Origin of the sequence: Caldimonas thermodepolymerans (genome assembly GCF_015476235.1) — a bacterium.
GTDB lineage: Bacteria > Pseudomonadota > Gammaproteobacteria > Burkholderiales > Burkholderiaceae_C > Caldimonas > Caldimonas thermodepolymerans.
Map to the genome: position 1 here is coordinate 2470768 of NZ_CP064338.1, position 56157 is coordinate 2526924.

The 56157-nt window shown below is 70.1% G+C and carries 53 protein-coding genes, 4 tRNA genes and 1 pseudogene (2 of these 58 cut by a window edge); 17 read left to right on the plus strand and 41 right to left on the minus strand.

The features are described 5' to 3' along the window. Positions 1–168, minus strand: partial view of a cupin domain-containing protein gene (locus IS481_RS11560; protein ID WP_104358510.1) — the 5' portion only. It extends 963 nt beyond the left edge of the window; the window shows 168 of its 1131 coding nt (coding positions 1–168); its start codon is at positions 166–168; its stop codon lies beyond the left edge, outside the window. Positions 169–193: 25 nt separating this feature from the next. On the opposite strand from IS481_RS11560, the gene IS481_RS11565 reads away from it, so the two are divergent. Both IS481_RS11565 and IS481_RS11570 read left to right on the plus strand, forming a co-directional pair. After that, entirely contained in the window at positions 194–715 is a 522-nt protein-coding gene (locus tag IS481_RS11565; RefSeq protein ID WP_104358509.1) for an FKBP-type peptidyl-prolyl cis-trans isomerase, read from the plus strand. A gap of 106 nt (positions 716–821) precedes the next feature. Then, positions 822–1724, plus strand: a complete 903-nt coding sequence (locus IS481_RS11570) for a DMT family transporter (RefSeq protein ID WP_104358508.1) — start codon at positions 822–824, stop codon at positions 1722–1724. A gap of 16 nt (positions 1725–1740) precedes the next feature. Here the strand turns inward: IS481_RS11570 and dut are convergent, their stop codons facing one another. After that, positions 1741–2202, minus strand: a complete 462-nt coding sequence (gene dut, locus IS481_RS11575) for a dUTP diphosphatase (protein WP_104358507.1) — start codon at positions 2200–2202, stop codon at positions 1741–1743. Between the two features lie 14 nt (positions 2203–2216). After that, positions 2217–3461, minus strand: a complete 1245-nt coding sequence (gene coaBC / locus IS481_RS11580; protein WP_104358506.1) for a bifunctional phosphopantothenoylcysteine decarboxylase/phosphopantothenate--cysteine ligase CoaBC — start codon at positions 3459–3461, stop codon at positions 2217–2219. A 584-nt stretch (positions 3462–4045) separates the two neighbouring features. Between coaBC and IS481_RS11585 the strand changes: the two genes are divergently transcribed. From IS481_RS11585 to IS481_RS11595, 3 genes are read left to right on the plus strand one after another with little or no spacing between them, the layout of a single operon-like run. After that, on the plus strand, positions 4046–4558 hold the full coding sequence (locus IS481_RS11585; RefSeq protein ID WP_194963366.1) for a GbsR/MarR family transcriptional regulator: 513 nt from the start codon (positions 4046–4048) through the stop codon (positions 4556–4558). A gap of 10 nt (positions 4559–4568) precedes the next feature. Then, positions 4569–5945: a cytochrome ubiquinol oxidase subunit I gene (locus IS481_RS11590; RefSeq protein ID WP_104358504.1), complete on the plus strand. Its 1377-nt coding sequence runs from the start codon at positions 4569–4571 to the stop codon at positions 5943–5945. Then, the gene (locus IS481_RS11595) at positions 5942–6937 is read left to right on the plus strand and encodes a cytochrome d ubiquinol oxidase subunit II (RefSeq protein ID WP_104358503.1); all 996 of its coding nucleotides are present in this window, start codon (positions 5942–5944) and stop codon (positions 6935–6937) included. The genes IS481_RS11590 and IS481_RS11595 overlap by 4 nt, the downstream gene beginning before the upstream one ends. 36 nt (positions 6938–6973) lie before the next feature. On the opposite strand, the gene IS481_RS11600 is transcribed toward IS481_RS11595, so the two are convergent. Continuing rightward, entirely contained in the window at positions 6974–7657 is a 684-nt protein-coding gene (locus IS481_RS11600) for an NMCC_0638 family (lipo)protein (RefSeq protein ID WP_104358502.1), read from the minus strand. Positions 7658–7671: 14 nt separating this feature from the next. Beyond that, a complete protein-coding gene (gene alaS, locus IS481_RS11605; protein WP_104358501.1) occupies positions 7672–10311 on the minus strand; it encodes an alanine--tRNA ligase in 2640 nt (879 codons plus the stop codon). A gap of 235 nt (positions 10312–10546) precedes the next feature. Between alaS and IS481_RS11610 the strand changes: the two genes are divergently transcribed. Beyond that, positions 10547–12025, plus strand: a complete 1479-nt coding sequence (locus IS481_RS11610) for an NAD-dependent succinate-semialdehyde dehydrogenase (protein WP_104358527.1) — start codon at positions 10547–10549, stop codon at positions 12023–12025. A 31-nt stretch (positions 12026–12056) separates the two neighbouring features. Here the strand turns inward: IS481_RS11610 and IS481_RS11615 are convergent, their stop codons facing one another. The 8 genes from IS481_RS11615 to IS481_RS11645 form a co-directional block, all read right to left on the minus strand. After that, complete coding sequence (locus IS481_RS11615) at positions 12057–12629, minus strand: hypothetical protein (RefSeq protein WP_132763521.1); 573 nt, start codon at positions 12627–12629, stop codon at positions 12057–12059. Next, positions 12619–13488, minus strand: coding sequence for a hypothetical protein (locus IS481_RS11620; RefSeq protein ID WP_104358499.1), 870 nt, complete (start codon positions 13486–13488; stop codon positions 12619–12621). Before IS481_RS11620 ends, IS481_RS11615 begins: the two co-directional genes overlap by 11 nt. Beyond that, positions 13467–14201: a hypothetical protein gene (locus IS481_RS11625; protein ID WP_104358498.1), complete on the minus strand. Its 735-nt coding sequence runs from the start codon at positions 14199–14201 to the stop codon at positions 13467–13469. The genes IS481_RS11620 and IS481_RS11625 overlap by 22 nt, the downstream gene beginning before the upstream one ends. 61 nt (positions 14202–14262) lie before the next feature. After that, positions 14263–14685, minus strand: a complete 423-nt coding sequence (locus IS481_RS11630) for a GreA/GreB family elongation factor (protein WP_104358497.1) — start codon at positions 14683–14685, stop codon at positions 14263–14265. Between the two features lie 108 nt (positions 14686–14793). Continuing rightward, on the minus strand, positions 14794–14925 hold the full coding sequence (locus tag IS481_RS18480) for a hypothetical protein (protein WP_259371692.1): 132 nt from the start codon (positions 14923–14925) through the stop codon (positions 14794–14796). 84 nt (positions 14926–15009) lie between these two features. Further along, complete coding sequence (locus IS481_RS11635; protein ID WP_104358496.1) at positions 15010–15393, minus strand: diacylglycerol kinase; 384 nt, start codon at positions 15391–15393, stop codon at positions 15010–15012. Continuing rightward, the gene (locus IS481_RS11640) at positions 15390–16997 is read right to left on the minus strand and encodes a phosphoethanolamine transferase (RefSeq protein WP_170067483.1); all 1608 of its coding nucleotides are present in this window, start codon (positions 16995–16997) and stop codon (positions 15390–15392) included. Before IS481_RS11640 ends, IS481_RS11635 begins: the two co-directional genes overlap by 4 nt. A 376-nt stretch (positions 16998–17373) precedes the next feature. Then, positions 17374–17447: transfer RNA gene (locus IS481_RS11645), tRNA-Gly, on the minus strand. A gap of 39 nt (positions 17448–17486) precedes the next feature. Here IS481_RS11645 and trmB point away from each other — a divergent pair. After that, on the plus strand, positions 17487–18212 hold the full coding sequence (trmB, locus tag IS481_RS11650; RefSeq protein ID WP_104358494.1) for a tRNA (guanosine(46)-N7)-methyltransferase TrmB: 726 nt from the start codon (positions 17487–17489) through the stop codon (positions 18210–18212). A gap of 16 nt (positions 18213–18228) precedes the next feature. Here trmB and IS481_RS11655 read toward each other — a convergent pair whose 3' ends face one another. Continuing rightward, positions 18229–19092 (minus strand): undecaprenyl-diphosphate phosphatase, encoded by an 864-nt coding sequence (locus IS481_RS11655; protein ID WP_104358493.1) that lies wholly within the window; start codon positions 19090–19092, stop codon positions 18229–18231. A 177-nt stretch (positions 19093–19269) separates the two neighbouring features. On the opposite strand from IS481_RS11655, the gene IS481_RS11660 reads away from it, so the two are divergent. From IS481_RS11660 to IS481_RS11685, 6 genes are all read left to right on the plus strand, one after another. Beyond that, positions 19270–19941 carry a TetR/AcrR family transcriptional regulator gene (locus tag IS481_RS11660; protein WP_194963298.1) on the plus strand — a complete coding sequence of 224 codons (672 nt, stop codon included), beginning with the start codon at positions 19270–19272 and terminating at the stop codon, positions 19939–19941. A gap of 44 nt (positions 19942–19985) precedes the next feature. After that, on the plus strand, positions 19986–21128 hold the full coding sequence (locus tag IS481_RS11665; protein ID WP_104358492.1) for an efflux RND transporter periplasmic adaptor subunit: 1143 nt from the start codon (positions 19986–19988) through the stop codon (positions 21126–21128). Positions 21129–21143: 15 nt separating this feature from the next. After that, positions 21144–24338 carry an efflux RND transporter permease subunit gene (locus IS481_RS11670; RefSeq protein WP_104358491.1) on the plus strand — a complete coding sequence of 1065 codons (3195 nt, stop codon included), beginning with the start codon at positions 21144–21146 and terminating at the stop codon, positions 24336–24338. Positions 24339–24386: 48 nt separating this feature from the next. Beyond that, the gene (locus IS481_RS11675) at positions 24387–25052 is read left to right on the plus strand and encodes a protein-L-isoaspartate O-methyltransferase family protein (RefSeq protein ID WP_104358525.1); all 666 of its coding nucleotides are present in this window, start codon (positions 24387–24389) and stop codon (positions 25050–25052) included. Between the two features lie 148 nt (positions 25053–25200). Next, positions 25201–25539 carry a rhodanese-like domain-containing protein gene (locus tag IS481_RS11680; protein ID WP_419186831.1) on the plus strand — a complete coding sequence of 113 codons (339 nt, stop codon included), beginning with the start codon at positions 25201–25203 and terminating at the stop codon, positions 25537–25539. A 109-nt stretch (positions 25540–25648) separates the two neighbouring features. Next, positions 25649–26950 (plus strand): TolC family outer membrane protein, encoded by a 1302-nt coding sequence (locus tag IS481_RS11685; RefSeq protein WP_104358489.1) that lies wholly within the window; start codon positions 25649–25651, stop codon positions 26948–26950. Here IS481_RS11685 and waaA read toward each other — a convergent pair. Further along, a complete protein-coding gene (gene waaA / locus IS481_RS11690) occupies positions 26928–28226 on the minus strand; it encodes a lipid IV(A) 3-deoxy-D-manno-octulosonic acid transferase (protein WP_104358488.1) in 1299 nt (432 codons plus the stop codon). The two genes, IS481_RS11685 and waaA, sit on opposite strands and share 23 nt — an antisense overlap. Before the next feature lie 131 nt (positions 28227–28357). Then, positions 28358–29749 carry a phosphomannomutase/phosphoglucomutase gene (locus IS481_RS11695; protein ID WP_104358487.1) on the minus strand — a complete coding sequence of 464 codons (1392 nt, stop codon included), beginning with the start codon at positions 29747–29749 and terminating at the stop codon, positions 28358–28360. 165 nt (positions 29750–29914) lie between these two features. Between IS481_RS11695 and IS481_RS11700 the strand changes: the two genes are divergently transcribed. The 4 genes and pseudogenes from IS481_RS11700 to IS481_RS11715 all read left to right on the plus strand — a co-directional run bounded on the left by IS481_RS11700 (position 29915) and on the right by IS481_RS11715 (position 32983). Continuing rightward, a complete protein-coding gene (locus IS481_RS11700) occupies positions 29915–31390 on the plus strand; it encodes a DNA-3-methyladenine glycosylase 2 family protein (RefSeq protein WP_104358486.1) in 1476 nt (491 codons plus the stop codon). Then, complete coding sequence (locus IS481_RS11705) at positions 31387–31884, plus strand: methylated-DNA--[protein]-cysteine S-methyltransferase (RefSeq protein WP_104358485.1); 498 nt, start codon at positions 31387–31389, stop codon at positions 31882–31884. Before IS481_RS11700 ends, IS481_RS11705 begins: the two co-directional genes overlap by 4 nt. Before the next feature lie 4 nt (positions 31885–31888). Then, positions 31889–32796 (plus strand): annotated as a pseudogene (locus tag IS481_RS11710) (DMT family transporter). 22 nt (positions 32797–32818) lie between these two features. Further along, entirely contained in the window at positions 32819–32983 is a 165-nt protein-coding gene (locus IS481_RS11715) for a hypothetical protein (RefSeq protein ID WP_165908622.1), read from the plus strand. Here the strand turns inward: IS481_RS11715 and IS481_RS18485 are convergent, their stop codons facing one another. From IS481_RS18485 to sdhA, 25 genes are all read right to left on the minus strand, one after another. Then, the gene (locus IS481_RS18485) at positions 32984–33106 is read right to left on the minus strand and encodes a hypothetical protein (RefSeq protein WP_259371691.1); all 123 of its coding nucleotides are present in this window, start codon (positions 33104–33106) and stop codon (positions 32984–32986) included. Between the two features lie 419 nt (positions 33107–33525). Then, positions 33526–33602, minus strand: a tRNA-Asp gene (locus IS481_RS11720). A 48-nt stretch (positions 33603–33650) separates the two neighbouring features. Further along, a tRNA-Glu gene (locus tag IS481_RS11725) sits at positions 33651–33726 on the minus strand. A 38-nt stretch (positions 33727–33764) separates the two neighbouring features. Next, positions 33765–33840 (minus strand) — tRNA-Ala (locus IS481_RS11730). A 108-nt stretch (positions 33841–33948) separates the two neighbouring features. Continuing rightward, entirely contained in the window at positions 33949–35337 is a 1389-nt protein-coding gene (gene gltX / locus IS481_RS11735) for a glutamate--tRNA ligase (protein ID WP_104358484.1), read from the minus strand. Next, positions 35334–36569, minus strand: a complete 1236-nt coding sequence (locus IS481_RS11740) for an O-succinylhomoserine sulfhydrylase (protein WP_104358483.1) — start codon at positions 36567–36569, stop codon at positions 35334–35336. Before IS481_RS11740 ends, gltX begins: the two co-directional genes overlap by 4 nt. Before the next feature lie 13 nt (positions 36570–36582). After that, positions 36583–38100: an amidophosphoribosyltransferase gene (gene purF / locus IS481_RS11745; protein ID WP_104358482.1), complete on the minus strand. Its 1518-nt coding sequence runs from the start codon at positions 38098–38100 to the stop codon at positions 36583–36585. A 28-nt stretch (positions 38101–38128) separates the two neighbouring features. Beyond that, the gene (locus tag IS481_RS11750; RefSeq protein WP_104358481.1) at positions 38129–38620 is read right to left on the minus strand and encodes a CvpA family protein; all 492 of its coding nucleotides are present in this window, start codon (positions 38618–38620) and stop codon (positions 38129–38131) included. A gap of 3 nt (positions 38621–38623) precedes the next feature. Beyond that, entirely contained in the window at positions 38624–39421 is a 798-nt protein-coding gene (locus tag IS481_RS11755) for an SPOR domain-containing protein (protein WP_104358480.1), read from the minus strand. Between the two features lie 71 nt (positions 39422–39492). After that, positions 39493–40836 carry a bifunctional tetrahydrofolate synthase/dihydrofolate synthase gene (gene folC / locus IS481_RS11760; RefSeq protein ID WP_104358479.1) on the minus strand — a complete coding sequence of 448 codons (1344 nt, stop codon included), beginning with the start codon at positions 40834–40836 and terminating at the stop codon, positions 39493–39495. Positions 40837–40932: 96 nt separating this feature from the next. Next, entirely contained in the window at positions 40933–41805 is an 873-nt protein-coding gene (accD, locus tag IS481_RS11765; RefSeq protein WP_104358478.1) for an acetyl-CoA carboxylase, carboxyltransferase subunit beta, read from the minus strand. A 13-nt stretch (positions 41806–41818) separates the two neighbouring features. Further along, positions 41819–42631: a tryptophan synthase subunit alpha gene (gene trpA, locus IS481_RS11770; protein WP_104358477.1), complete on the minus strand. Its 813-nt coding sequence runs from the start codon at positions 42629–42631 to the stop codon at positions 41819–41821. Beyond that, entirely contained in the window at positions 42628–43857 is a 1230-nt protein-coding gene (gene trpB, locus IS481_RS11775) for a tryptophan synthase subunit beta (protein ID WP_104358476.1), read from the minus strand. Before trpB ends, trpA begins: the two co-directional genes overlap by 4 nt. Positions 43858–43883: 26 nt before the next feature. Next, positions 43884–44543, minus strand: a complete 660-nt coding sequence (locus IS481_RS11780; protein WP_104358475.1) for a phosphoribosylanthranilate isomerase — start codon at positions 44541–44543, stop codon at positions 43884–43886. Positions 44544–44545: 2 nt separating this feature from the next. After that, the gene (truA, locus tag IS481_RS11785) at positions 44546–45328 is read right to left on the minus strand and encodes a tRNA pseudouridine(38-40) synthase TruA (protein WP_104358524.1); all 783 of its coding nucleotides are present in this window, start codon (positions 45326–45328) and stop codon (positions 44546–44548) included. A 37-nt stretch (positions 45329–45365) separates the two neighbouring features. Beyond that, positions 45366–47954, minus strand: a complete 2589-nt coding sequence (locus IS481_RS11790; protein ID WP_114699307.1) for a motility hub landmark protein FimV — start codon at positions 47952–47954, stop codon at positions 45366–45368. A gap of 284 nt (positions 47955–48238) precedes the next feature. Continuing rightward, positions 48239–49363, minus strand: a complete 1125-nt coding sequence (asd, locus tag IS481_RS11795; RefSeq protein WP_104355621.1) for an aspartate-semialdehyde dehydrogenase — start codon at positions 49361–49363, stop codon at positions 48239–48241. A 95-nt stretch (positions 49364–49458) separates the two neighbouring features. Next, complete coding sequence (gene leuB, locus IS481_RS11800) at positions 49459–50538, minus strand: 3-isopropylmalate dehydrogenase (RefSeq protein WP_104355622.1); 1080 nt, start codon at positions 50536–50538, stop codon at positions 49459–49461. A gap of 121 nt (positions 50539–50659) precedes the next feature. Further along, entirely contained in the window at positions 50660–51310 is a 651-nt protein-coding gene (gene leuD, locus IS481_RS11805) for a 3-isopropylmalate dehydratase small subunit (RefSeq protein ID WP_104355623.1), read from the minus strand. Positions 51311–51344: 34 nt separating this feature from the next. Next, positions 51345–51470, minus strand: a complete 126-nt coding sequence (locus IS481_RS11810; RefSeq protein ID WP_104355624.1) for an entericidin A/B family lipoprotein — start codon at positions 51468–51470, stop codon at positions 51345–51347. Positions 51471–51505: 35 nt separating this feature from the next. After that, on the minus strand, positions 51506–52915 hold the full coding sequence (gene leuC, locus IS481_RS11815; RefSeq protein ID WP_104355625.1) for a 3-isopropylmalate dehydratase large subunit: 1410 nt from the start codon (positions 52913–52915) through the stop codon (positions 51506–51508). Between the two features lie 145 nt (positions 52916–53060). Further along, positions 53061–54374 (minus strand): citrate synthase, encoded by a 1314-nt coding sequence (locus IS481_RS11820; RefSeq protein ID WP_104355626.1) that lies wholly within the window; start codon positions 54372–54374, stop codon positions 53061–53063. Positions 54375–54401: 27 nt separating this feature from the next. Then, the gene (locus IS481_RS11825) at positions 54402–54671 is read right to left on the minus strand and encodes an FAD assembly factor SdhE (RefSeq protein ID WP_104355627.1); all 270 of its coding nucleotides are present in this window, start codon (positions 54669–54671) and stop codon (positions 54402–54404) included. 37 nt (positions 54672–54708) lie between these two features. Further along, positions 54709–55416 carry a succinate dehydrogenase iron-sulfur subunit gene (locus tag IS481_RS11830; RefSeq protein WP_104355628.1) on the minus strand — a complete coding sequence of 236 codons (708 nt, stop codon included), beginning with the start codon at positions 55414–55416 and terminating at the stop codon, positions 54709–54711. A gap of 24 nt (positions 55417–55440) precedes the next feature. Next, positions 55441–56157: the final stretch of a succinate dehydrogenase flavoprotein subunit gene (gene sdhA, locus IS481_RS11835; protein ID WP_104355629.1), read on the minus strand. It continues 1092 nt past the right edge of the window; the window shows 717 of its 1809 coding nt (coding positions 1093–1809); its start codon lies off the right edge, out of view; the stop codon is at positions 55441–55443.

Sequence of the window (56157 nt, forward strand, 5' to 3'; positions counted from 1 at the left end):
TTCGACGTCGTCGCGCCCGGCCAGCTCGAAGAGCTCGGCGCGCGACACCAGCGGCTCGAGGCCCGGGACGGCCTGGCGGATCAGCAGGGGTTTCTTGTGCCAGTGGCGACGCATGAACTGCGCGGGAGTCAGACCCCCGAGCAGGGAAAGCTTCTTGTCGATGTCCATGAAGGCATTGTGCGATGATTGCCTGATGTTGATCGCGAATCCTTGCGTCGTCAGCCTCACCTGGCGACTCGAAGACACCCTGGGCCGCCTGATCGACGAGCTCACCGAGCCGGTCGAGTTCTTCTACGGCGGAGACGACCTGCTGGCCAAGGTCGAGGAAGTGCTGGAAGGCCAGACCGTCGGCTTCGAAGCCCGCCTGCACCTCGAACCCGAACACGCCTTCGGCGACTACCGCCCCGAACTCGTGTTCTTCGAGGAGCGCCGCATCTTCCCGGAACACATCGAGCCGGGCATGCAGTTCGACGGCGTGCCCGAGGGCGCCACCACCCAGGGCATGCCCAACGACGTGATCTACACGGTCACCGAGGTCTACGACAGCCACGTGGTGCTCGACGGCAACCATCCGCTGGCCGGCATCGCGCTGCGCCTGCTGCTCAAGGTGCGCGACGTGCGCGAAGCCACCCCCGAGGAGATCACCAACCGCTCGGTCGGCCAGCCGGTCTTCACCGTGCTGAACAGCGCGCCGCCCGGCACCTCGGTGCACTGACCGGCACCCGCGGCCGGTCCCGCACCGGTCGCAGCGACATCAGCCCCCCGCCCCGCCGCAGCCCGCTGCGCCCCGCGCGGCGGTTCCTTTTCCCGGAGTTGCCGACATGCCGAGTACGCCGCGTGCTCGCCCCGAGCTCTATGCCCTGAGCGCCGCCATCCTGAACGGCACGCTCGGTTCGTGGAACCGCCTTGCGTTCCGGGGCGGGGCCTCGTACCACGAGATCGCGTTCCTGAAGTGCTTCTTCGCCTTCCTGGTCGTGCTCGCGCTGTGCGCCGTCGATCCCGGCCGGCGGCGGCAGGTCGTGGCGCTGCGCCACCAGGCGCCGCGGCTGGCGGTGCTGGCCTTCCTCGGCATGTTCAGCCTGTACTACCTGGAAACCTGGGCCTTCAAGGAGGCCAGCATCCCGCTGGCGTCGTTCCTCACCTATGCGGCCGGCGGGGTCACGATCCTGCTGTCGGCCCTGTGCCTGGGAGAACGCATCGGGCTGTTCCGCGCGCTGGCCTTCGGGCTGATCGTCGGCGGCGTCTGGATGATCTTTTCGCACGAGGCGGATGTCTCGGGCAGCCCGCTGGGCATCGCGCTGGCGCTGCTGGCCGGCCTCGGCTACGCGCTGTTCATCTTCGTCTCCAAGCTGTGGCGCATGGGCAGCGGGCTGGCGCACCTGGCATGGTTGTTCGGGCTGGGCAGCCTGTACCTGCTGGTGCCGGTGCTGCTCGAGGGCTTCTCCTGGCCCGGCCTGCAGGCCGGGGCCGCGATCGCCGGGATGGTGCTGCTGCCGACCATCGGCGGCTTCTACTTCACGACCCGCGCGGTGCACACCGGCCCAGCCAGCAGCGTGCAGATCATCGAGACCAGCGACCCGCTGTTCGCCACGCTGTTTGCCTTCGCGCTGTTCGGCGACCGCCTCACCCCCGCAGGCTGGGCCGGCGCGGCCTGCATCATGGCCGGCCTGCTGCTGGCGCTCAGGCGCGTGCCCTCAGCGCTGCCCCGCCCGGCGCACGGCTGAGGCGCGCCGCGCGCGCTCAGAGCCGCCCGGTGCTGCCGAAGCCGCCTTCGCCGCGCGCGGTGGTGGTGGAGAAGTTGTCGACGAACTGCAGGCCCACCTGCACCACCGGCTGGAACATCAGCTGGGCGATGCGCTCGCCCGGCTCGATGGTGAAGGGCTGCTCGCCGTCATTGGCCAGGATCACGCCGATCTCGCCGTGGTAGTCGGCGTCGATCACGCCGATGCCCTGCGCGACGCGGATGCCGTGCTTGAGCGACAGGCCCGAGCGCGACGCGACGATCGCGACCAGCCCCGGGTCCATCATGTTGATCGCCAGGCCCGTCTTGACCAGCGCGCGCTGGCCGGGCGCCAGCACCAGCGGCTCCTCCAGGCAGGCGCGCAGGTCCATCGCGGCGGCGCCGTCGGTGGCATAGGTCGGCAGCGGGATGCGGGTGCCCAGCAGCGGGTTGACGATGCGGGCCTCGATGCGTCGGAGCATGGAACGGGTCTTCTTCAGGCAGAGTGGGGAGCGATGCGCGCGGCGATCTCGCGCACCAGTTCGCGCGCCAGCGTGAGCTTGTCCGCGGTGGAGCCGTCGGCCGGCAGCGGGCGGTGCCCCTGCGCGTCGACGATCAGCAGGGCGTTGTCGTCGCGGCCGAAGGTGGCCGGGCCCAGGTTGCCGACGACCAGCGGCACCTTCTTGCGCTCCAGCTTGGCGCGCGCGTGGGCGAGCAGGTTCTCGCTCTCGGCGGCGAAGCCGACGCAGTACGGGCGGTCGGGCAGCGCCGCGACGGTGGCGAGGATGTCCGGGTTCTCGACCAGCTCGAAGGTCGGCGCGAGCTTCTTGCCTTCCTTCTTGATCTTGTGTTCGGACAGCGTCGCCGGCCGCCAGTCGGCCACCGCGGCGGTGGCGACGAACACGTCGTGCTGCGGCGCGCGCGGCAGCACCGCCTCCAGCATCTGCCGGGCGCTGCGCACGTCCACGCGCGTGACGCCGCGCGGCGTGGGCAGCGCCACCGGGCCGGCCACCAGCGTGACCTCGGCGCCGGCCTCGCGTGCCGCGCGCGCGATCGCGAAGCCCATCTTGCCACTGGACAGGTTGGTGATGCCGCGCACCGGGTCGATCGCCTCGAAGGTCGGCCCGGCCGTGACCAGCACGCGCTTGCCCGCCAGCGCCTTGGGCTGGAAGGCCGCGACGATCTCCTCGAACAGGTCGGCCGGCTCCAGCATGCGGCCGTCGCCGACCTCGCCGCAGGCCTGGTCGCCCCGGTCCGGGCCCAGCACGATCGCGCCGTCGGCGATCACCTGCGCGACGTTGCGTTGCGTGGCCGGGTGCGCCCACATCTCGCGGTTCATCGCCGGGGCGACCAGCAGCGGGCAGCGCCCCTCGGCTGCACCCCAGGGCCGCGCCAGGCAGGTCAGGCTCAGCAGGTCGTCCGCGCGGCCGTGCGCCAGCCTCGCGATGCAGTCGGCGCTGGCCGGCGCGATCACGATGGCGTCGGCCCCGCGCGTCAGGTTGATGTGCGCCATGTTGTTGGGCTCGCGCGCATCCCACTGGTCGGTGTAGACCGGGTGGCCCGACAGCGCCTGCATCGTCACCGGGGTGATGAACTGCTGCGCCGCCTCGGTCATCACCACCTGCACGCTGGCGCCCGCCTTGGTCAGCAGGCGCACCAGCTCGGCGCTCTTGTAGCAGGCGATTCCTCCGCTCAGGCCGAGCACGATGCGCCGGCCCTGCAGCTCCAGCCCGCAGCTCATCGCGCCTCGCGGCAGGCGGGGTGACGCTGCCCGCGGCACGGGGCGACGGGGACCGGAAGACGACGGCGCGATGGAGTCATGGCACTTCCCTTCGGGGCAAGACGAAAAGTTCGCCGGATTATCGCGGCAGACCGGACGCCGGCTCGTCGACGAGCGGTTGCCACAAGTCCTGCGCACGCAGTCCCCCGGGGCACTGGAGCGCCCCGGTCGAGGGCTTCGTGCGGCAGCCCGGCCGGCCAGGGACGCACCATCGCCTGCGGCGGCCCTGCCCGGGCGGCACGGCGCCCTCCGGCGGCCGGCAGCAGCGCGCGGCGCACGCGGGAGGCGACAGGAACACGGGACCGGGACATCGCTGGCAGCGAGGCAGGGGCAACGGTCGATTATCGGCAGCCGGCCCGGCCGGCAGGGGGAACCGCCGCGGCATCCGCCTGCGGCACAGGGAAATCCGAGTGAATCACCTGGTCATTCTGTAATTTCAGAATTTCTTGAAATTTCAGACTATACTTGATGCAACGCAATTCCAGGAGTCTTCCGTGAGCACGTTGTCGCCGCTCGTCCGCAGCTTCGTGTCGCACTTCGGCGAGATGGGCAGCCGCTGGGGCATCAACCGCACCGTCGGCCAGATCTATGCGCTGATCTTCGTCTCCCCCGAACCGCTCAACGCCGAGCAGATCGCCGAGCAGCTGGAGTTCTCGCGCTCCAACGTCAGCATGGGGCTGAAGGAGCTGCAGGCCTGGCGTCTGGTGCGGCTGCGGCACCTGCCGGGCGACCGGCGCGAGTATTTCGAGGCCCCCACCGACGCGTGGGAAATCTTCCGCACGCTGGCCGAGGAACGGCGCCGGCGCGAGATCGAGCCGACGCTGTCGATGCTGCGCAACGCGCTGCTGGAGACCCCCTCCACCGAGGAAGACCGCATCGCGCAGGAGCGCATGAAGGGCATGCACGACCTGATCGAGCTGATGCTCACCTGGTTCGACGACGTGCAGCGCCTGGACGCCCAGACCCTGTCGCAGCTGATGCGCATGGGCTCCAAGGTGCAGAAGGTGCTCGAGTTCACCGGCAAGGTGAAGGCCCTGCCCGGCGGCAAGGTGCATTGAGGAGGCCGCCATGGACGCCCTGTTGCTGGCCCGCATCCAGTTCGCGGCCAACATCACCTTCCACATCCTGTTCCCGACCATCAGCATCGCGCTGGGCTGGACCCTGCTGTTCTTCCGCTGGCGCTGGCTGCGGACCCAGGCCACCGGCTGGCTCACCGCGTACCGCTTCTGGACCAAGGTCTTCGCGCTGACCTTCGCGCTCGGCGTGGTCTCGGGCATCACGATGAGCTTCCAGTTCGGCACCAACTGGCCGGGCTTCATGGAGCGCGCCGGCAACATCGCCGGCCCGCTGCTCGGCTACGAGGTGCTGACCGCGTTCTTCCTCGAGGCCACCTTCCTCGGCGTGATGCTGTTCGGCCACGGCAAGGTCTCCGAGCGCATGCACCTGATCGCGACCTTCCTGGTGGCCTTCGGCACCACGCTGTCGGCGTTCTGGATCCTGAGCCTGAACTCCTGGATGCAGACGCCTGCCGGCTACGAGCTGGTCAACGGGGAGGTGCACGTGCGCTCGTGGGTCGAGGCGGTGTTCAACCCCTCGTTCCCGTACCGGCTCGCGCACATGCTGCTCGCCTCGGGGCTGACGGTGGCATTCCTGGTGGCCGGCGTGAGTGCCTGGCAGGTGCTGCGCGGCACGGCCAACCGTTCCACGCCGCTGGCGCTGCGCACCGGCCTGACGCTGGGCGCGGTGCTGATCCCGCTGCAGATCCTGGCCGGCGACCTGCACGGGCTGAACACGCTCGAACACCAGCCGCAGAAGATCGCCGCGATGGAAGGCATCTGGCAGACCGAACGCGGTGCCCCGCTGCTGCTGTTCGCGGTGCCCGACGAGGCCGAGCGGGCCAACCACTACGCGGTCGCCATCCCGCGCGGCGCGAGCTGGATCCTGACCCACCGCAGTGACGGCGAGCTCAAGGGGCTGGACGAGTTCCCCGGCGAGCATCCCCCCGTGGCGCCGCTGTTCTATGGCTTTCGCGTGATGGTCGGCGTCGGCGTGCTGATGCTCGCGGTCAGCTGGACGGGCTGGTGGATCGCCCGCCGCCGCGGCTGGGTGGCCGAGCGGCTGCCGCGGCCCCTGCTGTGGTCGCTGGCGGCGATGAGCTTCTCCGGCTGGGTGGCCACGGTCGCCGGCTGGTACGTCACCGAGATCGGCCGCCAGCCCTACATCGTGTTCGGCGTGCTGCGCACCGCCGAGGTCGCCTCCACGGTGCCTCCGCCGATGATCGGGCTGACGCTCGCCGCGTACCTGGTCGTCTATGCCGTGCTGATCGTCGCCTACGTCGGGGTGCTGCGCTACCTGGCCGAAAAACCCGAGGAAGCCTTGCTGCCCGACGCCCCTCGTGCCGGTGCCCGTACGGCCGTGGCAGCCGCCCAAAGGAGCCCCGCATGAACGCCGAAACGCTGCTGCCCGTGATCTTCATGGCCGTCATGGGCCTGGCCCTGCTGGCCTACGTGGTGCTCGACGGCTACGACCTCGGCGTGGGGATGCTGATGCACCGCGCCAACGACGCCGAGAAGGACACCATGGTCGCCTCGATCGGCCCGTTCTGGGACGCCAACGAAACCTGGCTGGTGCTCGGTGTCGGCCTGCTGCTGATCGCCTTCCCCAAGGCCCAGGGCGTGGTGCTGACCGCGCTGTACCTGCCCACCGCGGCAATGCTGATCGGGCTGATCCTGCGCGGCGTCGCGTTCGACTTCCGCGTCAAGGCGCGCGCGCACCACAAGCCGCTGTGGGACCGCGCCTTCATGGCCGGCTCGGCGATCGCCGCGCTGGCGCAGGGCTGGATGCTGGGGCGCTACGTCACCGGCTTTGCCGACGGGGCGCTGGCCACGGGGTTCGCCGCCGCGATCGCGCTGACCCTGCCGGCGGCCTACGTGATGCTCGGTGCCACCTGGCTGGTCATGAAGACCGACGGCGCACTCCAGGCCAAGGCGGTGCGCTGGGCCAAGCTGGCCTGGGCGCCGATGGTGGCCGGCATCGTGCTGATCTCGCTGGCCACGCCGCTGGTCAGCGCCACGGTGCGCGAGCGCTGGTTCAGCATGCCCGGCATCATCGCGCTGCTGCCGATCCCGCTGACCACCGCCGTCGCGCTGGTGGCCGCGCGCCTGCTGCTGAACTCCTCGCGCATCCTCGGCAAGGACTGCTGGGCGCCGTTCGCGCTGGTCGTCGGGGTGTTCGTGCTGAGCTTCTTCGGCCTGGCCTACAGCCTGTACCCGTACGTCGTGATGGACCGCATCACGATCTGGCAGGCCGCCAGCGCTCCCGCCTCGCTGGCAGTGATCCTGATCGGCACGGCGATCTCGGTGCCGGCCATCATCGTCTACACGGTGTTCGCCTACCGGGTGTTCTGGGGCAAGACCGGCGAGCTGCGCTACGCGTGAACGGAATATGGCCCCGCGGGGCCTTATTCCTTGCCGTCAACGTGCCGGCATGCCGTCCGGGTCGTAGCGCGACGTGCGCGCCACCGGGGCGAGGTGGAAGGCCTGCACGCCGGGCTGTTCGGTCAGGGTGGTGACGGCGTCGATGCCGAAGTCCTGGTAGCCGCCGGCGCGGCGGTAGCGCCACTGCAGCTGGCGGCGCCAGGTGCCACCGCGCTCGATGTGCCGCTCCAGCGTCTTCTCCAGCCGCCCGGTGCGGCCGGCCAGCTCGCCCAGGGCGCGCAACAGCGCCTGGTGGGTGGCCGGGCCCACGGCGCCCTCGGCCCAGACGATGCAGCGCCCGCCGGACATGGCCACGAGGTAGACCGGCGCGGCATTGCCCGGCATCAGGAACACCGAGCCGGCGCGCCCGTCGAGCAGGGTCTGTGCCTCGGACGACAGCGGATCGCGCGGCAGGTAGCCTTCGGAGATCGCCCAGTCGACCACCGCGGTCAGGTCGCCCTCGTGGGCGATGCAGCCCTCCACGAAGGCGCGTGCCACCGCCTCCGGAGCGGGCGGCGCGATGGCGTAGACCACGCCCGGCGGCTGGTCGAGCGTGCGTGCCTGGATCACGCCGGGCGGCGACACCGGCTGGGTCTGCGCCACGGGTTCGGAGTCCTGCGCGGCCGCCGCGGCCATCCAGGCCGCCGCCAGCGCCGCCGACAGTCGCCGGATCGCGCCCACGGGTCGCCCTCCGGTCAGAGCCGCTCGGCGACCCAGCCCTGCACCGACGCCAGGGCCGCGCCGAGCTTCGATGCATCGGTGCCGCCGGCCATCGCCATGTCGGGCTTGCCGCCGCCCTTGCCGCCCACCTGCTGGGCGACGAAGTTGACCAGCTCGCCGGCCTTGACCTGGCCGGTGCGGTCGCTCGTGACGCCGGCGGCCAGCTGCACCTTGCCGCCGTCGACCGAGGCCAGCACGATGGCCGCGCTCTTGAGCTTGTCCTTGAGCTTGTCCATGGTCTCGCGCAGGGTCTTGGCGTCGGCGCCTTCCAGCGTGGCGGCCAGCACCTTGACGCCCTTGACCTCGACGGCCTGGCTGACCAGCTCGTCGCCCTGGGCCGACGCCAGCTTGCCCTTGAGCGCGGCGACTTCCTTCTCCAGGCTGCGCACCTGCTCGAGCACCTGCGAGAGGCGCGCGGCCAGCTCCGAAGGCGCGGCCTTGAGCGCGCCGGCGGCCTGGGTGACGGTGGATTCGAGCGACTGCAGGTAGGCCAGCGCGTTGTCGCCGGTCACCGCCTCGACGCGGCGGATGCCCGCGGCGACGCCGCTTTCGGCGACGATCTTGAACAGGCCGATGTCGCCGGTGCGGCGCACGTGCGTGCCACCGCACAGCTCGCGGCTGGAGCCGATGTCGAGCACGCGCACCACGTCGCCGTACTTCTCGCCGAACAGCATCATCGCGCCCAGCTTCTGGGCTTCCTCGATCGGCATCACGCGCGCCTGGGTGTCGGCATTGGCCAGGATCTCGGCGTTGACCAGCGCCTCGATGCGGCGGATCTGCTCGTCGGTCAGCGGCGCGTTGTGCGAGAAGTCGAAGCGGGTGCGCTCGGGCGTCACCAGCGAGCCCTTCTGCTGCACGTGCGAGCCGAGCACCTCGCGCAGCGCCTTGTGCATCAGGTGGGTCGCGCTGTGGTTGCGCATCGTGCGGGCGCGCTTCTCGCCGTCGACGCGCGCGTTGATGGTGTCGCCGACCTTGATCTCGCCCTCGACCACGCGGCCGTGGTGGCCGTACACGTCGGCCTGGATCTTCTGGGTGTCCTCGACCAAGAAGCGGCTGGTGTTGTTGCGCAGCTCGCCAGTGTCGCCCACCTGGCCGCCCGACTCGGCGTAGAAGGGGGTGTGGTCGAGCACGATCACGGCATCGTCGCCGGCGCGCGCGGACGTCGCCGCGGTGCCGTCGACGTACACCGCGACCACCTTGCAGCCTTCATGCACCAGCGCGTCGTAGCCGTGGAAGGTGGTCGGCACGCCGCTGTACTCCAGGCCCTGCGCCATCTTGAACTTGCCGGCCGCGCGCGCCTGCTCGCGCTGGCGCGCCATCGCGGCGTCGAAGCCGGCCGCATCCACCGTCACGCCGCGCTCGCGGCAGACGTCGGCGGTCAGGTCCAGCGGGAAGCCGTAGGTGTCGTGCAGCTTGAACGCGGTCTCGCCGTCCAGCTCGGTCTTGCCCGACCGGGCCAGCGCGGCCAGCGCCGACTCCAGGATCTCCATGCCGTTGGCGATGGTCTGGAAGAAGCGCTCCTCTTCCTGCTTCAGCACCTCGGTGATGCGCTCCTGCTGCTGGCGCAGCTCGGGGTAGGCGTCACCCATCTCGCGCACCAGCGCCGCCACCAGCTTGTGGAAGAACGGCGTGCGCGCGCCCAGCTTGTAGCCGTGGCGGATCGCGCGGCGGCAGATGCGGCGCAGCACGTAGCCGCGGCCCTCGTTGCCGGGGATGACGCCGTCGGCCACGGTGAACGAGCAGGCGCGGATGTGGTCGGCGATGACCTTCAGCGACGGCGAGGCCGGATCGACGCCCTGCGCGCCGGAGGACTCGACCGCCTGGCGCGCCGCGGCCAGCAGGTTCACGAACAGGTCGATCTCGTAGTTCGAGTGCACGCCCTGCAGCACCGCCGCGACCCGCTCCAGGCCCATGCCGGTGTCGACGCTGGGCTTGGGCAGCGGGTGCATCTGGCCGTCTTCGGTGCGATTGAACTGCATGAAGACGAGGTTCCAGATCTCGATGTAGCGGTCGCCGTCCTCGTCCGGGCTGCCCGGGGGGCCGCCGGCCACTTCCGGGCCGTGGTCGTAGAAGATCTCGGTGCACGGGCCGCAGGGGCCGGTGTCGCCCATCATCCAGAAGTTGTCCGAGGCGTAGCGCGCCCCCTTGTTGTCGCCGATGCGCACGATGCGCTCGACCGGCACGCCCACCTCCTTGCTCCAGATCTCGTAGGCCTCGTCGTCCTCGGCGTAGACGGTCACCCACAGGCGCTCGGGCGGCAGCTTGAAGTGGCGGGTCAGCAGCTCCCAGGCGTAGGTGATCGCGTCCTTCTTGAAGTAGTCGCCGAAGCTGAAGTTGCCCAGCATCTCGAAGAAGGTGTGGTGCCGCGCGGTGTAGCCGACGTTCTCCAGGTCGTTGTGCTTGCCGCCGGCGCGGATGCACTTCTGCGCCGTGGTCGCACGGCTGTAGGGCCGCTTGTCGAAGCCGAGGAACACGTCCTTGAACTGGTTCATCCCGGCGTTGGTGAACAGCAGGGTCGGGTCGTCCCCCGGCACCACCGGGCTGGATGCGACGATCTGGTGGCCCTTGGACTCGAAGAACTTCAGGAACGTCTGGCGGATCTCGGCGGCTTTCATCCGGATGTCTTTCTGGCTCGCGCGCCCTGCCCTGGTCGCAGAAGCGGCATGAATGCTGGCTTTGACGAAGGAAGCTTTCCAGCTCTGGCGAAGCTTTCCATTATAGGTGGGGTGCCTGCGGAAGACCCGGCCGGCAAGGCGGTGGCACGCAGGCGACAGGTGCCGCCCGGCGCCGCCCTTTATGATGGTTTTCACGCTTTTTTCCGTCCTGCATCCCGCCGAGGAGCCCGCGAACATGGACATGAAGACCTCCCCGCTGGCCAGCCTGAAAGACCCTGGCCTGCTCAAGACCGACGCGCTGATCAACGGCGCCTGGGTGGCCGGCACCCGGCGCTTTGCCGTGCACGACCCGGCCACCGGGCTGAAGCTGGCCGAGGTGGCCAACCTGGGGGCGGCCGAGGCCGAACAGGCGATCGCCGACGCCGACCGGGCCTGGGCCGGCTGGCGCGCGCAGACCGCCAAGGCGCGCGCGGCGATCCTGATGAAGTGGTTCCACCTGCTGCGCGAGCACGCCGAGGACCTGGCGCGCATCATGACCGCCGAGCAGGGCAAGCCGCTGGCCGAGGCCCGCGGCGAGGTCGCCTACGCGGCCAGCTTCATCGAGTGGTTCGCCGAGGAGGCCAAGCGCGTCTACGGCGAGACCATCCCGACCACCGACCCGAACAAGCGCTACGTCGTCATCAAGCAGCCGATCGGCGTGTGCGCGGCGATCACGCCGTGGAACTTCCCGATCGCGATGATCACCCGCAAGGTCGCCCCGGCGCTGGCCGCCGGCTGCCCGGTGGTGATCAAGCCGGCCGAGCAGACGCCGCTGTCGGCGCTGGCCACGGCCGAGCTGGCGGTGCGTGCCGGCATCCCGCCCGGGGTGCTGAACGTGGTCACGGCCGACGCCGAAGGCTCGGTCGAGGTCGGGAAGGTCATGTGCGCCAGCGACACCGTGCGGCACCTGTCGTTCACCGGCTCGACCGAGGTCGGCCGCATCCTGATGCAGCAGTGCGCGCCGACCATCAAGAAGCTGTCGCTGGAGCTGGGCGGCAACGCGCCCTTCATCGTGTTCGACGACGCCGACCTCGACAGCGCGGTCGAGGGCGCGATGCAGAGCAAGTACCGCAACGCCGGGCAGACCTGCGTCTGCGCCAACCGCATCTATGCCCAGGACGGCATCTACGAGGCGTTCGTCGCGAAGCTGGCCGAGAAGGCCAAGGCCTTGCGCGTGGGCAACGGCTTCGAGGACGGCGTGCAGCAGGGCCCGCTGATCGACGACAACGCGATCGCCAAGGTCGAGCGCCACGTGGCCGATGCCGTCGGCAAGGGCGCGCGCGTGCTCACCGGCGGCAAGCGCCTGCAGGGCCGCTTCTTCGAGCCCACCGTGCTGGCCGACGTGACGCCCGACATGCTGTGCTCGCGCGAGGAGACCTTCGGCCCGGTGGCCCCGGTGATCCGCTTCAGGACCGAGGAGGAAGTGATCGCGCTGGCCAACGACACCGAGTTCGGGCTGGCGAGCTACTTCTACAGCCGCGACATCGGTCGCATCTTCCGCGTCGGCGAGGCGCTCGAGTACGGCATGGTCGGGATCAACACCGGACTGGTCGCGGTGGCCGAGGTGCCGTTCGGCGGCGTCAAGCAGTCCGGCCTGGGCCGCGAGGGTTCGCACCACGGCATGGACGACTACGTCGAGATCAAGTACCTGTGCCTGGGCGACATCCAGAAGTGAGCCCCGGGGGCGCCGCGCTGCGCCCCTGCCCTCAGCCCTGGCGCCGCAGGCCCTGGCGCGGCGCCTCGAACAGCGCCTCGAGCGGATAGCGCGGGCCGTGCAGCATCATGCGCACCGCCAGCTGCGCCTTCTGCGCCTCGCTCAGTTCCGTGCCGAGGTAGCGCATCGAGCGGCGCTCGACCCACACATAGCCATGCGCGTAGCGACGCGTCAGCGCCTGCCACAGGCGCCCCGCGGCCGGCGACTGGCGTGCACTGCTGACCAGGCACACGCCGCTGTCCAGCGCGCAGCCATACACCCAGCTGGCCAGCCCGAAGCCGCGGTAGGCGCGCCGCAGCTTCGCGTGCGGCACCTCCACCGCCGCGCTGCTGCGCCGCGGCCGCGAGGACTGGAACGAGAACACGCCCACGACGCTGTCCAGCCGCGCGTCCTTCAGGTAGACGAAGCGGTGCTCCGGCGTCTCGCGCGCGAGCCAGCTGACGTCGCAGACGATGGTCGGCCGCCACGCGTCCCCGGCCAGCAGCCCGGCTTCGAGCAGGCGGGCCTGCGCGTCGCGCAGGTCGCGCTCGACCATCGCGTCGGTGTAATGGACGTCAAACCTCATGGGACAGCGGGTACCAGATGCCGCTGAGCAGCGCGGCCGGGCGTCGCGGGCAGGTGACGCGCCCGCTGTGTTCCCAGTCGGCCTCGCGGGCGCTCAGCCCCGCGTAGATGCCGTAGCCCTCGCCGGCGCGCACTTCGCCGCCGGCCAGCAGGCTCTCGCCCACCTGGATCGCGCGCCCGCCGATCACGTCGCCGGTGGCCTTGATGCCCCAGCCGACCACCAGCGCCTCGCGGCACACCAGCGAGCCCTTGCACAGCACGCCGTGGCCAACGCGCAGGCTGCGCGCGACCTCGCTGTCCTCGCCCAGGTACAGGCCCTTGGCCGCCTCGACGTGGCCGCCCGCCTGCAGCCCGCCGCCGACATGCGCCTGGTCCGCGACGACCAGGTCGCCGGCCAGCTCCAGCGACGCGGCCACGCGCAGCGAGCCACCGCAGTGCAGCGACGCCGCGCGCACCGACATGCCGGCCTTCAACGCGGCGCAGCGGATCTCGCCTGCGGCCTGCACCGCACCGCCGCACTCGAGCGCCTCGCGCACGTGCAGCTCGCCGCCGCAGCGCACGCCACCGCCCGCGAGCAAGCGGCCGCCGACGCAGATCGTCCCGGTGACGTCGACGTTGCCCCTGACGCGCACCGTGCCGGGGAACACCAGCGTGTCGTCGTACAGCTCGTCGACGTCGAGCACGTCGTCGGTCGGGCCGAACTGCGAGAGCAGCCACACCGCGTCACCCGGCCGGCCGTCCTCGACCAGGGCCTGCATGAGTTCCAGGTATGACGCGTCATGCCGGCCGCTGCGCAGGTACCAGCGGTAGCCGGCCGCGCAGGGGCGCTTGGCGCGGATCAGATCGGGCGAGATGTCCATCGTGACCTCACTGGCCAGGCAGCGGCGCACGCTTCGCGCCGCTGCAGGGGTATCGTCAACACGTCGGCCCCGGCGCTGCGCAGCAGGTGGCGCAGGCGGGCCGCAGGAAACGGGCGGCGCCAGCTGAACGGCAGCCTCCCGGGCACGATCAGCAGCTGCGGCCGCAGCCGCGCCGCATGGCCGCGCAGGGCCTCGAAGAAGTCGCCGGCGGTACGCTGGTGCACGCGCACCGCCCCGTCGGGCAGGCGCGCCGCGCGCCGCACGCGCGCCTCGAGGCGCTCGCGCCGCGCGCGCAGGTGGTCGAGCAGGGCCGACAGCGACAGGCCCGCCAGCTGCATCGCCTTGAGCTCGGCCTCGTCGACCAGCTGCAGCACGCACAGCTCGCGCAGCGACGCCACGCGCAACGCGGCCTCGACGTCGAGCGCCCCGCCCTGCGCCGGCAACACCATCAACGCGCGCTGCGGCGCAGGCCGGCCGTCCTGCACGCGCCCGTGCAGCACCGGGCAGGTCGCCGCCGCCGCGAACGCCGCAGCGCGTTCCAGCGTCGCCGGCGCTCCGACAACCACCAGGGCCAGTGCGTCGCCGGTCGTCGCCGGCGTGCGTGCGGCGTCGACCACCTGCAGCTCGCAGCCCAGGGCCTGCGCCAGCTGCCGGCCCCGGACCACCGCCTGCCGCCCGTGCGGCGGCGCGGCCCACGCCAGGATGCGTGCCATCTCGTTCCTCCCGTCGGATGCGGACCGGAACGCGGGCCCGTTGCCGGGCCCGCGCCGTTCCTCACACGGCGTAGTCGCCGGCCGATTCGGGCTGGTAGACCATGCGCAGCACCTTGGCCGAGTGCTCGCGCTGGTCCGGCCCGGTCCAGGTGATGACCTGGCCGACGCGCGCACCGAGCAGGCTCAGGCCCAGCGGCGTGAGCACCGAGATGCAGCCGCTGTCGGGGTCGGCTTCGGAGGGGTAGACGAGGCAGAGGTTGATCTCGCCAATGCCGGGCCGCTCGACGATGACGCGCGAGCGCATCGTCACGATGTCGGGGTCGACCTGGGTGGCATCGACCACCCGGGCGAAGTCGAGCAGCTCGCGCGCGGTCTCGGCCAAGCCGGCCGGCAGGCTCGCCGCGAAGCGCGGCTTGAACAGCAGCGAGGACAATCGGGCGTGGTCCAGCCCGGTGAGAAGACGCTCTTGCGCCAGCACTTCCATGTCGCACTCCAGCAAGCGGGAACGATGGCCGCAATGGGCCAGGGGCGCTATGGATGCCCGGCGACCTGGAGAGAGAGTTAGCGCTGCGGGTGGGGATGGTCGCCGGGCTCAGGGATGTGCGGCGAGCACGGGAGCCTGGGTGGCGACACGCGCGCGCGAAGGCGCGCACCACCAGCCGCGCGCCTGCACCTGGACGGGCAGCGCCTGCATGGGCAGGAAGGACAGCGGGTGGTTCGACATGGCCGCCAGTGTAGGCAAGCCCCACCGGCGGGGCAAGCCGGGCGGCTCAATAAGCTTGCGCGGCAGTGCGGATTGGGCGCGGGGTCAGGACAGGCGCGCCCACAGCGCCAGGCCCCAGACCAGGCCGCACAGCACCAGCGCCACCAGCACCGCGGCGCTGCCCAGGTCCTTGGCGCGCTTGGACAGCTCGTGGTGCTCGTAGGAGATGCGGTCGATGGCCGCCTCCAGCCCCGAGTTGAGCAGCTCGACGATCAGCACCAGCAGCAGCGAGCCGAGCAGCAGCACGAGCTCCTTCCAGTCACCCGCCAGCCAGCACGCCAGCGGCGCGAGCACCAGCGCGGCCAGCACCTCCTGGCGGAACGCGCTCTCGTCCCGGAATGCCACCTTCAGCCCGGCCATCGAATGGCCCAGCGCATGGACGAGGCGAGGCAGGCCGACGCGGCCCTTGTGGGGATTGACGACGCTCATAGTGCACTGCGCTCCTGCCGGCAGGGGCTGACCAGGTCCCGGTCCGCGACGTAGCGCGTGGTCTCGACGCGCAGCAGCCCCAGCATCGAATGGAACAGGTGGTCGTGGCTCGCGGGCTGGCTGGCGCGCCGGCGCAGGCAGGCCTCGTCCAGGCCCTGCCAGCCGCGCACGCCGCTGCCGCCCAGCCACCAGATCATCGGCACGGCCAGCTGCTCCCGTGGCGCGATGGCGTACGGCATGCCGTGCAGGTACAGCCCCTTCTCGCCCAGCGACTCGCCGTGGTCGGACACGTAGATCATGCCGACGTCGTAGCGCGCTTCCTGCGCGGCCAGCATGTCGATGACCGAGGCGATCAGGTGGTCGGTGTAGAGGATGGCGTTGTCGTAGGCGTTGACGATCTCGTCGCGGCTGCAGTCGCGCAGCTCCACCTTGGTGCACTCGGGCTGGAAGCGGGCGAACTCGCGGGGATAGCGCTTCGCGTACGCCGGGCCGTGGTTGCCCAGCTGGTGCAGCACGACGACGGTATCGCGCGGCGGCGCGCCTTCGGCGACCTGGATCAGCTTGCCCAGCTCCTCGACCAGCAGGCCGTCGAGGCAGCGGCTGCCCTCGCACAGCGGCGAGACGATCCGCTCGTCGCTGAACCGGCGGTACTCGACGCCCGTGCACACCCGCTTGCAGCCGCTCTGGTTGTCGAGCCAGACCACGCGCATGCCCACGCGCGCCAGCAGCTGGACCAGCGACTCGCTGGCACGTGCGCGCGCCTTGCTGTAGCCGGCACGCCCCAGCGAGGAGAACATGCACGGCAGCGACACCTCGGTGGAGGTGCCGCAGGCCTCGGTCTGCGGGAAGTTGATGACCGGGCGCTTCGCAAGCTCGGGGTTGGTCTCGCGCTCGTAGCCGTTGAGCGAGAAGTTCATCGCGCGCGCCGTCTCCCCGACGATCAGCACGAGCAGCCGGGGCTTCTGGTCCGGCGCGGGGTCGGCCAGGCGCGCCGGCGCCAGCGGCTCGGGCGTGCGGGTCGCCTCGCGCAGGTCCTCGACCAGCACGCGCGCCGTCGAATAGACCACGTTGCCCGGCGAGATCCGGTAGCGCAGCTCCTTCTGGTTGCGCATCGTCGACGAGAAGTCCTGGAAGCCGAGCAGCAGCGCGGCCACGCCGACGGCACTGACGCCCAGCAGCGCCATCGCCCGTGCCCCCAGCGCCTGGCGCCAGGGCCGCTCGCGCAGCGGCACGCGCCAGATGAGCGCGGCCACGACCAGCGCGACCGCGACGTTGGCCAGCAGCCAGGGCGAAATCAGCTCGGACGCCTCGGCGACGTCGGTGCGCAGCGTGTTGCGCAGCATCGGCGGATCGAGCACCACGCCGTACTGCCGCATCATGTGCTGCGCCACCGCGGTGACCACCACCAGCAGGACGAGCAACGGCCGCACCGTCCGGCGGGTGCCCAGCAGCAGCAGCGGCACCACGTGCAGCCAGGCGATCGCCAGCGCCGCAGCCACGGTGAACTTCCACGTGGATGCCTCGGCGAAGCTGCGCCCGGCGAGCGTGGCGTGCCAGAACGGCAGGTTGCCGAAGATCACCAGCAGCGCGACCACGACGAGCACGAGGCGCTCGACGGACCAGGCGGTCGGTGCGGTGGCGGGGGGGTTCCGGGAATTCCAGTCTGCTTTGCTTGCGCGACCTTGCAACAACCAACTCATCGACGACGTACTACCAGGCAGAGTTCGCGGGCAAGGATCGCTGCGGGGTCGCCAGGGTCATGCCCAGGCCCCATCGCCAGGCCGACTGCAGCCGCTCGGGGAGGAGAAAGGAGGGGAGGAAAAGGCAGGAAGAAACTCGGGCGGCGGACCTTTGTGCCAAAAAAGATCGCTGAAGGCGGTACTGCTGGCAAGCCTCAGCGGCGGCCCGCGCTAAGCAGGGTCGTCAGGACGCTGCGGCGTCGCCCAGGAGAAGCAACGCTGCAACGGCCCGGGAAACCTCTGGAGCGGGTGAAGGGAATCGAACCCTCGTATCAAGCTTGGGAAGCTGGCGTTCTACCATTGAACTACACCCGCATGCGGCGGCAATTATAGAGACGGGCACAATGCGCGTCCATGGCACAAGAGCACGAAAAAACCCCGAACGAGGCCGCCGCCGCGCCGGCCCGAGTCGAGCATCCGCGCACGATCCGCAGCTACGTGATGCGGGCCGGTCGCACCACCGAAGGCCAGGCCCGCGCGCTCGCGACGCTGGGGCCGCGCTTCATCCTGCCCTACCGCGAAGCGCCGCTCGATTTCGCCGCCGTCTTCGGTCGCCAGGCCCCGGTGATCCTGGAGATCGGCTTCGGCATGGGCGATGCCACCGCGCACATTGCCGCGCTGCAGCCGCAGCATGACTTCATCGGCTGCGAGGTCCACGAACCGGGTGTGGGCGCCCTGCTCAAGCACATCGGCGAGCAGGGGCTCACCAACCTGCGCATCGTGCAGCACGACGCGGTCGAGGTGCTGCAGCACATGATCCCGCCCGCCTCGCTGGCCGGCGTGCACATCTTCTTCCCCGACCCCTGGCACAAGAAGCGCCACCACAAGCGCCGGCTGATCCAGCCGCCCTTCGTCGCGCAGCTGGTCACGCGCCTGGCACCGGGCGGCTACCTGCACTGCGCGACCGACTGGGAGCCCTACGCCCAGCAGATGCTGGAGGTGCTGTCAGCCTGCCCCGAGCTGCAGAACACCGCAGCCGGCTTCGCGCCGCGGCCGGCGTACCGGCCGCAGACCAAGTTCGAGAAGCGCGGCCTGCGTCTCGGCCACGGGGTGTGGGACCTGGTGTTCCGGCGCGTCTGACCCGGCGCGGGCCGGCTCAGCCCTGCCCGTGCCACTCGATCCAGCCGGTCCAGGCGGTCAGCAGGATCAGCGCACCGAACACCAGCCGGTACCACGCGAACGGCACGAAGTCGTGGCTGGAGACATAGCGGATCAGCCAGCGGATGCACAGCAGGGCACTGACGAACGACAGCACGGTGCCGACCGTGAACATCGGCACGTCGCCCCAGCTGAGCAGGTCGCGCTGCTTCCACAGCGAGTAGACGCCTGCGCCGGTCAGCGTGGGAATGCCGAGGAAGAAGCTGAACTCGGTGGCGGCCTTGCGCGAGAAGCCCAGCACGATGGCGCCCATGATGGTCGCGCCCGAGCGGCTGGTGCCGGGGATCAGCGCGAAGCACTGCAGCAGCCCGACCTTCAGGGCATCCAGCGCGGTCATGTCGTCGACGGTCTCGACGCGCGCCAGGCGTGCGCCTTCCAGGTCGCGCTCGCCGTACAGGTGCCGGTGCCGGCGCTCGATCCACAGGATGACGAAGCCGCCGGCGATCAGGGCGACCGCCACCGGCACCGGGTAGAACAGGTGCTCCTTGATCCAGCCGCCGAACAGCAGCCCGACGGCCACCGCCGGCAGGAAGGCGATCACCACGTTGGCCGCGAAGCGCCGCGCCCGCAGGTCATGGCCGATGCCCCGCACGGTGGCGGCCAGCCGCGCGCGGTACTCCCAGACCACCGCCAGCATGGCGCCGGTCTGGATCGCGATGTCGAACACCTTGACGGTGTCGCCGGTGAAGTCGAGCAGCGAGGACGCGAGGATCAGGTGGCCGGTGGAGGAAATGGGCAGGAACTCGGTGAGTCCTTCGACGATGCCCATCACGGCAGCCTTCAACAGCAGAACGATGTCCAAACCGACCCCTCTCGTGCAAGACGCGGGCATGATACCGAGCGGTCGGCGCCAGACCGTTGCGCTTCGCAACCGCCCGCCCGGGTAGGGGGGTCGCCCCGCCCGGGGCTTGACAGCCGCTTCCTTGACCCGTTCGCCCCCCGGAGATACATTACTGACCAGTCAGTCATTTATTTCCCCATGTTGTCCACCTCCCCTGCTCCCGCGCCCGCCGAACCGGGGCCGTCGCGCCGCCGGCGCAAGGAAGCCCGTCCGCAGGAGCTGCTGGATGCAGCGCTGGACCTGTTCGTCGAGAAGGGCTTTGCCGCCACCAAGATGGACGACGTCGCCGCGCGGGCAGGCGTCTCCAAGGGCACGGTCTACCTGTACTTCCCGAGCAAGGAAGAACTGCTCAAGGCGGTGATCCGCCACAACCTGACGCTGACGATCTCGCAGGTCGACGACCTGGTCGACCAGTTCGAGGGCTCCACCGCCGACCTGATGCGCCTGGCCGCGGCCACCTGGTGGGAGCAGGTCGGCGCCACGCAGGCGTCCGGCATCTTCAAGCTGATCATCACCGAGGTGCGCAACTTCCCCGACCTGGCCGCCTTCTATGCGCAGGAAGTCATCGAGCCGGGCGAGCGCCTGCTGGTGCGCCTGCTGCAGCGCGGCGTGGACCGCGGCGAGTTCCGCACCACCCCGAACCCGCTGGACACGGCGCATTCGCTGATCTTTCCGCTGCTGATGCTGTGCCTGCACAAGCACTCGATCGGCGCCTGCCCCTCGGCGGACGCCATCGTGCACGATCCGCGGCGCTTCATCGACAATCACCTCGACCTGATGCTGCAGGGCCTCTTGGCACGCACCGCCTGACCCGCCCCCCTCGCCGCAGCCCCCATGACCACGGAGACAAGACCTTGAAACGCGCGTTGAAATGGGCGTTGCCCCTGCTGCTGATCCTGCTGCTGGCGCTGCTGGTCGGGCGCGGCCTGTCGGCCCGCAAGGCCGAGCAGGTCCAGGCGGCGGTGCCGCGCGCCCAGCCGACGCTGGACCTCGCCGCGACCGACGTGATCGAGGTGCAAAGGCAATCGCTGGTGCGCACGCTGGCGATCTCCGGCGAGGTCAAGGCGGTGCAGACGGCGGTGGTCAAGGCCAAGGTCGCCGCCGAGGTGCGCGAGCTGAGCGTGCGCGAGGGCGACACCGTCCGCGCCGGGCAGGTGCTGGGCCGCCTGGACGACACCGAATACGCCGCGCGGCTGCGCCAGGCGCGCGAGCAGGCGGCTTCGGCGCAGGCGCAGCTGGACATCGCCGAGCGCACGCTGGCCAACAACCGCGCACTGGTCGAGCAGGGCTTCATCTCGAAGAACGCCCTGGACACCTCGGTCTCCAACGCCGCGGCGGCACGCGCGTCGCTGCTGGCCGCGCAGGCGAACATCGACCTGGCGCGCAAGGCCATGGAGGACACGGTGCTGCGCGCACCGATCGCCGGGCAGGTCGCCCAGCGCCTGGTGCAGCCGGGCGAGCGCGTCGCCGTGGACACCAAGCTGCTCGAGGTGGTGGACCTGTCCGAGATCGAGCTGGCCGCGGCGCTCGCGCCCGAGGACGTCGGTGCGGTGCGCATCGGGCAGCAGGCCCTGCTGAAGGTCGACGGCCTGGCCGAGCCGGTGCGCGCCAGGGTGGCGCGCATCAACCCCGGCACCCAGCCCGGCACGCGCGCGGTGATGGTCTATTTCGCGGTCGAGGCGCACCCGGACCTGCGCCACGGGCTGTTCGCGACCGGCACGCTGGAGCTGGAACGCCAGGAAGCGGTCGCGATCCCCGAATCGGCAGTACGGCTGGACCAGCCCCTGCCCTACGTGCTCGTGGTGGCCGACGGGCGCGTCTTGCAGCGGCCGGTCACGCTGGGCGCGCGCGGCTCCACCGAGGCCGGCGGCCCGCCGCTGGTGATCGTGACCGAAGGCCTGCAGGCGGGCGAGCGCATCCTGGCCGGCAGCGTCGGCCTGGTGCGCGACGGCACCCCGGTCAAGCTGACGGCCGTGGCGCCGGCCTCCAGCCACTGACGCGCGGCACCGGCCATGTGGTTCACCCGCGTCTCGATCGCCAACCCCGTGCTCGCCACGATGGTGATGCTCGCCTTCGTGGTCCTCGGGGTGTTCTCGTACCAGCGGCTCAAGGTCGACCAGTTCCCGGACATCGAGTTCCCGATCGTCGTGGTGCAGGTCGACTACCCCGGCGCCTCGCCGGAGATCGTCGAGACCGAGGTCAGCAAGAAGATCGAGGAGGCGGTCAACTCGATCGCCGGCATCAACGAGCTGTACTCGCGCTCCTATGACGGCAGCTCGGTGGTCATCATCCAGTTCAACCTCGATGTCGACGGCCGCAAGGCCGCCGAGGACGTGCGCGAGAAGATCGCCGCGATCCGCCCGACGCTGCGCGACGAGGTCGAGGAGCCGCGCGTGCTGCGCTTCGACCCGGCCTCGCGCCCGATCTACACGCTGGCGCTGACGTCCCCCGACGGCTCGCGCAGCCCGGTGGACCTGACCACCTACGCCGACCAGGTGGTCAAGAAGCGGCTCGAGAACGTGCGCGGCGTCGGCTCGGTGACGCTGGTGGGCGGCGTCAAGCGCGAGATCAACATCTACCTGCGCCCCGACGCGATGGAGGCGCTGGGCGTCAGCGTCGACCAGGTCATCAGCGCGGTGCGCACCGAGAACCAGGACCTGCCTGCCGGCGCGCTGCGCTCGCTCGAGAGCGAGCGCGTGGTGCAGGTCACCGGGCGCCTGCAGCGGCCCGAGGACTTCAAGCAGATCGTCGTCGCGCGCAAGGTGGCCAACGGCAGCATCGTGCCGGTGAAGCTGTGGCAGGTCGCCGACGTGGTCGACGGCCCGCAGGAGCTCGAGAGCCTGGCGCTCTACAACGGCCAGCGCACGCTGGCACTGGACGTGCTCAAGGCCCAGGGCGAGAACACCATCGACGTGGTCGACGGCCTGAACGCCGTGGTCGAGGCGTTGCGGCCCGAACTGCCGCCCGGCATGGCGGTCGAGGTGGTGCGCGACAACGCGCGCCCGATCCGCGTCGCGGTCCAGAACGTGCGCCAGACGCTGATCGAGGGCGCGGTGCTGACGGTGCTGATCGTCTTCCTGTTCCTCAACTCGTGGCGCTCGACGGTCATCACCGGCCTGACCCTGCCGATCGCGCTGATCGGCACCTTCCTGTTCATGTACTGGTTCGGCTTCTCGATCAACATGATCACGCTGATGGCGCTGAGCCTGTGCGTGGGCCTGCTGATCGACGACGCCATCGTCGTGCGCGAGAACATCGTGCGCCATGCCCAGATGGGCAAGGATGCGCGCCAGGCGGCGCTGGACGGCACGCAGGAGATCGGACTGGCGGTGCTGGCCACCACGCTGTCCATCGTCGCGGTGTTCCTGCCTATCGGCTTCATGGGCGGCATCATCGGCCGCTTCTTCCACCAGTTCGGCATCACCATCGTCGCGGCGGTGCTGATCTCGATGTTCGTCAGCTTCACGCTGGACCCGATGCTCTCCAGCGTCTGGCACGACCCGGCGGTGCACGGCGGCAGCGGCGGCAAGCCGGCATCGCTGTACGACCGCACGCTGGGGCGGCTGACCGCCGCGGTGGACCGCTTCTCGCACTGGCTGGGCGAGGTCTACCAGCACATCCTCGGCTGGTCGCTGAAGCACAAGGCCGCCACGCTCGGCATCGCGCTCGCCACCCTGGTGGCCAGCTTCGCGCTGGTTCCGGTGCTGGGCACCGAGTTCGTGCCCAAGGCCGACTTCTCGGAGACCACCGTCAGCTTCTACACGCCGGCCGGCTCGTCGATCGAGGTCACCGAGGCCAAGGCGCGCCAGGTCGACGCCATCCTGCGCGAGTACCCCGAGGTGCGCTACACGCTGATGACGATCAACACCGGTGCCGCCCAGGGGAAGAACTACGCGACCGCCTACGTGCGCCTGGTCGACCGCGACCAGCGCACGCGCGACGTGGACCGCATGTCGGTGGAGCTGCGCGAGCGCCTGGCGCGCGTGCCGGGCATCACGGTCACCCACGTCGGCCTGCTCGACCCGGTGGGCGGGCAGAAACCCATCTCGCTGTCGATCCAGGGCACCGACCTGCAGGAGCTGCAGCGCCTGACCCGCGACCTGCTCGCCCGGCTGCGCGAGATCCCCGGGCTGGTCGACATCGACACCTCCATGAAGGACGACAAGCCGACGGTGGACGTCAACGTCCGCCGCGAGGCGGCCGCCGACCTGGGCTTGGGCGTGGGCAGCATCACCGCGACGCTGCGCGCGCTGGTGGCGGGCGAGACCACCGGCAACTGGCGCGCTGCCGACGACCAGAGCTACGACGTCAAGGTGCGGCTGCGCCCCGACTCGCGCCAGGCCCTGGCCGACATCGCGCGCCTGGGCCTGACGGTGCCGGCGGCCGACGGCAGCACGCGCATCGTGCGGCTGTCGCAGGTGGCCGACGTGGTGCCCTCCTCCGGGCCGACGCAGATCAACCGGCGCGACCTCAGCCGCGAGGTCGAGATCACCGCGAACGTCTCGGGCCGCTCGCTCGGCGAGGTCTCGGCCGACATCCGCCGCGTGCTGGCGGAACAGGCCTTCCCGCCCGGCTACCGCTCGCGCTTCGGCGGCTCCACCAAGGACATGCAGGAATCGTTCGGCTACGCGCTGTCGGCGCTGGCGCTGGCGGTGATCTTCATCTACATGATCCTCGCCTCGCAGTTCAAGAGCTTCCTGCAGCCCATCGCGCTGATGTCCTCGCTGCCGCTGACGCTGATCGGCGTGGTGCTGATCCTGCTGCTGTTCCGCTCCTCGCTGAACCTGTTCTCGATCATCGGCGTGATCATGCTGATGGGCCTGGTGACCAAGAACGCGATCCTGCTGGTCGACTTCGCCAACCGCGCCCGCGAAGGCCACAGCGCCGAGGGGCTGGACGGGCGGCAACTCGACCGCGAGGCGGCCCTGCTGATGGCCGCCCGGGTGCGCCTGCGTCCGATCATGATGACGACGCTGGCGATGGTGTTCGGCATGGTGCCGCTGGCCTTCGCGCTGACCGAAGGCTCGGAGCAGCGCGCGCCGATGGGCCAGGCGGTGATCGGCGGGGTGATCACCTCGTCGCTGCTGACCCTGGTCGTGGTGCCGGTCGTCTACTGCTACCTGGACGACCTGGGCACCTGGCTCAAGCGCAAGCTCGGGGGCCGCGGGGCGCCTGCCGCACAGGTTCTGACAGGTGAGGCGAAATAAAATGCTCGTTTTCCCTTCCTGCTCCCATCCTCCAGGACGGTCCACATGATGAACATCGAAAAAGCTCGCTTCAACATGATCGAACAGCAGATCCGCCCCTGGGAGGTGCTGGATCAGTCGGTGCTGTCGCTGCTGGCTGCGGTCAAGCGCGAGGAGTTCGTCCCTGCGGCCTACCGCTCGATGGCCTTCATGGACCTGTGCGTGCCGCTGGCCGACGGCGGCTCGCAGGGCCGCTGCATGCTGGAACCCAAGGTCGAGGCCCGCATCCTGCAGGAACTGCACGTGCAGCCGCACGAGAAGGTGCTCGAGATCGGCGCCGGCTCGGGCTACATGGCCGCCCTGCTGGGCCGCAAGGCGCAGCGCGTGCTGACGCTGGAGATCGACGCCGAGCTGGCGAGGATGGCCACCGACAACCTCAAGCGCGCCGGCATCGGCAACGTCGAGGTGCGCCATGCCGACGGCTCGCGCGGGCCACAGGCCGACGGCCCGTTCGACGTCATCGTCGCCTCCGGCTCGGTGGCCACCGTGCCGCAGGTGCTGCTGGACCAGCTCAAGGTCGGCGGCCGCCTGGCGGCCATCGTCGGGACGGAACCGATCATGCGCGCGGTGGTCGTCACCCGCGTGGACGAGCACGCCTTCCGCACCGTCGAGATCTTCGACACGGTCGCGCCGCGGCTGCTCGGCTTCGAAGAGCCGCCCAAGTTCAAGTTCTGATGCACCGCCCCCGACCCGTCCCCCACGTGGGCTCCGCCGGGGGCACCCTCCTCCTGGCATTCCCGCCTGCGGCGCCCGGCCTGCGCGGCCCCGCCCGCCGCGGCGATGCCTGCCGCCGACAGCCCTGAGACGAACGAGGTCCACGATGCTGCGCCAGCTCACCGCTCACGAGGTCCGGGACCTGCTCGCCACGGCTGCCGGCGACGACGCGCCGCAGCTGCTGGACGTGCGCGAACCCTGGGAGGTGGCTGTCGCGGCCATCGATCCCGGCCGCGCCACCGCCCTGCACATCCCGATGCAGGAGATCCCCGCGCGGCAGTCCGAGATCGATCCCGAGCGCACCGTCGTCTGCGTCTGTCACCACGGCATGCGCAGCCTGCATGTGGCGCACTACCTTGCACGGCAGGGCTACGACGACGTCGTCAACCTGCACGGCGGCATCGACGCCTGGTCGCAGCAGGTCGACCCCGGCGTGCCGCGATACTGAGTTCCGCCCGTCCCGAGACCTCCGCGAAATGCAACAACAAGGAAGCACCATGTTCGAGCGCGTCCAACCGCCCTCCTCCCGTCCCGCCCGCCCATGGTCGAGCCGCGTGATGCGGTCCGTGGCAGGGGGCCTCGTCGCCCTGCTGGCAGCCGGTGCGGTGCAGGCGCAGAGCCTGCTGGAGGTCTACAACGCGGCGCGCAACTACGACGCCACCTACCTGGCCGCGCGCGCCGAGGCCGAGTCGGCCCAGTACGCCGCCGAGCAGGCCTATGCGCTGCGCCGCCCGAGCGTCGGGCTGTCCGCCGGTATCAGCCGCAGCGAGACCGATCCGCCGGTGGGCAACGACCGCGAGACCACCACCCGCCAGGCCGCGCTGCAGGCCACCCAGCCGCTCTTCAACCGCGCCAACGGCGTCAGCATCGAGCAGGCCGAGCGTGCGCTGGAGATCGCCCGCGCCCGGCTGGAGACCGCCGAGCAGGACCTGATCGTGCGCGTCGCGCAGGCCTACTTCAACGTGCTCGCCGCGCGCGACACGCTGGCTTCGGCGCAGGCCAACAAGGCGGCCATCTCCGAACAGCTGGCCTCGGCCAAGCGCAACTTCGAGGTCGGCACCGCGACCATCACCGACACCCGCGAGGCGCAGGCCCGCTTCGACCTGGCCACCGCGCAGGAGATCGCGGCGCAGAACAACCTGGAGATCGCCCAGGCGGCGCTGAACCAGCTGGTCGGCCGCAACGACGTCGACCCGCGCCCGCTGGCCGCGCCGGTCTCGCTGCCCTCGCTGGCGGCCGGCACCGAACAGGACTGGGTGCAGCGCAGCGAGAACGCACCCGGCGTGCGCCAGGCCGCGCTCGCCCTGCAGATCGCCGAGCTGGAGACCGAAAAGGCCCGCGCCGGGCACCTGCCCACGCTGGACCTGGTCGGCGAGGTAGGTCGCAGCAGCGTGACCAGCAACAACCCCCAGCAGCCCTCGGGCCACTACGGCAGCACCAGCGTCGGCGTGCAGCTGCGCCTGCCGCTGTTCGCCGGCTTCGCGGTGCAGAACCGCGTGCGCGAGACCCTGGCCCTGGAAGAAAAGTCCCGCAACGAGCTGGACGCGGCGCGCCGCCAGGTGGCGCTGGCCACGCGCCAGGCGTACTCCAGCGTGCAGTCGGGCCTGGCCCAGGTGCGCGCGCTGGAAGCGGCCGAAGCGTCGAGCAAGCTGGCGCTGGAAGCCACCCAGCTCGGCTACAAGGTCGGCGTGCGCGTGAACCTGGACGTGCTCAACGCCCAGACCCAGCTGTTCAACACGCAAAGCGAGCTGGCCCAGGCGCGCTACAACGTGCTGGTCGGCAGCCTGCGCCTGCGCCAGGCCGCCGGCGTCCTGGCCCCGGACGACCTCGCGCCGATCAACGCGCTGCTGGCGCCCTGAGGCGCGGCGCGACCAGCGCCGCGATGCGCTGCGCCATCGTGCGCGCGGCGCCGCGGTGGGCGGTGGCGAAAGCGACCGCCTGCCGCGACATTGCCTCGCGCTCGGCAGGTGCAGCCACCAGCGCGCAGGCCAGCGGCACCGCTTGCTCCAGGTCCGCCACCCGGCGCGCCGCCCCCGCCTCCAGCGACAGCTCGGCCGCCTCGGCAAAGTTGAAGGTGTGCGGGCCCATCACCACGGGGCAGCCGCAGGCGGCCGCCTCGATCAGGTTCTGGCCGCCCAGCGGCGCGAAGCTGCCGCCCAGCAGGGCCACGTCGGCCGCCGCGTAGTAGGCCGGCATCTCCCCGATCGAGTCGCCCAGCCAGACGTCCGCGTCCGCGGACGGCGGGGCGGTCTCGCTGCGCCGTGCAAGCCGCAGGCCGGCCGCACGCACCTGCTGCGCCACCTCGTCGAAGCGTTGCGGATGCCGCGGCACCAGCAGCAGCAGCGGCCGCGGCGCAGACCGCACCTGCCAGGCCGCGAGCAACGGCGCCTCCTCCCCTTCGCGGGTGCTGGCCGCCAGCACCACCGCCCGCTCGCCCAGCGCGGCGCGCCACCGGCGGCCGCGCTCGAGCAGCTCGGGCGCGGGGCTCATGTCGAACTTCAGGTTGCCGCAGACCTCGACCTGCGCGGCGCCGGCCGCGCGCAGCCGTGCGGCATCGCCCGGCGTCTGCGCCAGCACGAGGTCGATCGCCTCGACGGCCGGGCGCATCAGCGCGGCGAGCCGCTGCCCGCGGCGCAGGCTCTTCTCGCTCAGCCGCGCATTGGCCAGCACCATCGGCACGCCGGCCGCGCGCGCGGCGTGCAGCAGGTTGGGCCAGACCTCGGTTTCCATCAGCACGCCGACCGCCGGCCGGAACTGCGCGAAGAAGCGCCGCACCGCCGCCGGCGTGTCGTACGGCAGCCAGGTCTGCACGTCGCCGGGCTGCAGCAGGGCCTGCCCGGCCTCGCGGCCGGTGGCCGTGCCATGGGTCAGCAGCAGCCGCATGCCGGGCAGCTGCTCGCGCAGCGCGGCCACCAGGCTGGCGGCCGCGCGCGTCTCGCCCAGCGAGACCCCGTGCACCCAGACCCAGCCCTGCGAGGGCGGCTGCGGGTAACGGCCCAGCCGTTCGGCGATCGCATGGCGGTACGGCGGCTCCTCCCGCCCGCGCCACCACAGCTTGAGCAGGTAGGCTGGCGTCAGCAGCGACAGCAGCAGGGAATAGGCGTGACGGGCCACGCCGTGGCGCACCGCGCTCAAGCGGGACCTCCGGCGCGCCAGGGCGCAAGGAAAGCGGCCACGACGGGGCCGCGCACGGGCATCGGGAAACGGGAAAGCACGGCGCGATTGTCCACGAAACCGCCCCGCGGTCCGCGGCCTGCCGGGCCGCTTCAGTGGGCGCTGGCGCCCACCTGTGCGTCGGGCTTGACCGCACGCAGCGCGGCCAGGAACTGCATCTCGATGCGCTCCAGCGCCGCCTGGGTGTGCCCTTCGAAGCGCAGCACCAGCACCGGCGTCGTGTTGGACGCACGCACCAGCCCGAAACCGTCGTCGTACTCGGCACGGATGCCGTCGATCGTGACGATCTCCTTCGCCCCTTCGAAGCGCGCGCCCTGCTCCACGCGCCGGCGCAGTTCCTCGATCACCCGGTGGTGCTCCCCCTCGGCGCAGGGGACGTTGAGTTCGGGCGTGCTGAAGCTGGTCGGCAGCGCGTCGAGCACCGCGCTCGCGTCGGCGTGGCGCGATAGGATCTCGAGCAGGCGTGCCGCGGTGTAGGTCGCGTCGTCGAAGCCGTACCAGCGCTCCTGGAAGAAGATGTGCCCGCTCATCTCCCCGGCGACCGGCGCACCGGTCTCCTTGAGCTTGGCCTTGACCAGCGAGTGCCCGGTCTTCCACATCAGCGGCACGCCGCCGGCCTCGCGGATCACCGAGGCCAGGCGCTGGGTGCACTTGACGTCGTAGATCACCGTCGCCCCCGGATGGCGCGCCAGGATGTCCTGCGCGAACAGCATCAGCTGGCGGTCGGGGTAGATGATGTTGCCGTCGCGCGTGACCACGCCGAGGCGGTCGCCGTCGCCGTCGAAGGCCAGGCCCAGTTCGGCGCCGCTGTCCTTGACGGTGCGGATGAGCTCGGCCAGGTTCTCCGGCTTGGACGGGTCCGGGTGGTGGTTGGGGAAGTCGCCGTCGACCTCGGAGTACAGCTCGATCACCTCGCAGCCCAGCGCGCGCAGGATGCCGGGCGCCGAGGCACCGGGGATGCCGTTGCCCGAGTCGACGACGACCTTCATCGGGCGCGCCAGCTTCACGTCGCCGGTGATGCGGTCGCTGTATTCCTGCAGCACGTCGAGCCGGGTCAGCCCGCCCGCGCCGCTGGCGTAGTCCTCGCGCTCGATGCGCTGGCGCAGCGCCTGGATCTCCTCACCGTGGATCGCGCGGCCGGCCAGCACCATCTTGAAGCCGTTGTAGTCCTTCGGGTTGTGGCTGCCGGTCACCTGGATGCCGCAGCGGCAGCGGGTCGCCGCCACGTAGTAGGTCATCGGCGTGGTCACGGCCCCGAGCTCGATGACGTCGACGCCGGTGCTGCGCAAGCCGCGGATCAGCGCAGCCGCCAGCGCCGGGCCGGACAGCCGGCCGTCCCGGCCCACCGCCACCGTCGTTTCGCCGGCCGCGCGGGCCTCGGTGCCGAAGGCACGTCCGAGGTGTTCGGCGACGGTTTCGTCCAGCGTCTGCCCGACGATGCCGCGTACGTCGTAAGCCTTGAAGATCGATGCAGTGACTTTCACGACTGAGTGTTCCCCTGAATCTGTTGCGGTTGACCGTGGGGCATTGTAGGGAGCGCCTGCGCGCTCCTTGTGTCTGCAACGGTTACCGTCCCCGCGCGGCGGCACCGCCTGGCCACATGTCCGGAAACGGCGAGTCCGGCGTGCCCCGGTGCCGATAATGCACCCATGCTCGACGCTGACGCCGCCTACCTGGCCCTGAAGGCTCGCGATGCGCGTTTCGACGGCATGCTGTTCGTCGGGGTCACCTCCACGGGCGTGTATTGCCGGCCGATCTGCCGCGTGCGCACGCCGCGACGCGAGAACTGCCGGTTCTTCGCGAGCGCGGCCCAGGCGGAAGCGGCACGGTTCCGCCCCTGCCTCAAGTGCCGGCCCGAGATCGCCCCCGGCCGCACCGAGCCCTGGACCGTCATGGACGCCTCGCGCACCCTGGCGCAGCAGGCCGCGCACTGGCTCGACCAGCATGCCGCCTCGGGCGGCAAGGCCAGCGTCGAGACGCTGGCGCGCACGCTGGGCATCACGGACCGGCACCTGCGCCGGATCTTCGTCGCCGAACACGGCGTGACGCCGCTGCAATACCTGCTGACGCGCCGCCTGCTGCTGGCCAAGCAGCTGCTGACCGACACCGACCTGCCGGTCACCCAGGTGGCGCTGGCGGCGGGCTTCACGAGCCTGCGCCGCTTCAACGCCGCCTTCGTCGAGCGGTACCGCCTCAATCCCAGCACGCTGCGACGGCGCAGCGGGCCGCGCGCCTCGTCCGCCGACGCCCTCACGCTGCATCTCGCGTTCCGCGAGCCCTATGATCGCGGGGCCATGCTGCGCTTCCTGTCGCAGCGCGCGATCCCGGGCGTCGAATCGGTCGGGGACACGACGATCCGCCGTTCGCTGCGCCTGCGCTGCGACGACCGCGAGCTGCACGGCTGGCTGCAGGTGCAGTTCGTCGCGCAGCGGCCGCTGGTGCGCGTCGATCTCGCGCCGCAGTTCGCGCCGGCCAGTGCGACGCTGATCCGCGCCGTCCGGCGCTGGCTCGACCTGGACGCCGTGCCGGATGCGATCGACCTCGCGCTGCGCGACCTGCCCGGATCCGGCATCCGACTGCCGGGCGCGCTCGACGCCTTCGAGCTGGCGGTACGCGCCGTGCTGGGCCAGCAGGTGACGGTCGCGGCCGCGCGCACGCTGGCCACCCGGCTGGCGCAGGCCTGGGGCGAGCCGGTGGCCACGCCGTGGGCGGCCGAGGTGAGCCGACTGTTCCCTGCAGCGCGCCAGCTCGCCGCACTGCAGCCGGCGGACCTGGGTGCGCTCGGCATCGTGCGCCAGCGCGCTGCCGCCATCATCGCGCTGGCCCGGCAGTGGGACGCGCTGCAGGCCCGGTTGCACGCCGGCGAGCCCGCCTCCGCGCTGATCGCCGCGCTCGAGGCCGTGCCCGGCATCGGCCCCTGGACCGCGCACTACATCGCGATGCGCGCGCTCGCATGGCCCGACGCCTTCCCGCCCGGCGACGTGGCCGTGCTCAAGGCCATGAACTGCAGCGCCCGCGAGGCCGAGGCGCGCGCGCAGGCGTGGCGGCCGTGGCGCTCCTACGCGGTGCTGCGGCTGTGGCACGCGCTGGCCCAACCCATTTCCCTTGGGAGTCCGTCCCGATGAACCCATCCCGCCATATCGCACAGCACCGCATCGCCTCGCCGCTCGGCGAGATCCTGCTGGCCCGCACGGAACGCGGGCTGGCCGGCCTCTGGTTTGCCGGCCAGAAAGACCATCCTGGCACCCTGGCCGTCCCGCAGGACGGCGGCGACCCGTTGTTCGCCGACGTGGAACGGCAGCTCGACGAATACTGGCGCGGCCAGCGGCGCGAGTTCGAGGTGCCGCTCGACCTGCACGGGACACCGTTCCAGCGCACCGTCTGGGACGCGCTGCTGCGCGTGCCGTATGGTGTCACCTGGACCTACCGGCGCATCGCCGAGCAGCTCGGCAGCCTGACGGCCACCCGGGCCGTGGGGGCCGCCGTCGGCCGCAACCCGGTGTCCATCATCGTGCCCTGCCACCGCGTCATCGGCAGCAGCGGCAGCCTGACCGGCTACGCCGGGGGACTGGAACGCAAGATCGAACTGCTGCGCCTGGAAGGCGTGCTGGCCCTCTGAACGCATGAAACCCCGCGACCTGCTCGAACTCCTGCTGCTGGCCTCCATCTGGGGCTCGTCCTTCCTGTTCATGCGCATCGGCGCCGGGGAATTCGGCCCGGTCGCGCTGGCGGCCCTGCGCGTGGCCGGCGCCAGCCTGCTGCTGGTGCCGCTGCTCGCGCTGTACGGTCAGCTGCACCTGCTGCGCCGGCACGCCGCGCACCTGGCCGTCGCCGGACTGTTCAGCAGCGGCCTGCCCTTCCTGTGCTTCAGCTATGCGGCCCTGTCGATCACCGCCGGACTGTCGTCGATCTTCAATGCCACCACCCCGCTCTTCGGCGCGCTGGTGGCCTGGGTGTGGCTGAAGGACCGCCCCACCCCGTGGCGCATGGTCGGGCTGGCGATCGGCTTCGCCGGGGTGCTGGGCCTGGCGTGGGACAAGGCCAGCTTCAAGGCCGGCGCCACCTCGACCGCTGGGCGGTGCTCGCCTGCCTGGCCGCGACCTTCTGCTACGGACTGTCGGCCAGCTACGTGAAGCGCCACCTCACGGGCGTGCCCTCGCTGGTCGTGGCCACGGGCACCCAGGTGGCCGCGGCGCTGTTCCTCGCGGTGCCCGCCGCCATCTGGTGGCCCGCCGAGACGCCGTCGGCGCGCTCCTGGGGTGCGACGCTGGCGCTCGCGCTGCTGTGCACCGGCGTGGCCTACATCATGTTCTTCCGGCTCATCGCGCGCATCGGCCCGGCCAACGCCATCTCGGTCACCTTCCTCGTGCCGGCCTTCGCGGTGCTGTGGGGCTGGGTGTTCCTCGCCGAACGCGTGACTCTCGCGATGCTGCTCGGCAGCGCAGTGATCCTGCTCGGCACCGCGCTGGCCACCGGGCTGCTGCCGCGCCCGCGGCAGGCCAAGGCCGTCGCGGCACCGGCCAGGCAGTGAGACACGCACGGACCATCGCACCATGCCTTCCCTACGCAAGCACAAGCTGCGCATCCCGGCACCGAAGCCGCGCAACCCGCTGGTCGCCCCGGCGGCCCGGCGCAAGGCCGGCAAGCATCGCAAGAGCCGCTCCGGCGAGCGGCAACAAGGCAAGCGGGAGCTGGCGAAGGTGCTACGCGAGCGCTGATCAGCACACCTCGCGCAGCACCCGCTGGTCGATCCACGGGTGGTGACTCGCCCCCACGTGGCTCAGGACGAGCACCTGGCGCCGCGCCGTCCACTGCACCGGGTCGATCGCCGGTTCGGGCACGGCGCGGGTAGCCCATGACCCGGTCGAACGTGCCGGAAACGCCTCGCCGTCACGCGGCGGCCGCCGCGCCCCCCGTGGTGCCCACCCGCATGCAGCGTGACGTGCACCGGCCTGTCGGCCAGGCCGAGCGAACGGCACGACGCCCGCGCCTGCCCGGCGATGCGATCCGCCTCGGTCGCGTCGGGGAGCTGCACGAAGAACAGCATGTCGCCCACCGCGCCGTGGGACGTGTCCACTTCGTCGAGTCGCCACCCGCCCGATGGCAGGCAGCCCGAAACCGGCAGGCCCGGTGGTGAAGACGGCGGTCCGGCGTGGCGCGCATGGTGCCTGATGCGTTCGGTGCAAGCCCGGCGGCGAAAAACGCACCACTGAAAATGAAAAAGCCGTTGCACCTGATCGATGCAACGGCTTCCATAAGTTGGCGGAGTGGACGGGACTCGAACCCGCGACCCCCGGCGTGACAGGCCGGTATTCTAACCGACTGAACTACCACTCCGCGTCGGTAGCGGGTTTCTCGCGTCTCCGCGACAAGCACCGCCAAACTTGGCGTCCCCTAGGGGATTCGAACCCCTGTTACAACCGTGAAAGGGTCGTGTCCTAGGCCTCTAGACGAAGGGGACAGAAATCTTCGTCCACTTGAACTGCGCGCCACCTTTTTTGGTGGAGGTAAGCGGGATCGAACCGCTGACCTCTTGCATGCCATGCAAGCGCTCTCCCAGCTGAGCTATACCCCCAACGTTTCGTTCGGGCCGAAAGCGCTTCGCATCAGTGTCGCCACTCTTGCGCTTCGCTTTCGTTTGTCGCGCCGTTCAAGCGAGAACGAGAGTATATACCGATGTTGTTCAGCGTTGCAAGCGTTCCAGCACAATTTTTTTATCGAACAGTTCCAGCACCGCGTCGATGGACGGCGTCTGGGCGCGACCGCACACCAGCACGCGCACCGGAATGGCCAGCTGCGGCATCTTCAGGCCGTGCGCCGCAATGGTTTCCTTGATGGCCTGCTGGATCGCGGCCTTGTTCCACTCGATGGTCGCGAACTTCTCGCGCAGCGCCGCCAGCGCCGGGCGCACCGCGTCGGTCACGTGCTGCGCGAGGTCGGCCTCGGCCGGCTGCACCGGCGCGAAGTACATCGCCAGCCACTCGGCGATCTCGACCGTGGTCGAGCAGCGGTCCTTGAACAGCCCCACCATGCGCGCGAGGCGCTCGTCGGGCTGGACCTGCAGGCCGCGCTTGCCGAGCTGCTCGGCCACCAGCGGCGCGAGCCTGGCGTCGTCGGTCATCTTCAGGTGCTGGGCGTTGACCCAGCGCAGCTTGGCCTCGTCGAACTGGCCGGCGCTCTTGCCCAGGTGGTCCAGGTCGAACCACTGCAGGAACTGCTCGCGCGTGAAGATCTCGTCGTCGCCGTGGCTCCAGCCCAGGCGCGCGAGGTAGTTGACCACCGCGTCGGCGAGGAACCCCTCGTCGCGGTACTGCGTGACGGGCTTGGCGCCGTTGCGCTTGCTCATCTTCTCGCCCTGCTCGTTCAGCACGGTGGGCAGGTGCGCGTACACCGGCGGCTCCTTGCCGAGCGCACGGAAGATGTTGATCTGGCGCGGCGTGTTGTTGACGTGGTCGTCGCCACGGATCACGTGCGTGATGCCCATGTCCATGTCGTCGACGACCACGCAGAAGTTGTAGGTCGGCGTGCCGTCCTGGCGCGCGATCACCAGGTCGTCGAGCTCGTCGTTGCTGATCTCGATGCGGCCCTTGACCTTGTCGTCCCACACCACCGAGCCGCCGATCGGGTTCTTGAAGCGGATCACCGGCTGCACGCCATCCGGGACGGGCGGCAGCACCTTGCCCGGCTCGGGACGCCAGGTGCCGTCGTAGCGCGGCTTCTGCTTGGCCGCCATCTGGCGCTCGCGCAGCGCATCCAGCTCGGCCTGGGTCATGTAGCAGCGGTACGCCAGCCCCTGCTCCAGCATCTGCGCGATGACCTCCTTGTAGCGGTCCATGCGCTGCATCTGGTAGTACGGCCCCTCGTCATGGTCCAGGCCCAGCCACTTCATGCCTTCGAGGATCACGTCCACCGCGGCCTGCGTCGAGCGCTCCTGGTCGGTGTCCTCGATGCGCAGGATGAACACGCCGTTGTTGGCGCGGGCGAACGCCCAGGGGTACAGCGCCGAGCGGATGTTGCCCAGGTGGATGAAGCCGGTCGGCGACGGAGCGAAACGGGTGCGTACTTGTGTCATGCGATCGGATCCAGGCCGCGTGCGAGGTCGGCCTTCAGGTCTTCGACGTCTTCCAGGCCCACCGCGACGCGGATGAGGCCCTGCGTGATGCCGGCCGCCTGGCGCTGGTCCTCGGTGAGGCGACCGTGCGAGGTGCTGGCCGGGTGGGTGATCGTGGTCTTGGTGTCGCCCAGGTTCGCGGTGATCGAGCAGATCTTCGTCGCGTCGATCACGGCGAACGCGTTCTGGCGCGCCCGCGCCGGGCCGCCCTCGGCCTGGCCGCGCACGATGAACGACACCACTGCACCGCCCGCGCTCTGCTGGCGGCGTGCAAGTGCATGCTGCGGGTGCGACGGCAACCACGGGTGGTAGACGCGCTCCACCGCCGGGTGCGACTCGAGCCACTGCGCCAGCTGCAGCGCGCGCTCGCTTTGGGCCTGCATGCGGATCGACAGCGTCTCCATGCCCTTGAGCACGACCCAGGCGTTGAACGGCGACAGCGACATGCCGGCGCTGCGCATCAGCGGCACGAACTTGTCGTTGACCAGCGCCTCGCTGCCGCACAGCGCGCCGGCGACGACGCGGCCCTGCCCGTCCAGGTACTTGGTGCCCGAATGCACGATCAGGTCAGCACCGAGCTTGGCGGGCTGCTGCAGCGCGGGCGAGCAGAAGCAGTTGTCGACCGCGAGCAGCGCACCGGCATCGTGGGCGATGTCGGCCAGCGCGGCGATGTCGCAGACCTCGGTCAGCGGGTTGCTCGGGGTCTCGGCAAACAGCAGCCTGGTGTTCGGCCGCACCGCCTTGCGCCAGGCGTCCAGGTCGGTCTGCGACACGAAGGTGGTCTCGACGCCGAACTTGCCGAACTCGCCGCCGAACAGCTTGATGGTCGAGCCGAACACGCTCTGCGAGCAGATCACGTGGTCGCCCGCCTTCAGCAGGCTCATCGCCAGCAGCAGGATGGCCGCCATGCCGCTCGAGGTGCCGATGCAGGCCTCGGTGCCTTCCAGCGCCGCCAGGCGCCGCTCCATCATCATCACCGTCGGGTTGCTGAAGCGGGTGTAGACGAAGGCCTCTTCCTCGTTGGCGAAGCGCGCCGCGGCGGTGGCCGCGTCGGGGTGCACGAAGCTGCTGGTCAGGAACAGCGCCTCGGAGTTCTCGCCCCAGGGGGTGTGCGGCAGGCCCTCGCGCACCGCCAGCGTGTCCAGCCGCAGGTCGGGCGGCAGCCCGGTGCGCGGAATCTTCTTGTCGGTCATGGCCGCGCCCCCTTCACTGCTCGCTGGTGTTGTGCAGGGTCAGGCGGCTGCGCTGGGTGTCTTCCTCGTCGCCCTGCGCGGCGCGCTGCGTCGCGATGGCCGCGAAGTCCTCGGCCGAGACGTCACCCGTGATGTAGCAGCCGTCGAAGCAGGAGGCCTCGAACCCGTCGATCGCGGGGTTGAGCGCGCCGACCGCGCGCTTCATCGCCGCGACGTCCTGGTAGATCAGCGCGTCGGCGCCGATGAACTCGCGGATCTCCTCGATGCTGCGGTTGTGCGCGATCAGCTCGCTCTTGGTCGGCATGTCGATGCCGTACACGTTGGGATAGCGCACCGGCGGCGCGGCGGAAGCCATGTAGACCTTGCGGGCGCCGGCTTCGCGCGCCATCTGCACGATCTCCTTGGAGGTCGTGCCGCGCACGATGGAGTCGTCGACCAGCAGCACGTTGCGGCCCTTGAACTCCTGCGCGATCGCGTTGAGCTTCTGGCGCACCGACTTCTTGCGCACCGCCTGGCCGGGCATGATGAAGGTGCGGCCCACGTAGCGGTTCTTCACGAAGCCCTCGCGGTAGGGCTTGCCGATCTTCTGCGCCAGCTGCATCGCCGACGGGCGGCTCGACTCGGGGATCGGGATCACCACGTCGATCTCGCTGGGCGGCATGGTCGAGATGACACGCTGGGCCAGCGTCTCGCCCATGTTGAGGCGCGCCTGGTAGACCGAGATGCCGTCGATCACCGAGTCGGGACGCGCCAGGTAGACGAACTCGAACATGCACGGATGCAGCGAGGCCTGCTCGGCGCACTGGCGCGCATGCACGTTGCCGTCCAGGTCGATGAACAGCGCCTCGCCCGGCGCGACGTCGCGCACGAAGCGGTGGCCGGTGCCTTCGAGCGCCACCGACTCGCTGGCGACCATGACCTCCTTGCCGCCTTCGATCTCCATCTCGCCGTAGCACAGCGGACGGATGCCGTTGGGGTCGCGGAACGCGAGCAGCCCGTAGCCCGCGATCAGGCAGACCACCGCGTACGAGCCCTTGATGCGGCGGTGCACGGCGCTGACCGCCTTGAAGATCTCGTCCTCAGTCAGCGGCAGGTCGCGCGCGGCACGTTCCAGCTCGTGCGCCAGCACGTTGAGCAGCACCTCGGAGTCGCTCTCGGTGTTGATGTGGCGCCGGTCGATCGCGAACAGCTCCTGGCGCAGCGCGTGCGCGTTGGTCAGGTTGCCGTTGTGCACCAGCACCAGGCCGAACGGCGCGTTCACGTAGAAGGGCTGCGCCTCTTCCTCGCTGTAGGCGTTGCCGGCCGTCGGGTAGCGCACCTGGCCCAGGCCCACCGAGCCGGGCAGCGCCCGCATGTTGCGGGTGCGGAAGACGTCGCGCACCATGCCGCGGGCCTTGTGCATGAAGAACTTCCGGTCCACCGCGGTGACGATGCCCGCCGCGTCCTGGCCGCGGTGCTGCAGCAGCAGCAGCGCGTCATAGATCAACTGGTTCACCGGCGCCTTGGAAATGACGCCTACGATGCCGCACATAAACTCACCTTCCGTCTTGCGCCACCCGTCAGGGTAGCCGCTGCGCCAACTCTGCCGGCATCAGGGGCTTCAGGCCCGAGAGCACGTCCTGCAGCATGGCCGCTCCATGCGATGCCCGCCACGCGTCGCTGCGCGCCAGTGGCGTCCAGGCCACCAAGGTGGCCACGACCAGTGCGATCAGCACGCCCCGCACCAGTCCGAATCCTGCGCCGAACACGCGGTCGGCCGTGCTCAGCACGCTGGCCCGCACCAGCTTCTTGACCAGCCATGCCCCCAGCGCCCACACGAACAGCGTGCCGACGAACACCAGCGCGAAGGTCGCGACATGGTTGAGCGTCGAGCCCGGCACGCCGACCGGCACGTCCGGCGCCAGTTGCGGGGTCATCCACTGGGCGACGATGTACGCCACCACCCAGCCGGCCACCGACATGACCTCGAACATCAGGCCACGCACGATGCCCACCACCATGGACACCAGCAGCAGCGCCAGCAGCGCCAGATCGACCCAGCCGATGGACATGGTTCACAGCGTCAGGACCGCGCCCGGCAGCCCCGCCGCCTTGAGTTTCGCCAGGGCCCGCTCGGCCTCTTCCCGGCTCGCATAGGGACCGACGCGCACGCGGATGCGCTTGCCGTTGCTGGTCTCCACCACCTGGGTATAGGTCTTGAGGCCGATCTTTTCGACCTTCTGCCGCACGTCGCGCGCGCTGCCGGTCTCGCTGTAGGCGCCGACCTGCACGACGAAGCGGCTGCCGGCCGCGGCCGCCGAGGTGGAGGGGGGCGCGTCCCGGCCTTCCAGCAAGGCCTGGGCGCGGGCGGCCTCGGTCGCGGAGGAACGCGCCGGCGCTGCAGGCTTGGCCGGCGTCGCCGCGGCCGCCGGGGCCTGCGGCCGGGATTCGGCGCGCGGCGCGGGTGGGGCGGGTTCGGGCTGGCGCGGCTGCGGCCGCACCGTCTCCGGCTGGGGCGGCGCGGGCACTTCGACCGGTGGCGTCACCGGCGCGGTGGCCACCTCGAGGCCGGCATCAGCCGGCGATTCCTCGATGATGACCGGCCCGCCGCTGCTGCGTGCGGGGGCAGGCGCCGGCAGGGCCAGGGGCGCCGCGCCGTCGCGCTGCGGGATCTCGATGGGCAGGTCGACCGGGATGGGACGAGGCTGGGTCTCGAAGATGATCGGGAAGCCGATCACCGCGATCCCGACCAGCACCGCCGCGCCGATCAGGCGATGGCGGGCGCGCACACGCGCCTGCTCGACCGTTTCGGGGGCCGACACCGCCTTGGGCGAGTCCGCCGCAGAACGCTTGAAGAAGGAAAGCAGACCCATGCGTCGAAGAATTGGCTCTGAGGCCGTGGGGGAGGCAGCCCGGGCTCTACGGCAGTACGGTGATGGACGACTCAGCCGACGTGCTTGGCTGCCAGCCGGGGCAGGCCCTGCTCCAGCACGCCGCCCACCGTATAGAACGAACCGAAGACCAGGATTCTATCAGTGGGGTCTGCCTCTTCGAGGGCAGCCCGCAGGGCCTCCACGGGGTCCGCATGGCAGGACACGCCGGCCTGCGGCGCCGGCGCCGGCAGCCCGGGCGCGAGCTCGCGCCACTGCGCGGCCAGGGTGGCCGCCGCCGCTGCGCGCGGCGTGGGCAGGTCGGTGAAATGCCAGGCATCGACCAGCGGTGCCATGCGGCGCAGGATGGCCGCGGTGTCCTTGTCGGCCATCGCGCCGAACACCGCATGGGTGCGCGGGAAGAAGCCCATCTGGTCCAGGTTCTGCGCCAGCGCCGCGACGGCGTGCGGGTTGTGCGCCACGTCCAGCACCAGCGTCGGCTGCCCGGGCACGATCTGGAAGCGCCCCGGCAGCTCCACCACCGCCAGGCCGTTGCGCACCGCCTGCGCCGTCACCGGCAGGCGGTCGCGCACCGCCTCCAGCGCGGCCAGCACGCCCGAGGCGTTGAGCAGCTGGTTGGTACCGCGCAGCGCCGGATAGGCCAGCCCCGTGTAGCGCTTCTGGCGCCCGGCCCAGGACCACTGCTGCCAGGTGCCGGTGCCGCTTTGCTGGCCGGCGTAGTTGAAGTCGCGCCCGAAGCGCCACAGGTCGGCGCCGATGGCCTCGGCATGGCGCACGACGCTCTCGGGCGGCACCGGGTCGCTGACCACCACCGGCCGCCCGGGACGCATGATGCCGGCCTTCTCGCGCCCGATCGCCTCGCGGTCCGGCCCCAGGAAGTCCATGTGGTCCAGGTCGATGCTGGTGATGATGGCGCAGTCGGTGTCCACCGCGTTGACCGCGTCGAGCCGGCCGCCCAGGCCGACTTCCAGCACCACGGCGTCGAGGGCGCGCGCGGCCAGCAGGCTCAGGATCGCCAGCGTCGTGAACTCGAAGTAGGTCAGCGCCGCGCCCTGCCGCGCCTGCTCCACCGCCTCGAAGTGCGGCAGCAGGTCCTGCGCCTGCACCGGCTGGCCGTCGATGCGGCAGCGCTCCTCGAAATGCACCAGGTGCGGCGAGGTGTAGACGCCGACGCGGTAGCCCGCGGCGATCAGGACGGCTTCCAGCATCGCGCAGGTCGAGCCCTTGCCGTTGGTGCCGGCCACCGTGAACACCGGGCCGCCGAAGCGCAGCGGCAGGCGCTGCGCCACCGCCTGCACGCGCTCGAGCGTGAGGTCGATGGTCGAGGGATGCAGGCGCTCGCAATGGGCCAGCCAGGCCTCCAGCGTCACAGGCGGGGATGAGGATGACAGCGGCATGATGGGGGATGGTAGAGCAGCCGCGCCGGCAACGCCGGCGCCCAACGAGAAGGGCCGGCATCGAGCCGGCCCTTTGCGGTGCAGGAAGACCCGCGATCAGGCGACCGCGTCGGCCGGCTGGCGCTGCAGCATCGCCAGCGCGCGCGCCACGGTCTGGCGCAGCTCGCGGCGGTCGACGATCATGTCGAGCGCCCCCTTCTGCAGCAGGAACTCCGCACGCTGGAAGCCTTCGGGCAGCTTCTCGCGCACGGTGTTCTCGATCACGCGCGGGCCGGCAAAGCCGATCAGCGCCTTGGGCTCGGCGATCACGATGTCGCCCATGAAGGCGAAGCTGGCCGACACGCCGCCCATGGTCGGGTCGGTCAGCACGCTGATGTAGGGCAGCTTGGCCTTGGCCAGGCGCGTCAGCGCCGCGTTGGTCTTGGCCATCTGCATCAGGCTCAGCAGCCCTTCCTGCATGCGCGCGCCGCCCGTGGCGGTGAAGCAGATGAACGGCGTCTTCTGCTCGAGGGCGGTCTCGACGCCACGCACGAAGCGCTCGCCGACCACCGAGCCCATCGAGCCGCCCATGAAGTCGAACTCGAAGCAGGCCGCCACCACGGGGATGCTGTGCACCGCCCCGCCCATCACCACCAGCGCGTCGGTCTCGCCGGTGGCTTCCAGCGCGTCCTTCAGGCGGTCGGGGTACTTCTTGCTGTCCTTGAACTTCAGCGCGTCGACCGGCAGCACTTCCTGGCCGATCTCGTAACGCCCTTCCGGATCGAGGAACTGGTCCAGGCGCGCGCGCGCGCTGATGCGGTGGTGGTGCGAGCACTTGGGGCAGACATAGGCGTTCTGCTCCAGGTCGGTCTTGTAGAGCACCGATTCGCACGACGGGCACTTGATCCACAGGCCCTCGGGCACCGAGCGGCGTTCGGCGGGATCGGTCTGCTGGATCTTGTTCGGCAGCAGTTTGTCTAGCCAACTCATGCGTCAACTCCTATCACAGGGTGTCGAGGGCCGCGCGGATCTCCGCGATGAAGCGCCCCCCGGCGTCCGCCACGCGCTCGGGCGGTTGTTCTTCGAGCAATTGCACCAGGCGCGAGCCGATCACGACCGCGTCCGCCACCGCGGCCACGGCCCTGGCGCTGTCGGCATCGCGGATGCCGAAGCCCACGCCCACCGGCACTTTCACGTGCGCCTTGATGCGCGGCACCATCTCCGCCACGGCCCGGGTGTCGAGGTGGCCGGCACCCGTCACGCCCTTGAGGGAGACATAGTAAACGTACCCGCTGGCAATGCGGCCCACCTCGCGGATGCGCTGTTCGGTGGAGGTCGGCGCGAGAAGGAAGATCGGATCCAGGCCGTGTCCGGCCAGCGCGCGGGCGAACTCCTCGCACTCTTCCGGCGGATAGTCGACCACCAGCACGCCGTCCACGCCCGCGGCCTGCGCGGCCCGCACGAAGGCGCCCGGCCCGTGGCGCTGGTCGTAGCGCTCGATCGGGTTGGCGTAGCCCATCAGCACCACCGGCGTCGCGTCGTCCTGCGCGCGGAACTCGCGCACGTCGTCGAGCACCTTGGCCAGCCCCACGCCCTGCGCGAGCGCGCGCTCGGCGGCCTTCTGGATCACCGGGCCGTCGGCCATCGGATCGGAGAACGGCACGCCCAGCTCGATCACGTCGGCGCCGTTGCGCGCCAGCGCGAGCATCACCTCGACGGTCCGCTGCGGGAACGGGTCGCCGGCGGTCAGGTACGGGATCAGCGCCTTGCGGCCGGCCGCCTGCAGGCGGGCAAAGGTCTGCGCGATGCGGCTCATTGCGCACCTCCGCCCGGCATCGCCTCGGGCAGGCCCACGCCCGACAGGCTGGCCACGGTACCGATGTCCTTGTCGCCCCGGCCCGACAGGCACACCAGGATGGACTGGTCGCTGCGCATGGTCTTCGCCAGCTTCATGGCATGGGCCACGGCATGGCTGGACTCCAGCGCCGGGATGATGCCTTCGGTGCGGCACAGGTAGTGGAACGCCGCCAGCGCCTCGTCGTCGGTGATGCCGACGTACTCGGCCCGGCCGGTGTCCTTGAGCCAGGCGTGCTCGGGGCCGACGCCCGGGTAGTCCAGCCCGGCCGACACCGAATGCGTCTCCAGGATCTGGCCGTCGTCGTCCTGCAGCAGGTAGGTGCGGTTGCCGTGCAGCACGCCGGGCGAGCCACGGCTGATGCTGGCCGCGTGCCTGCCCGAGTCGAGCCCCTGCCCTGCGGCCTCCACGCCGATCAGGCGCGTGCCCTCGTGCGGGATGTAGGGGTAGAAGATGCCCATCGCGTTGCTGCCGCCACCCACGCAGGCAACCACGGCATCCGGCTGGCGGCCGGTCATCTCGGGCATCTGCGTGAGGCATTCCTCGCCGATCACGCTCTGGAAGTCGCGCACCATCATCGGGTACGGGTGCGGGCCCGCCACCGTGCCGATGATGTAGAAGGTGTTCTCGACGTTGGTGACCCAGTCGCGCAGCGCCTCGTTGAGCGCGTCCTTCAGCGTCTTCGAGCCGCTTTCGACCGGCACCACCTTGGCGCCCAGCAGGTGCATGCGGTAGACGTTGGGCGACTGGCGCTTGACGTCCTCGCTGCCCATGTAGACCACGCACTCCAGCCCGTAGCGCGCGCAGATGGTCGCGGTGGCCACCCCGTGCTGGCCGGCGCCGGTCTCGGCGATCACGCGCGGCTTGCCCATGCGGCGCGCCAGCAGCGCCTGGCCGATGGTGTTGTTGACCTTGTGCGCGCCGGTGTGGTTGAGGTCCTCGCGCTTGAGGTAGATCTGTGCGCCGCCCAGCTCGCGGCTCATGCGCGCGGCGTGGTAGACCGGGCTCGGCCGGCCCACGTAGTGCGCCAGCTCGTTGCGGAACTCGGCGATGAACTCGGGATCGTTGCGGTACTTCTCGTACGCCGCCTTGAGCTCGTCCAGCGCGTGGACCAGGGTTTCGGCGACGAACGAGCCGCCGTACGGCCCGAAATGCCCGCGGGCGTCGGGTTGCTGATAGGGATGCATGACTTCAGGTCGAAAAGGGGTGCCAGTCAGGTCCCGGCGGCGTCTGCGATGCGGGCATCGGCCTCGCGCACGGCTTCGCAGAACTGGTGGATCGCCACGGCATCCTTGATGCCCTTGGCGCTTTCCACACCGGAACTCACGTCAACGGCCCAGGGCCGCACCTGAAGAATTCCAGCGGTCACGTTTGCAGGCGTCAACCCACCAGACAAAACGACTGGACAGGGCACGCTTGGTGGTATGAGTGACCAATCGAATACCTTTCCGCCGCCACCATAACCCTCGACATGCGCGTCCAGCAACAGCGCGGACGCGGTGGCGAACCGAGCGGCAAAGTTTAGCAAATCGAAACCCGGGGCCATCCGGGCCGCCCGCAGGTAGGGGCGCCCGTGGCGCTCGCAGTCGGCCGGGGACTCGTCGCCGTGGAACTGCAGCAGCAGGTGCGGGATCGCCGTGCAGGCGGCCTGCACCTGCTCCGGCGTGGCGTTGACGAACAGGCCCACCGGCGTGACGAACGGCGGCAGCCGGCGCGCCAGCTCGGCCGCGCGCTCGAGGCGCACGTGGCGCGGGCTGCGTTCGTAGAAGACGAATCCGACCGCATCGGCCCCGGCCTCCACCGCGGCGTCGATGTCGGCCTCGCGGGTGAGGCCGCAGATCTTGATCCGTGTACGTTGCGAAGACGTGCGCATGGTCAGGGTAGCCAGTCCAGGGCAGCGTTGACTTCGGGCAGGCCAAAGGCGGGGTCGTAGCGCGGGCCGACGAAATACAGCCCATCCGGGGCGAAGGTCGGCGCCGCCCGGCGACGGTCGCGGCTGTCCAGCACCTCCTGCACCCATTCCGGTCGCTGGTTGCCGGCGCCCACCGCCACCAGGCAGCCCATCAGGTTGCGCACCATGTGGTGCAGGAAGGCCGAGGCCTCGAACTCGAACCGCCAGTATGCCCCCTGCCGGCGGATCGTGATCTCGCGCAGGACCTTGACCGGGGACTTGGCCTGGCATTCCGACGAGCGGAATGCCGAGAAGTCGTGCTCGCCGATCAGGTAGGCCGCCGCCGCGCGCATCGCCTCGACATCCAGCGGCCGGAACACCCAGCCCGCGAACCCGGTCTCCAGTGCCGGCCGCACCGGCGATTCCCGCAGCAGGTAGACGTAGCGCCGTCCCAGCGCACTGTTGCGGGCGTGGAAATGGTCCGGCACCGGTTGGCACCATTGCACCGCGATGTCCGCAGGCAGGTAGGTGTTGGTGCCACGCACCCAGGAGAACGGTTCGCGCTGCAGTTCGGTGTCGAAGTGCACGACCTGGTTCAGGCCATGCACGCCGGCATCGGTGCGGCCGGCGCAAATGGTACGAACGCCCTGGCCGGCAAAGCGGCGCAGGGCGGATTCGAGGTGGTCCTGGACGGTCCCGCCGCCGGGCTGGCTCTGCCAGCCCTTGTAGGCGGTCCCCCGGTAGGTGATGCCGAGCGCGATCCTCAAGGCGTGTCCGGCCTCGGGCACAGCATGCCGTACCGACTCATGCGAGTTCGGCGAGCATGGTCTGCGCCTTCGCTTTCAAGGCTCCGCTCGATTTGCTGACGACTTCCTGCAGCAGTTCGCGTGCCCCTTCACGGTCGCCGATCTGGCGGAACTCCTCGGCCAGCTCCAGCTTGCGCGCGAGCGGATCACCCGCGTCGCCGTCGCCCAGGTCCAGGTCAGGCAGCTCGTCCAGCACGCCCGGCTGGCTCGGGCCGCCGAAGTCACGCGCCGCGTCCTTGACGCCGTCCAGGTCCAGGGAGATGTCGCCCAGGTCGAACTCCAGCGTGTTCGACGGCTGCGCGTCGGCGGTGGCGGGCGCGGCCGCGGCGACCTCCGGCAGGTCGAAGGACATGTTCAGGTCCTGCACGCCGGCCGAGGCCGCGGCCGGCGCCGGGTCCGCCGACTCCGACAGCGAGAAGTCCAGCGACTCGACGGCCGGCGCCTCGGCCACCGGCGCAGGCGCCAGCGGCTTGGTGACCTCCGGGTCCGCCAGCGGCGTGACCGCCGGGGTGTCGGGCAGCGGCAGGTCCAGATCCAGGTCGACGCTGGCCACCGGGGGCTCCTCGAACTTCGAGGGCGTCGGCATGATCGACTGCGGCATCGTGCTCGCCCCGAGCGGCTCGGCCTTGCCGGGGGCCGCCTGGGCCTCGGCCGGCGCACCACCCGGCTTGTACAGCGGGTTCTCCGGATCGATCTGCTGTCCCAGTTCCTGCGCCTTGGCCCAGTCTTCACCCTCGCCGCCGGTCAGGCCGTACAGCTGGGTGGCCAGCAGTTCGAAGCCCTTCGTGTCGCGGCGCTTGGCGTAGACCTCGAGCAGCTTGGTGCGGATGGCCAGGCGCTCCGGATTGGCGCGCATGGCTTCCTTGAGGATTTCCTCGGCCTGCAGGTCGCGACCGTAGGCCAGGTAGACGTCAGCCTCGGCCACCGGGTCCACATCGCCGATCGCATCCAGCTGGCTCAGGGAGTAGCTCAGCGACGACGGCGCCCCGGACGCATCCTTGGTGTCGATGCGCTGGCCGCCACTGGCGCCGAAGAAGGAATCAGGCTGCAGGCGGCTTTCGAGGAAGGACGTTTCGCCGCTGTCCTTCTTCGACCTGCTGCGCATGCGGTACAGGCCGAAGCCCAGCAGCAGCGCGACCAGGCCCCCGGCTGCGGGCAGCAGCAGCGGGTTGTCCAGCAGCTCGTCGACGAAGCTCGGCTCGGGTCGGGCCGCCACGGGCGGCTTCGGCGCCGGCGCGGCGGCAGGCGCAGTTGCGCTGGCCACCTCGGCGGCTTCCGGTGCGGACGCCGCCTCGGCCACCGTGGCGGTGGTGTCTTCGGCGCTGGCAGGCGCCTCGGCCACGGCCGCGGCTTCAGCCTGCGGCGCGGCGGAGGCCGGCTCGGCCGCCGCGACGGGCTCGGGCGGCGTCACGCCCGCCGGCGCGGCCACGGGCACCTGCACGCCCGGCAGGGCGGGCGACGCGGCCGGGGCCGGCGCCGCAGCGGCCGGCGCGGACGCCGCAGCCGACGGCGAGATCTGCTGCAGTTCCTGCAGGTTGCGCGACAGCTCGGCCACGCGCGATTCCACCTCGCGACGCTCGCGTTCGCGGGCAATCTGGTCTTCCTGCGAGGGCGTGGCAGCCCCCTGGGCGGCGACCGCCCCCTTGCTCAGCGTCAGGCGATCGGGCGAGCCGGCAGCCGCGGCCTTGCGGTCCTCGACCGAGGCCTCGACGCGGCCGGACGCCTCGCGACCCGGACCGCCAGCGCCGGCATCCTGCACGGCGCCGGCCAGGCGCTGGCGGTAGGCGGCAAAGTCGGCGCTCTGCGCCTGGATGATCTGGCGCGCCTCGCTCTGCGACACCGAGCGGGCTTCTTCCTCGCCCGGGACGTTCAGCACGACACCGGCCTTGAGCCGGTTCATGTTGTCACCGATGAAGGCATGCGGGTTGGCGCGGTACAGCGAGACCAGCATCTGGTCCAGCGAGACGCCGGGGCGCTGCACGCGCGAGGCGATCCCATACAGCGTGTCGCCACGGCGCACGGCGTATTCGTCGACCGCGTCGGCCGCCGACGGGGCGGGTTCGCTGCGGCTGGCCTGGCGGCGCTCGGCCGGCGCAGGCGACGCAGCCGGTGCCGGGGCCCGCGCCACGGGCGGCGCGCTGGGCACGGTGGTGCGCGGCGCCGGCGACGCCGCGGCGGGCGCGCCCGAGGACATCGCGGGCGGCACCTGGGGAGCCGCAGCCTGGCGCGTGACCGGCGGGTCGAGCAGCAGCGTGTATTCGCGCACCAGCCGGCCGGAGGCCCAGGACAGCTCAAGGATCACGTCGACGAACGGCTCCTGGATGACCCGTTCGCTCTGGATGCGCAGGTAGGGACGACCGTCCGGCCGGCGCTCCAGCGTGACCTGCGCGCCGGGCAGCGCGCTGTTGTACTCGACGCCCGCGGCACGGTACGCGTCAGGACCGGCGATGCGGGCACGGAAATTGGCCTCCTCCTCGGGGGTGAGGCTCGTGACGTCAATCTCGGCACGAAGTTGCTCGCCAAGCGCGGATTGCACGGTCAGCCGGCCGAGACCGAGCGCGGCGGCATTACCCACCGCGAGGTACATGGCGGCGGCGGCAACTCCGGACAGAGCGAAACGCCCTACGGATCGTGTATTTCGTTTCAAGGCGTCTCCCAGTGGATCAAACAGCCCACCCTGCGTGGCCTTCATTTCGGTGAGGATAGTTCACGGCCCCCCCTCAGGGAATTGCAGAAATCACAATAACATCAAGCAGATACACTGACAAGCTCATGCAATTGCTGACATTCCCATGGCAATGAAGGCGTTGTAACAAGCCGTGAGATGTGGCCTGTTCACAACGCCTTCACCTGGGCAACGGCGCGAACGCGTTACGCCTCGAGCAGGATGCGCAGCATGCGGCGCAGCGGCTCGGCCGCCCCCCACAACAGCTGGTCGCCGATCGTGAAGGCGCCCAGGTACTCCGGCCCCATCGCCAGCTTGCGCAGGCGGCCGACGGGGATCGTCAGCGTGCCGGTCACCGCCACCGGGGTCAGGTCGCGCATCGTGTCCTCGCGGGTGTTGGGCACCAGCTTCACCCAGGCGTTGTCATTGGCGATCATCGCCTCGATGTCGGCCAGCGGCACGTCCTTCTTCAGCTTGAAGGTCAGCGCCTGGCTGTGGCAGCGCATCGCGCCGATGCGCACGCAGAAGCCGTCCACCGGGATCGCGGCAGCCGCGTCCAGGCCCAGGATCTTGTTGGTCTCTGCGCCGCCCTTCCATTCCTCGCGGCTGACGCCACCACCGAGGTCCTTGTCGATCCAGGGAATCAGCGAGCCGCCCAGGGGCACGCCGAAGTTGGCGGTCTCGTCGGCGCTCATCGCGCGCTGGCGGCCGATGATCTTGCGGTCGATCTCGAGGATGGCGCTCTTGGGATCGTCCAGCAGGTCGCGCACCTCGGCGTTCAGCGTGCCGAACTGCTTCAGCAGCTCGCGCATGTGCTGGGCGCCGCCGCCGGAGGCGGCCTGGTAGGTCATCGAGGTCATCCACTCGACCAGACCGGCCTTGTACAGCGCGCCCACGCCCATCAGCATGCAGCTGACGGTGCAGTTGCCGCCGATCCAGTTGCGACCGCCGTTGGCCAGCGCGTTCTTGATGACCGGCAGGTTGACCGGGTCCAGCACGATCACCGCGTCATCCTTCATGCGCAGCGTCGAGGCGGCGTCGATCCAGTGGCCCTTCCAGCCGGCGGCGCGCAGCTTGGGGAACACCTCGGTGGTGTAGTCCCCGCCCTGGGCGGTGATGATGATGTCGCAGCGCTTGAGCTCGTCGATGTCGAACGCGTCCTTCAGGACAGTCTCGTTCTTCGCCATCGCCGGCGCCTTGCCGCCCGCGTTGCTGGTGCTGAAGAACACCGGCTCGATGAGGGCAAAGTCGTTTTCCTGCTGCATGCGGTCCATCAGCACGGAGCCGACCATGCCGCGCCAGCCCACCAGTCCAACCAAAGTCGTAGCCATTTCTCTCGATCCTGTAACAGTCTTGCTCTTGGCGCCGGCCCCGTCGTGCGGGCCGGCCTGCGGGGTGAGAAGGCGGCCATGCCGCCTGCCGGTCCTCAGCCCTGGGCTTTGAGGCGGGCGACCACGGCGTCGCCCATCTCCTTCGTCCCGACCTTCGTCGTGCCTTCGCTGTAAATATCGGCGGTCCGCAGGTTCTGCGCCAGGACATCCTTCACTGCCGCCTCGATGCGCCGGGCGGCCTCTTCCTGGTCCAGGCTGTAGCGCAGCATCATCGCCGCGCTGAGGATGGTCGCCAGCGGGTTGGCCACGCCCTGGCCGGCGATGTCCGGCGCCGAACCGTGGCTGGGTTCGTACAGGCCCTGCTTGCGCTCGTTCAGCGAGGCCGAGGGCAGCATGCCGATCGAGCCGGTCAGCATCGCAGCCTCGTCGCTCAGGATGTCGCCGAACATGTTGCCGGTGACGATCACGTCGAACTTCTTCGGCGCGCGCACCAGCTGCATCGCCGCGTTGTCGACGTACATGTGCTCCAGCTCGACGTCCGGGTACTGGGCGTGCACCTCGGTCACCACGTCCTTCCAGAACTGGAAGGTCTCCAGCACGTTGGCCTTGTCGACGCTGGTGACCTTGCGGTTGCGCTTGCGCGCGGCCTGGAAGGCCACGTGGGCGATGCGCTCGATCTCCGGACGGGTGTAGCGCATCGTGTCGAAGGCTTCCGGCTGGCCCGCGAACGCGCCGTCCGGTGCCTCGCGGCGGCCGCGCGGCTGGCCGAAGTAGATGTCGCCGGTCAGCTCGCGGATGATCAGGATGTCCAGCCCCGCCACCAGCTCGGGCTTCAGGCTCGAGGCATGGGTCAGCTGCTCGTAGCAGATCGCCGGACGGAAGTTGGCGAACAGGCCCAGCTCCTTGCGCAGCCCCAGGATGGCCTGCTCCGGCCGCAGCTTGCGCTCGAGCTTGTCGTACTTCCAGTCGCCCACCGCGCCGAACAGCACGGCATCGGCCTCCTTGGCCAGCTTGAGGGTCGACTCCGGCAGCGGATGCCCGTGGGCCTCGTAGGCGGCGCCACCCACGAGCGCTTCTTCCATCTCGAACTTCAGGTCCAGCGCGCGGAGCACCTTCACGGCCTCGGCCACGATCTCGACGCCGATGCCGTCACCCGGCAGAACTGCGATCTTCATCTTTTCCTTTCCCGGCCCGGCGGCTCCGTTCTCCCGCCGCGCCATCCTTGCTGCCCGGCGCCACCGGGCGCCGGTCGGTCCCATCAGGGCGCGCCTCCGGCACCGGAGGCGGCCGTCGTGCTTACAGAATGCTGTTGTTCAGCCAGGGCTTGCTGGCCAGGCGCTCGGCCTCGTAGGCCTTGATCTTGTCGGCATGGCGCAGGGTCAGGCCGATGTCGTCCAGCCCGTTGAGCAGACAGTACTTGCGGAAGGGCTGCACGTCGAAGGGCAGCTCGGTGCCGTCGGGCTTGACGACCACCTGGCGCTCCAGGTCGATGGTCAGCTCGTAGCCGACGAACGCATAGACCTCGTCGAACAGCTTCGCGACCTCGTGCTCGGGCAGCACGATGGGCAGCAGCCCGTTCTTGAAGCAGTTGTTGAAGAAGATGTCGGCGAAGCTGGGCGCGATCAGCGCGCGGAAGCCGTACTGCTGGATCGCCCAGGGCGCGTGCTCGCGGCTGGAGCCGCAGCCGAAGTTCTTGCGCGCCAGCAGGATGGAGGCGCCCTTGTAGCGCGGCTGGTTCAGCACGAAGTCCGGGTTCGGCTTGCGCTGCGACTCGGGCACGCCGGGCTGGCCCGGCTGGTCCAGGTAGCGCCACTCGTCGAACAGGTTGGGCCCGAAGCCGGTGCGCTTGATGGACTTCAGGAACTGCTTCGGGATGATCGCGTCGGTGTCGACGTTCTCGCGGTCCATCGGGGCCACCAGCCCCTTGTGCACTCGAAATGCTTCCATGGTGTGTCTCTCGTGAGGGCCACCCGGCCCGTCGTTACTTGCGGCGGGCCGCGTCCTCGATCTTTTCGCCGGCCTTCTGGATGTCCTTGCCCAGCCCTTCGAAGGTGTTGCAGCCCGCCAGCAGCGCCAGCGCAGCCATCAGCGTCGCGATGCGTTTCATGGCCCTCTCCTTCGTCCTTGCCCTGTCCCTTCCGCTCAGGCGATGCGGCGCACGTCGACGAAATGCCCTTCCATCGCCGCCGCAGCCGCCATCGCCGGGCTGACGAGGTGGGTGCGGCCGCCGGCGCCCTGGCGGCCTTCGAAGTTGCGGTTGGACGTCGAGGCGCAGCGCTCGCCCGGCTCGAGCCGGTCGGCGTTCATCGCCAGGCACATCGAGCAGCCGGGTTCGCGCCACTCGAAGCCGGCCGCCTTGAAGACCTGGTCCAGGCCCTCGCGCTCGGCCTGTTCCTTCACCAGGCCCGAGCCCGGCACGACCATCGCCAGCTTGACGTTGGAGGCGATGCGCCCGCCGATGCGACGCACGACGTTGGCGGCCTCGCGCAGGTCCTCGATGCGCGAATTGGTGCACGAGCCGATGAACACCTTGTCGACGAAGATGTCGCTCATCGGCTTGTTGGGCTCCAGCGCCATGTACTGCAGCGCGCGCTCCATCGCGGCGCGCTTGACCGGGTCCTTTTCCTTGTCGGGATCGGGCACGCGGTCCTCGATCGAGGCCACCATCTCGGGCGAGGTGCCCCAGGTGACCTGCGGTCGGATCTGCGAGGCGTCCAGCTCGACCACCGCGTCCCAGTGCGCGTCGGGATCGGAATGCAGGGTGCGCCAGTAGGCCACGGCCTGGTCCCATTCCACGCCCTTGGGCGAGAACGGGCGGCCCTTGACGTATTCGATCGTGGTGTCGTCCACCGCCACCAGGCCGGCACGGGCGCCCGCCTCGATGGCCATGTTGCACACCGTCATGCGGCCTTCCATGCTGAGCGCGCGGATCGCGCTGCCGGCGAATTCGATGGTGTAGCCGGTGCCGCCGGCGGTGCCGATCTTGCCGATGATGGCCAGCACGATGTCCTTGGCGCTGCAGCCGCGCGGCAGCTGGCCCTCGACCTTGACCAGCATGTTCTTGGCCTTCTTGGCCAGCAACGTCTGGGTGGCCAGCACGTGCTCGACCTCGCTGGTGCCGATGCCGTGCGCCAGCGCGCCGAAGGCGCCGTGGGTGGAGGTGTGCGAGTCGCCGCAGACCACGGTCATGCCGGGCAGCGTGGCACCCTGCTCCGGGCCGATCACGTGCACGATGCCCTGGCGCTTGTCGTTCATCTTGAACTGCGTGATGCCGTGGCGGTCGCAGTTGCGGTCCAGCGTCTCCACCTGCAGCCGGGAGATCGGGTCGGCGATGCCCTGGGAACGGTCGGTCGTCGGCACGTTGTGGTCGCTGACAGCCAGGTTGGCCGACAGGCGCCAGACCTTGCGGCCGGCCAGATCCAGGCCCTCGAAGGCCTGCGGGCTCGTCACCTCGTGCACGAGGTGGCGATCGATGTAGAGGACGGCGGTCCCGTCTTCCTCGGTGTGGACGACGTGTTCGTCCCAGATCTTGTCGTAGAGGGTGCGGCCCATGGATGACTCGCCAAATGCAGTTTCGGGGGAGCTCGCGCCAGACGCGAACCGAACCGTTGATTTTAGTTGCTATGCAACAAAAACCCCGGCGCCAGGGCCGGGGTTTGTCGTGGGACGGGATCGGGCCGGGGGCCGGCCCGCCCCCTCAACCGCGCTGGTCGATCGGTTTGACGTCGCGCTTGGCCGCACCGACGTACAGCTGGCGCGGACGGCCGATCTTGTACTCGGGATCGCCGATCATCTCGTTGAGCTGGGCGATCCAGCCCACCGTGCGCGCCAGCGCGAAGATCGCGGTGAACAGGCTCACCGGGATGCCGATGGCGCGCTGCACGATGCCCGAGTAGAAGTCGACGTTCGGGTACAGCTTGCGGGCGACGAAGTATTCGTCTTCCAGGGCGATCTTCTCGAGCTCCATCGCCAGCTTGAACAGCGGGTCGTTCTCCAGGCCCAGCTCGCCCAGCACCTCGTGGCAGGTCTCGCGCATCAGCTTGGCGCGCGGGTCGTAGTTCTTGTAGACGCGGTGGCCGAAGCCCATCAGGCGCACGCCGGAGGACTTGTCCTTGACCTTGCTGATGAACTCGCCGATCTTGGCCACGCCGCCCATGGCCTGGATTTCCTCCAGCATGTTCAGGCAGGCCTCGTTCGCGCCGCCGTGCGCCGGGCCCCACAGGCAGGCCACGCCCGCGGCGATCGCGGCGAACGGGTTGGTGCCCGACGAGCCGCACAGGCGCACGGTCGAGGTCGAGGCGTTCTGCTCGTGGTCGGCGTGCAGGATGAAGATGCGGTCCATCGCGCGCACCAGCACGTCGTTCGGCACGTACTCCTCGCACGGGGTGGCGAACATCATGCGCATGAAGTTCGCCGCGTACGACAGGTCGTTCTTCGGATAGATGTACGGCTGGCCAATCGAGTACTTGTACGCCATCGCCACCAGCGTCGGCAGCTTGGCGATCAGGCGGATCGCGGAGATCTCGCGGTGCTCGGGATTGTTGATGTCGGTGCTGTCGTGATAGAAGGCCGACAGACCGCCCACCAGGCCGGTCAGCACCGCCATCGGGTGCGCGTCGCGACGGAAGCCGCGCAGGAAGAACTGCATCTGCTCGTTGACCATCGTGTGGTTGGTCACGCGAGAGACGAACTCCTTCTTCTGCTGGGCGCTGGGCAGCTCCCCGTACAGCAGCAGGTAGCAGACTTCCAGGAAGTCGCACTGCACGGCCAGCTGCTCAATCGGGTAGCCGCGGTACAGCAGCTCGCCCTTGTCACCGTCGATGTAGGTGATCGTCGAGTTGCACGACGCCGTCGACAGAAAGCCGGGGTCGTACGTGAACTTGCCGGTCTGCGCGTACAGCTTGCGGATGTCGATCACATCCGGGCCGATCGTGCCCTTGTAGATGGGCAGCTCCATGCTCGGGCTGCCATCGGAAAACGAAAGGGTGGCTTTCACGTCTGACGGTGTCATGGCATTTCCTTGGGTTTTCGAAAGTCTTTAGGCCGGTTGGCGCATCATACGGAGAACCTCGCGGACCTCCGGCCGATCGAGTTCGCCTTCCGGTTCCTTGCGAGCCAGCAGCAGGTCCAACAGGTCGTTGTCGGACAGCTCCATCAGGGCCTGCAATCCTCGCGCCTGCCACACCGTCAAGGTGCTTTCGTAGCGGGCGAAGAACCGCGCGATGAACAGGTCGTTCTCGAGCAGGCCGCGCCGGCAGCGCCAGCGCAGCTTGTTCAGCGACTGCCCATCGAGCCGGTCAGTGTCCATGATGGATCTTGCGCAAAGCTGAACGGCTGCCGGCGGATCAAACCGCGCGGCGCACCATCAGTTCCTTGATCTTGCCGATCGCCTTGGTGGGGTTCAGGCCCTTGGGGCAGACGTCGACGCAGTTCATGATGGTGTGGCAACGGAAGAGCCGGTACGGATCCTCCAGATTGTCCAGGCGCTCGTTGGTGGCTTCGTCGCGGCTGTCGGCGATGAAGCGGTAGGCCTGCAGCAGACCCGCCGGGCCGACGAACTTGTCCGGGTTCCACCAGAAGCTCGGGCAGCTGGTCGAGCAGCTGGCGCACAGGATGCATTCGTACAGGCCGTTGAGCTCCTCGCGCTCTTCCGGCGTCTGCAGGCGCTCCTTCTCGGGCGGCGGCGTGTCGTTGATCAGGTACGGCTTGATCGAGTGGTACTGCTTGAAGAACTGCGTCATGTCCACGATCAGGTCGCGGATCACGGGCAGGCCCGGCAGCGGGCGCAGCACGATCTCGTTCGGCAGCGAACGCAGGTTGGTCAGGCAGGCCAGCCCGTTCTTGCCGTTGATGTTCATCGCGTCCGAGCCGCACACGCCTTCGCGGCAGGAACGGCGGAACGACAGGCTGGGATCGACCGCCTTGAGCTTGACCAGGGCGTCCAGCAGCATGCGCTCGTTGCCCTCGAGCTCCAGCTCGATGGTCTGCATGTACGGCTTGGCGTCCTTGTCCGGATCGTAGCGGTAGATCTTGAAGATGCGCTTGGTGGTCATGGCTAGCAGGCTCCTGTGACGCGCTTAGAAGGTACGGACTTTGGGCGGAACGCTGTCCACCGTCAGCGGCTTGAGGTTCACAGGCTTGTAGGTCAGGCTGTTGGTCGCGCTGTGCCACAGGGTGTGCTTCAGCCACTCCTTGTCGTTGCGACCCAGCGGGAACTCCGGATCGTCCGCCCCGCGCTCGTAGTCGTGCACGGTGTGCGCGCCGCGACATTCCTTGCGGGCGGCGGCCGACACCATCGTCGCCTGCGCGGCTTCGATCAGGTTGTCGACTTCCAGCGCCTCCATGCGCGCGGTGTTCCACACCTTGGACTTGTCCTTCAGCGTGATGTTCTTGACGCGCTCGCGGATTTCGGCGATGCGCTGCACGCCCTCGTCCATCAGCTTCTGGGTGCGGAACACGCCGGCGTGCGCCTGCATCGTCGAGCGGATGTCGTTGGCCACGTCCTGGGCATATTCGCCCGAGGTGCTGGCCTCCAGGCGGGCCAGGCGCGACAGCGTGAGTTCGGCAGCGTCCTTGGGCAGCGGCTTGTGGGCCTTGGGTTCGCCCTTGAGGGTCTGGATGATGTGGTCGCCCGCGGCGCGGCCGAACACCACCAGGTCGAGCAGCGAGTTGGTACCCAGGCGGTTGGCGCCGTGCACCGACACGCAGGAGCACTCGCCCACGGCGTACAGGCCGTTGACCGGCACGCGGTAGTCGTCGCCCTTGGGCACCACCACCTGGCCGTTGATGTTGGT

Bases quoted from the DNA above. Each gene is read 5' to 3' on its own strand.
- IS481_RS11615 (WP_132763521.1), bottom strand. From the start codon at position 12,629: ATGAGGTTTGACGTCCATTACACCGACGCGATGGTCGAGCGCGACCTG.
- trpB (WP_104358476.1), bottom strand. From the start codon at position 43,857: ATGCATCCCTATCAGCAACCCGACGCCCGCGGGCATTTCGGGCCGTAC.
- IS481_RS11830 (WP_104355628.1), bottom strand. From the start codon at position 55,416: ATGACCACCAAGCGCATCTTCAAGATCTACCGCTACGATCCGGACAAG.
- IS481_RS11625 (WP_104358498.1), bottom strand. From the start codon at position 14,201: ATGGCACGCATCCTGGCGTGGGCCGCGCCGCCGCACGGGCGGCAGGCG.
- alaS (WP_104358501.1), bottom strand. From the start codon at position 10,311: ATGAAAGCCGCCGAGATCCGCCAGACGTTCCTGAAGTTCTTCGAGTCC.
- IS481_RS11755 (WP_104358480.1), bottom strand. From the start codon at position 39,421: ATGGGTCTGCTTTCCTTCTTCAAGCGTTCTGCGGCGGACTCGCCCAAG.
- IS481_RS11590 (WP_104358504.1), top strand. From the start codon at position 4,569: ATGGACGCCCTGTTGCTGGCCCGCATCCAGTTCGCGGCCAACATCACC.
- IS481_RS11780 (WP_104358475.1), bottom strand. From the start codon at position 44,543: ATGCGCACGTCTTCGCAACGTACACGGATCAAGATCTGCGGCCTCACC.
- leuB (WP_104355622.1), bottom strand. From the start codon at position 50,538: ATGAAGATCGCAGTTCTGCCGGGTGACGGCATCGGCGTCGAGATCGTG.
- IS481_RS11635 (WP_104358496.1), bottom strand. From the start codon at position 15,393: ATGAGCGTCGTCAATCCCCACAAGGGCCGCGTCGGCCTGCCTCGCCTC.
- IS481_RS11820 (WP_104355626.1), bottom strand. From the start codon at position 54,374: ATGACACCGTCAGACGTGAAAGCCACCCTTTCGTTTTCCGATGGCAGC.
- coaBC (WP_104358506.1), bottom strand. From the start codon at position 3,461: ATGAGCTGCGGGCTGGAGCTGCAGGGCCGGCGCATCGTGCTCGGCCTG.
- trpA (WP_104358477.1), bottom strand. From the start codon at position 42,631: ATGAGCCGCATCGCGCAGACCTTTGCCCGCCTGCAGGCGGCCGGCCGC.
- IS481_RS11705 (WP_104358485.1), top strand. From the start codon at position 31,387: ATGAACCCATCCCGCCATATCGCACAGCACCGCATCGCCTCGCCGCTC.
- IS481_RS11750 (WP_104358481.1), bottom strand. From the start codon at position 38,620: ATGTCCATCGGCTGGGTCGATCTGGCGCTGCTGGCGCTGCTGCTGGTG.
- IS481_RS11740 (WP_104358483.1), bottom strand. From the start codon at position 36,569: ATGACCGACAAGAAGATTCCGCGCACCGGGCTGCCGCCCGACCTGCGG.
- IS481_RS11595 (WP_104358503.1), top strand. From the start codon at position 5,942: ATGAACGCCGAAACGCTGCTGCCCGTGATCTTCATGGCCGTCATGGGC.
- IS481_RS11620 (WP_104358499.1), bottom strand. From the start codon at position 13,488: ATGGACATCTCGCCCGATCTGATCCGCGCCAAGCGCCCCTGCGCGGCC.
- leuD (WP_104355623.1), bottom strand. From the start codon at position 51,310: ATGGAAGCATTTCGAGTGCACAAGGGGCTGGTGGCCCCGATGGACCGC.
- IS481_RS11700 (WP_104358486.1), top strand. From the start codon at position 29,915: ATGCTCGACGCTGACGCCGCCTACCTGGCCCTGAAGGCTCGCGATGCG.
- IS481_RS11660 (WP_194963298.1), top strand. From the start codon at position 19,270: ATGTTGTCCACCTCCCCTGCTCCCGCGCCCGCCGAACCGGGGCCGTCG.
- IS481_RS18480 (WP_259371692.1), bottom strand. From the start codon at position 14,925: ATGTCGAACCACCCGCTGTCCTTCCTGCCCATGCAGGCGCTGCCCGTC.
- asd (WP_104355621.1), bottom strand. From the start codon at position 49,363: ATGGCTACGACTTTGGTTGGACTGGTGGGCTGGCGCGGCATGGTCGGC.
- gltX (WP_104358484.1), bottom strand. From the start codon at position 35,337: ATGACACAAGTACGCACCCGTTTCGCTCCGTCGCCGACCGGCTTCATC.
- IS481_RS11630 (WP_104358497.1), bottom strand. From the start codon at position 14,685: ATGGAAGTGCTGGCGCAAGAGCGTCTTCTCACCGGGCTGGACCACGCC.
- IS481_RS11675 (WP_104358525.1), top strand. From the start codon at position 24,387: ATGAACATCGAAAAAGCTCGCTTCAACATGATCGAACAGCAGATCCGC.
- IS481_RS11790 (WP_114699307.1), bottom strand. From the start codon at position 47,954: ATGTACCTCGCGGTGGGTAATGCCGCCGCGCTCGGTCTCGGCCGGCTG.
- IS481_RS11670 (WP_104358491.1), top strand. From the start codon at position 21,144: ATGTGGTTCACCCGCGTCTCGATCGCCAACCCCGTGCTCGCCACGATG.
- IS481_RS11825 (WP_104355627.1), bottom strand. From the start codon at position 54,671: ATGGACACTGACCGGCTCGATGGGCAGTCGCTGAACAAGCTGCGCTGG.
- purF (WP_104358482.1), bottom strand. From the start codon at position 38,100: ATGTGCGGCATCGTAGGCGTCATTTCCAAGGCGCCGGTGAACCAGTTG.
- IS481_RS11585 (WP_194963366.1), top strand. From the start codon at position 4,046: ATGGGCAGCCGCTGGGGCATCAACCGCACCGTCGGCCAGATCTATGCG.
- trmB (WP_104358494.1), top strand. From the start codon at position 17,487: ATGGCACAAGAGCACGAAAAAACCCCGAACGAGGCCGCCGCCGCGCCG.
- folC (WP_104358479.1), bottom strand. From the start codon at position 40,836: ATGCCGCTGTCATCCTCATCCCCGCCTGTGACGCTGGAGGCCTGGCTG.
- accD (WP_104358478.1), bottom strand. From the start codon at position 41,805: ATGAGTTGGCTAGACAAACTGCTGCCGAACAAGATCCAGCAGACCGAT.
- IS481_RS11570 (WP_104358508.1), top strand. From the start codon at position 822: ATGCCGAGTACGCCGCGTGCTCGCCCCGAGCTCTATGCCCTGAGCGCC.
- IS481_RS11610 (WP_104358527.1), top strand. From the start codon at position 10,547: ATGGACATGAAGACCTCCCCGCTGGCCAGCCTGAAAGACCCTGGCCTG.
- IS481_RS11565 (WP_104358509.1), top strand. From the start codon at position 194: ATGTTGATCGCGAATCCTTGCGTCGTCAGCCTCACCTGGCGACTCGAA.
- IS481_RS11685 (WP_104358489.1), top strand. From the start codon at position 25,649: ATGCGGTCCGTGGCAGGGGGCCTCGTCGCCCTGCTGGCAGCCGGTGCG.
- IS481_RS11715 (WP_165908622.1), top strand. From the start codon at position 32,819: ATGCCTTCCCTACGCAAGCACAAGCTGCGCATCCCGGCACCGAAGCCG.
- leuC (WP_104355625.1), bottom strand. From the start codon at position 52,915: ATGGGCCGCACCCTCTACGACAAGATCTGGGACGAACACGTCGTCCAC.
- IS481_RS11810 (WP_104355624.1), bottom strand. From the start codon at position 51,470: ATGAAACGCATCGCGACGCTGATGGCTGCGCTGGCGCTGCTGGCGGGC.
- dut (WP_104358507.1), bottom strand. From the start codon at position 2,202: ATGCTCCGACGCATCGAGGCCCGCATCGTCAACCCGCTGCTGGGCACC.